Annotated in this window: 48 protein-coding genes, 2 tRNA genes, 1 pseudogene and 1 riboswitch (1 of these 52 running past the window's edge); of the genes and pseudogenes, 27 read left to right on the top strand and 24 right to left on the bottom strand. The window is 41.7% G+C overall.

Features of this window, described 5'->3' with window-relative positions:
• Positions 1–241, top strand: the end of a protein-coding gene (locus V7L07_RS22780; protein WP_335061138.1) for a S8 family serine peptidase. It extends 1,748 nt beyond the left edge of the window; 241 of the gene's 1,989 nt are visible here — the last part of the coding sequence; its start codon lies off the left edge, out of view; the stop codon is at positions 239–241.
• Between the two features lie 94 nt (positions 242–335).
• Here the strand turns inward: V7L07_RS22780 and thiC are convergent, their stop codons facing one another.
• The 6 genes from thiC to V7L07_RS22755 all read right to left on the bottom strand — a co-directional run bounded on the left by thiC (position 336) and on the right by V7L07_RS22755 (position 5,425).
• Entirely contained in the window at positions 336–1,709 is a 1,374-nt protein-coding gene (thiC, locus tag V7L07_RS22775) for a phosphomethylpyrimidine synthase (protein ID WP_179064660.1), read from the bottom strand.
• Positions 1,710–1,716: 7 nt separating this feature from the next.
• A riboswitch (TPP riboswitch) is annotated at positions 1,717–1,813 on the bottom strand.
• Positions 1,814–1,888: 75 nt separating this feature from the next.
• Entirely contained in the window at positions 1,889–2,104 is a 216-nt protein-coding gene (locus tag V7L07_RS22770; protein ID WP_335061137.1) for a DUF6887 family protein, read from the bottom strand.
• An 8-nt stretch (positions 2,105–2,112) separates the two neighbouring features.
• On the bottom strand, positions 2,113–2,277 hold the full coding sequence (locus V7L07_RS33545) for a DUF6888 family protein (protein WP_442936077.1): 165 nt from the start codon (positions 2,275–2,277) through the stop codon (positions 2,113–2,115).
• Between the two features lie 152 nt (positions 2,278–2,429).
• Positions 2,430–2,906: a DUF2726 domain-containing protein gene (locus V7L07_RS22765; protein ID WP_335061136.1), complete on the bottom strand. Its 477-nt coding sequence runs from the start codon at positions 2,904–2,906 to the stop codon at positions 2,430–2,432.
• Entirely contained in the window at positions 2,906–3,610 is a 705-nt protein-coding gene (locus V7L07_RS22760; protein ID WP_335061135.1) for a hypothetical protein, read from the bottom strand. The genes V7L07_RS22765 and V7L07_RS22760 overlap by 1 nt, the downstream gene beginning before the upstream one ends.
• Positions 3,611–3,841: 231 nt before the next feature.
• On the bottom strand, positions 3,842–5,425 hold the full coding sequence (locus tag V7L07_RS22755; protein ID WP_335061134.1) for a beta strand repeat-containing protein: 1,584 nt from the start codon (positions 5,423–5,425) through the stop codon (positions 3,842–3,844).
• A gap of 580 nt (positions 5,426–6,005) precedes the next feature.
• Between V7L07_RS22755 and bioU the strand changes: the two genes are divergently transcribed.
• Positions 6,006–7,028: a (S)-8-amino-7-oxononanoate synthase BioU gene (gene bioU / locus V7L07_RS22750; protein WP_335061133.1), complete on the top strand. Its 1,023-nt coding sequence runs from the start codon at positions 6,006–6,008 to the stop codon at positions 7,026–7,028.
• A 120-nt stretch (positions 7,029–7,148) separates the two neighbouring features.
• Positions 7,149–8,102, top strand: coding sequence for an alpha/beta fold hydrolase (locus V7L07_RS22745; RefSeq protein ID WP_335061132.1), 954 nt, complete (start codon positions 7,149–7,151; stop codon positions 8,100–8,102).
• 41 nt (positions 8,103–8,143) lie between these two features.
• Here V7L07_RS22745 and V7L07_RS22740 read toward each other — a convergent pair whose 3' ends face one another.
• The gene (locus V7L07_RS22740; protein ID WP_335061131.1) at positions 8,144–8,509 is read right to left on the bottom strand and encodes a BON domain-containing protein; all 366 of its coding nucleotides are present in this window, start codon (positions 8,507–8,509) and stop codon (positions 8,144–8,146) included.
• Positions 8,510–8,780: 271 nt separating this feature from the next.
• On the opposite strand from V7L07_RS22740, the gene ilvN reads away from it, so the two are divergent.
• The 3 genes from ilvN to V7L07_RS22725 all read left to right on the top strand — a co-directional run bounded on the left by ilvN (position 8,781) and on the right by V7L07_RS22725 (position 12,113).
• Complete coding sequence (ilvN, locus tag V7L07_RS22735) at positions 8,781–9,299, top strand: acetolactate synthase small subunit (protein WP_179064652.1); 519 nt, start codon at positions 8,781–8,783, stop codon at positions 9,297–9,299.
• A gap of 517 nt (positions 9,300–9,816) precedes the next feature.
• On the top strand, positions 9,817–11,469 hold the full coding sequence (locus tag V7L07_RS22730) for a metallophosphoesterase family protein (protein ID WP_335061130.1): 1,653 nt from the start codon (positions 9,817–9,819) through the stop codon (positions 11,467–11,469).
• Positions 11,470–11,495: 26 nt separating this feature from the next.
• On the top strand, positions 11,496–12,113 hold the full coding sequence (locus V7L07_RS22725) for a Uma2 family endonuclease (protein WP_335061129.1): 618 nt from the start codon (positions 11,496–11,498) through the stop codon (positions 12,111–12,113).
• A gap of 103 nt (positions 12,114–12,216) precedes the next feature.
• Here the strand turns inward: V7L07_RS22725 and V7L07_RS22720 are convergent, their stop codons facing one another.
• From V7L07_RS22720 to V7L07_RS22710, 3 genes are all read right to left on the bottom strand, one after another.
• A complete protein-coding gene (locus V7L07_RS22720; protein WP_335061128.1) occupies positions 12,217–13,320 on the bottom strand; it encodes an LLM class flavin-dependent oxidoreductase in 1,104 nt (367 codons plus the stop codon).
• Between the two features lie 67 nt (positions 13,321–13,387).
• A complete protein-coding gene (locus V7L07_RS22715) occupies positions 13,388–14,167 on the bottom strand; it encodes a class II aldolase/adducin family protein (protein ID WP_335061127.1) in 780 nt (259 codons plus the stop codon).
• 728 nt (positions 14,168–14,895) lie between these two features.
• Positions 14,896–14,967: transfer RNA gene (locus tag V7L07_RS22710), tRNA-Val, on the bottom strand.
• A 380-nt stretch (positions 14,968–15,347) separates the two neighbouring features.
• Here V7L07_RS22710 and fbp point away from each other — a divergent pair.
• The 4 genes from fbp to opcA all read left to right on the top strand — a co-directional run bounded on the left by fbp (position 15,348) and on the right by opcA (position 21,235).
• Positions 15,348–16,397, top strand: a complete 1,050-nt coding sequence (fbp, locus tag V7L07_RS22705; RefSeq protein ID WP_334698297.1) for a class 1 fructose-bisphosphatase — start codon at positions 15,348–15,350, stop codon at positions 16,395–16,397.
• A 482-nt stretch (positions 16,398–16,879) separates the two neighbouring features.
• Positions 16,880–18,025 carry a transaldolase gene (tal, locus tag V7L07_RS22700; protein WP_335061126.1) on the top strand — a complete coding sequence of 382 codons (1,146 nt, stop codon included), beginning with the start codon at positions 16,880–16,882 and terminating at the stop codon, positions 18,023–18,025.
• A gap of 133 nt (positions 18,026–18,158) precedes the next feature.
• Complete coding sequence (zwf, locus tag V7L07_RS22695) at positions 18,159–19,688, top strand: glucose-6-phosphate dehydrogenase (RefSeq protein ID WP_335061125.1); 1,530 nt, start codon at positions 18,159–18,161, stop codon at positions 19,686–19,688.
• A 170-nt stretch (positions 19,689–19,858) separates the two neighbouring features.
• Complete coding sequence (gene opcA, locus V7L07_RS22690; protein WP_335061124.1) at positions 19,859–21,235, top strand: glucose-6-phosphate dehydrogenase assembly protein OpcA; 1,377 nt, start codon at positions 19,859–19,861, stop codon at positions 21,233–21,235.
• A 259-nt stretch (positions 21,236–21,494) separates the two neighbouring features.
• Here opcA and V7L07_RS22685 read toward each other — a convergent pair whose 3' ends face one another.
• Positions 21,495–22,430, bottom strand: coding sequence for an NAD(P)H-dependent glycerol-3-phosphate dehydrogenase (locus V7L07_RS22685; protein ID WP_335061191.1), 936 nt, complete (start codon positions 22,428–22,430; stop codon positions 21,495–21,497).
• A gap of 24 nt (positions 22,431–22,454) precedes the next feature.
• Positions 22,455–23,339 carry a lipoyl synthase gene (lipA, locus tag V7L07_RS22680; RefSeq protein ID WP_334777573.1) on the bottom strand — a complete coding sequence of 295 codons (885 nt, stop codon included), beginning with the start codon at positions 23,337–23,339 and terminating at the stop codon, positions 22,455–22,457.
• A gap of 137 nt (positions 23,340–23,476) precedes the next feature.
• Here lipA and V7L07_RS22675 point away from each other — a divergent pair.
• A tRNA-Pro gene (locus V7L07_RS22675) sits at positions 23,477–23,550 on the top strand.
• A 334-nt stretch (positions 23,551–23,884) separates the two neighbouring features.
• Entirely contained in the window at positions 23,885–24,199 is a 315-nt protein-coding gene (locus V7L07_RS22670) for a YkvA family protein (protein ID WP_335061123.1), read from the top strand.
• 48 nt (positions 24,200–24,247) lie between these two features.
• Here the strand turns inward: V7L07_RS22670 and V7L07_RS22665 are convergent, their stop codons facing one another.
• Positions 24,248–27,454, bottom strand: coding sequence for a glycoside hydrolase family 15 protein (locus V7L07_RS22665; protein WP_335061122.1), 3,207 nt, complete (start codon positions 27,452–27,454; stop codon positions 24,248–24,250).
• 303 nt (positions 27,455–27,757) lie between these two features.
• Between V7L07_RS22665 and V7L07_RS22660 the strand changes: the two genes are divergently transcribed.
• From V7L07_RS22660 to mgtE, 4 genes and pseudogenes are all read left to right on the top strand, one after another.
• Positions 27,758–27,943, top strand: a complete 186-nt coding sequence (locus tag V7L07_RS22660; protein ID WP_094328789.1) for a ribbon-helix-helix protein, CopG family — start codon at positions 27,758–27,760, stop codon at positions 27,941–27,943.
• A gap of 40 nt (positions 27,944–27,983) precedes the next feature.
• Positions 27,984–28,322: pseudogene (locus V7L07_RS22655) on the top strand (IS66 family transposase); the annotation flags it as partial.
• A complete protein-coding gene (locus tag V7L07_RS22650) occupies positions 28,306–29,073 on the top strand; it encodes a WD40 repeat domain-containing protein (RefSeq protein WP_335061121.1) in 768 nt (255 codons plus the stop codon). The pseudogene V7L07_RS22655 and the gene V7L07_RS22650, both read left to right, overlap by 17 nt.
• A gap of 539 nt (positions 29,074–29,612) precedes the next feature.
• Positions 29,613–30,965, top strand: a complete 1,353-nt coding sequence (gene mgtE / locus V7L07_RS22645) for a magnesium transporter (RefSeq protein ID WP_335061120.1) — start codon at positions 29,613–29,615, stop codon at positions 30,963–30,965.
• Positions 30,966–31,040: 75 nt separating this feature from the next.
• Here the strand turns inward: mgtE and V7L07_RS22640 are convergent, their stop codons facing one another.
• On the bottom strand, positions 31,041–32,630 hold the full coding sequence (locus V7L07_RS22640; RefSeq protein WP_335061119.1) for an SDR family NAD(P)-dependent oxidoreductase: 1,590 nt from the start codon (positions 32,628–32,630) through the stop codon (positions 31,041–31,043).
• Positions 32,631–33,309: 679 nt separating this feature from the next.
• Here V7L07_RS22640 and V7L07_RS22635 point away from each other — a divergent pair.
• The 3 genes from V7L07_RS22635 (at position 33,310) to V7L07_RS22625 (ending at position 37,016) form a co-directional block, all read left to right on the top strand.
• Positions 33,310–34,398, top strand: a complete 1,089-nt coding sequence (locus tag V7L07_RS22635) for an aspartate carbamoyltransferase catalytic subunit (RefSeq protein ID WP_335061118.1) — start codon at positions 33,310–33,312, stop codon at positions 34,396–34,398.
• 704 nt (positions 34,399–35,102) lie between these two features.
• A complete protein-coding gene (locus tag V7L07_RS22630) occupies positions 35,103–35,954 on the top strand; it encodes a hypothetical protein (RefSeq protein WP_335061117.1) in 852 nt (283 codons plus the stop codon).
• Positions 35,955–36,023: 69 nt separating this feature from the next.
• Positions 36,024–37,016, top strand: coding sequence for a pentapeptide repeat-containing protein (locus V7L07_RS22625; protein ID WP_335061116.1), 993 nt, complete (start codon positions 36,024–36,026; stop codon positions 37,014–37,016).
• Positions 37,017–37,076: 60 nt separating this feature from the next.
• Here V7L07_RS22625 and V7L07_RS22620 read toward each other — a convergent pair whose 3' ends face one another.
• From V7L07_RS22620 to V7L07_RS22585, 8 genes are all read right to left on the bottom strand, one after another.
• Positions 37,077–38,417: a TldD/PmbA family protein gene (locus V7L07_RS22620; RefSeq protein ID WP_335061115.1), complete on the bottom strand. Its 1,341-nt coding sequence runs from the start codon at positions 38,415–38,417 to the stop codon at positions 37,077–37,079.
• A 216-nt stretch (positions 38,418–38,633) separates the two neighbouring features.
• Complete coding sequence (locus V7L07_RS22615) at positions 38,634–40,106, bottom strand: TldD/PmbA family protein (RefSeq protein WP_335061114.1); 1,473 nt, start codon at positions 40,104–40,106, stop codon at positions 38,634–38,636.
• Positions 40,107–40,658: 552 nt separating this feature from the next.
• A complete protein-coding gene (locus V7L07_RS22610) occupies positions 40,659–41,483 on the bottom strand; it encodes a glycosyltransferase family 2 protein (protein WP_335061113.1) in 825 nt (274 codons plus the stop codon).
• 45 nt (positions 41,484–41,528) lie between these two features.
• Positions 41,529–42,833 carry an NAD(P)/FAD-dependent oxidoreductase gene (locus tag V7L07_RS22605; protein ID WP_335061112.1) on the bottom strand — a complete coding sequence of 435 codons (1,305 nt, stop codon included), beginning with the start codon at positions 42,831–42,833 and terminating at the stop codon, positions 41,529–41,531.
• Positions 42,834–42,924: 91 nt separating this feature from the next.
• Positions 42,925–43,281 carry an EamA family transporter gene (locus tag V7L07_RS22600; RefSeq protein ID WP_335061111.1) on the bottom strand — a complete coding sequence of 119 codons (357 nt, stop codon included), beginning with the start codon at positions 43,279–43,281 and terminating at the stop codon, positions 42,925–42,927.
• A gap of 34 nt (positions 43,282–43,315) precedes the next feature.
• On the bottom strand, positions 43,316–43,690 hold the full coding sequence (locus V7L07_RS22595; RefSeq protein WP_335061110.1) for an EamA family transporter: 375 nt from the start codon (positions 43,688–43,690) through the stop codon (positions 43,316–43,318).
• 293 nt (positions 43,691–43,983) lie between these two features.
• On the bottom strand, positions 43,984–44,298 hold the full coding sequence (locus tag V7L07_RS22590) for a hypothetical protein (protein WP_335061109.1): 315 nt from the start codon (positions 44,296–44,298) through the stop codon (positions 43,984–43,986).
• A 1,245-nt stretch (positions 44,299–45,543) separates the two neighbouring features.
• Positions 45,544–45,762 carry a hypothetical protein gene (locus tag V7L07_RS22585; protein ID WP_179067865.1) on the bottom strand — a complete coding sequence of 73 codons (219 nt, stop codon included), beginning with the start codon at positions 45,760–45,762 and terminating at the stop codon, positions 45,544–45,546.
• 534 nt (positions 45,763–46,296) lie between these two features.
• Here V7L07_RS22585 and V7L07_RS22580 point away from each other — a divergent pair.
• Together V7L07_RS22580 and V7L07_RS22575 are read left to right on the top strand one after the other, a co-directional pair.
• Positions 46,297–48,456: a Tex family protein gene (locus tag V7L07_RS22580; RefSeq protein WP_335061108.1), complete on the top strand. Its 2,160-nt coding sequence runs from the start codon at positions 46,297–46,299 to the stop codon at positions 48,454–48,456.
• Positions 48,457–48,469: 13 nt separating this feature from the next.
• Positions 48,470–48,811, top strand: a complete 342-nt coding sequence (locus V7L07_RS22575; protein ID WP_335061107.1) for a 2Fe-2S iron-sulfur cluster-binding protein — start codon at positions 48,470–48,472, stop codon at positions 48,809–48,811.
• A 48-nt stretch (positions 48,812–48,859) separates the two neighbouring features.
• Here V7L07_RS22575 and V7L07_RS22570 read toward each other — a convergent pair whose 3' ends face one another.
• Positions 48,860–49,849 (bottom strand): hypothetical protein, encoded by a 990-nt coding sequence (locus V7L07_RS22570; protein ID WP_335061106.1) that lies wholly within the window; start codon positions 49,847–49,849, stop codon positions 48,860–48,862.
• A gap of 238 nt (positions 49,850–50,087) precedes the next feature.
• On the opposite strand from V7L07_RS22570, the gene V7L07_RS22565 reads away from it, so the two are divergent.
• The gene (locus V7L07_RS22565; protein ID WP_334779604.1) at positions 50,088–50,486 is read left to right on the top strand and encodes a phage holin family protein; all 399 of its coding nucleotides are present in this window, start codon (positions 50,088–50,090) and stop codon (positions 50,484–50,486) included.
• 126 nt (positions 50,487–50,612) lie between these two features.
• Positions 50,613–50,804, top strand: coding sequence for a YqaE/Pmp3 family membrane protein (locus tag V7L07_RS22560; RefSeq protein WP_334779603.1), 192 nt, complete (start codon positions 50,613–50,615; stop codon positions 50,802–50,804).
• A gap of 165 nt (positions 50,805–50,969) precedes the next feature.
• Here the strand turns inward: V7L07_RS22560 and V7L07_RS22555 are convergent, their stop codons facing one another.
• Entirely contained in the window at positions 50,970–51,770 is an 801-nt protein-coding gene (locus V7L07_RS22555; protein ID WP_335061105.1) for a histidine kinase, read from the bottom strand.
• 191 nt (positions 51,771–51,961) lie between these two features.
• On the opposite strand from V7L07_RS22555, the gene V7L07_RS22550 reads away from it, so the two are divergent.
• The 4 genes from V7L07_RS22550 to V7L07_RS22535 form a co-directional block, all read left to right on the top strand.
• A complete protein-coding gene (locus V7L07_RS22550; RefSeq protein ID WP_334730892.1) occupies positions 51,962–52,186 on the top strand; it encodes a hypothetical protein in 225 nt (74 codons plus the stop codon).
• Between the two features lie 55 nt (positions 52,187–52,241).
• Positions 52,242–52,577, top strand: a complete 336-nt coding sequence (petJ, locus tag V7L07_RS22545) for a cytochrome c6 PetJ (protein WP_335061104.1) — start codon at positions 52,242–52,244, stop codon at positions 52,575–52,577.
• A gap of 207 nt (positions 52,578–52,784) precedes the next feature.
• Complete coding sequence (locus V7L07_RS22540; RefSeq protein ID WP_335061103.1) at positions 52,785–53,804, top strand: aldo/keto reductase; 1,020 nt, start codon at positions 52,785–52,787, stop codon at positions 53,802–53,804.
• Between the two features lie 58 nt (positions 53,805–53,862).
• Positions 53,863–57,671 (top strand): tetratricopeptide repeat protein (locus V7L07_RS22535; RefSeq protein ID WP_335061102.1); only part of this gene is annotated, 3,809 nt, incomplete at its 3' end.

The raw sequence follows: 57,671 nt of genomic DNA, 5'->3' as shown, positions 1-57,671 counted from the left end.
TGGGGATCTTATAGTTACTCTCCTTCCCCCAGTGCAAATCGGCATACTGCCAATAGTTCTGCACGATCGCCAGGGTGGAGCTACAGATAATATCAAAACGACTTACGATGAGGTAAACACCCCTAAACTTGCTGCCTTCAAAGGTAAAAATCCTCAAGGAACCTGGACTCTAGAAGTTGCAGATAAAGCTAACGCAGATATCGGAAAGATTCGGAGTTTGACCATTGAAATTGGATTTTGAGTTAAGGATAATTGTTGGTTGGATAGAGCGATCGCTCTATCCAGCCTTGGATTTTTAGATAAACCCAATCCAAAATCTAAAATCCAAAATGGTATCAGCTTTGAGTCACAGCCTCTTTCGCCAAGAACTTCTCTAATTCTGTCAGCGCATCAGCATCAACCTTAGTTTGCATTGGGCAGAACTTAGGCCCACACATCGAACAAAACTCAGCAGTTTTATAGATATCTGCTGGTAGAGTTTCATCGTGATATTCTTTAGCTCTTTCTGGATCGAGTGATAATTCAAACTGACGGTTCCAATCAAAGTTGTAACGCGCCTTAGAAAGTTCATCATCTCTATCTCTTGCACCAGGGCGATGTCTAGCAATATCAGCCGCATGAGCCGCTATTTTATAGGCAATCAAACCATTTCTGACATCTTCGGCATTTGGTAGACCCAAATGTTCTTTAGGTGTTACATAGCACAACATTGCAGTCCCGTACCATCCAGCCATTGCTGCCCCAATCGCTGAAGTGATATGGTCATAACCAGGAGCAATATCTGTCACCAATGGCCCCAAAACATAGAAAGGTGCTTCCGAACACTCTTCCATCTGCTTACGGACGTTGAACTCAATTTGATCCATCGGTACATGTCCAGGCCCTTCCACCATCACCTGTACATCATCTTCCCAGGCTTTGCGAGTTAGCTGTCCCAGGGTTTTCAATTCCGCTAATTGTGCTTCATCTGAGGCATCATGGGTGCAACCAGGACGCAGGGAATCTCCTAAACTGAAGGAGACATCGTATTTTTTGAAAATCTCAATAATATCTTGGAAGTGGGTATAAAGCGGGTTTTGTTTGTGGTGATGTAGCATCCACCGCGCCAAAATGCCGCCACCGCGAGAGACAATCCCAGTGATGCGGTTTCTCACCAAAGGCAAATGCTCAATTAAAATCCCTGCATGGATAGTTTGATAGTCTACTCCTTGCTGGGCGTGCTTTTCGATGATATGGAGAAAGTCATCAGCAGTTAGGTTTTCAATTGTGCCGTGGACGCTTTCTAAAGCTTGGTATACTGGCACTGTACCAATGGGAACAGGTGAAGCTTTAATAATCGCGGTGCGAATTTCATCCAAGTTACCGCCACCAGTGGATAAATCCATCACGGTATCAGCACCATACTTCACCGCCAGGTTTAGCTTATCAACTTCTTCCTGAAGATTAGAAGAATTGGGAGAAGCACCGATATTAGCATTTACTTTACATTTAGAGGCGATGCCAATAGCCATCGGCTCTAAATTCGTGTGATTAATATTAGCTGGGATAATCATTCTTCCCCGCGCCACTTCCTCACGAATGAGATCGGCAGGGAGATTTTCCCGTTGGGCGACGTAGTGCATTTCTTCAGTGATAACACCTTGGCGGGCGTAGTGCATTTGAGATACATTAGCCTGCCCACGCCGTTTAGCAACCCATTCTGTCCGCATATTGTCATTCCTCAATAAACAGCTTCCCTCCGCTGGTATTACCCAGACTCAGGTGTTAAGGGTGTGATCTCAGCCTGGTTATGTAGGCACCCCTAGCATTGATGTAGTGTACCACTTCGGTCATATCTAGGGGCAAGGGTGTGAAAAATTTATGCTGTTTTTTCCGAGTCTGGCGATGTCTACGACGGGCTACGCCTACGCTGTTTTTGTTGAATAATGTCTAATACAGCCTTGTGGATTTCCTCTGGAGTCATTGAAGCGGGATAAGTTGCAGAGGGAGGTTTTGCCGTCAAACGATCTGCAAGTGCGTAAAAAGCCTCTTGATCGTCTCGATGTTCCAAGACATAGGTGCGTAATTCTGTTTCACTCATGGCATCAAAGTTTGGTTTTGTCATAGGTATCGTCAATTTCCATCACGACTAATTAAAATTTCTATTTCATTGCCAGCTAAGATGAATATATTTCCTGTCCGCTCATCTAGACGAACTATGTTGATGGGCAAGTAAGCTGTGGTCAATGATTGACACAGATATATACATTTTAGCCCTTGTGCTGCTGTTGGAAGGATAGCCGCTCCTTTGATATAATAAAAGCTTATCTATATTTTATAGTAATTTAATGGAGCCAAAGCGATACTATAGTCTGTTATTTTTGTGTAGTCTATAGATAGAGATATCGCTGAGATTTATCGCTATTGACGTACAAACATCTTGTAGTTTATCAAGCTGTAACTTGAAGATCAGAAGATAAAGATTGTTGGCAATACTTTCTAATTAGGGCTTGAGCATTTTCTCGTCGGTTTCCTGTAAATAAATTACATACTACTTCTTCAGATTGAGAGTAAAGATGTAATAATCCAAAGTCTTTAATCCGTGAATAAAGTAAGGGAACATTTGCCAAAGCGAGTAAAGTTGCTTTTTTGCGATCACGCTCTCTTGCTTCAGGATAATCATGATATGAAGATTGAAAATCCACTACTAAACAAGGTTTATAGTCATTATTCGTGATTAAAGCATCTACACTGCTAGAGCTAAATAAAAACTTTTTTAGATCCCAATCAAGGTTACTATCTAATTCGCAGAATGAGCATAAGCTTACCTGCGGATGAATTTTATAATTTTCATCTACACAGGTGTGTAAAAATTCTAGCATCCTTTCTTCGTATGGATTAATAAGTCTTTTTAGTTTGACAGACATTAATGATTCTCCATTAATCTTTTTGCAAAGTAACCAAAAAATTCTTCTAGAACTTCTCTTGAACCAATACACAATTGCCATGTGTAAGGAAAAAGTTTATCTTCATCAATAACTAAATAACTATTTCTGCCTCCCAAATCTTCAAGTTTAAATTCTTCAGGTGACATTGATATAATATCACTACACTCTCTACCCTCTTTCTCGACGTACCAATAATAAGAATTCAATGAAAAACTCCCTCTAGTTTCACCATTTAAAGTTTTTGGATAGTGAGATTGCATTGCTTCTAAAAATACGTCTTCTTTGCTAGGCAAAACCCAAAATGTGCCTAAAATATTCGTCTTGTGAGATTCAAAATGATCTCCACGGTCTATTAAATAACCTTCTGTCTCACAAGTAAGTTCCAAAACATCTTGCTGTAATACATTTTTAGGAATAGAAATACATAACCCTTCCTTTCGCTGTGCTAAAACAAGTTGATAACGTTTACCTCGTTTTCCAGGATTCTTAAGTCGATATCCTATGTATTGAGATGTACGGTTCTCCTCAAACTTGTCATAAAAACCAAGTTTATCCAGCAGACTGGTAGCCAAAGACATTAAATCTTCCCCGCCTTCAATCACCTGGATATTTGTTGAAACCAAACGGGGAACACCGTTTTCTACCTCAAAACGCTGGATGACATCGTATATAATTTTTGACATGAATTAATTCCCAAAAACCTTGGCTAAGGTTCATGGGAATAGTGTAACTCTTATTCTTCAATAATCCAATAGTCTTAGATAAGATTTTTAGATTTTCTGGGAAGTGCTTAATTCTTGCCATAGTTTGATGGCTATACAAAAGGCGATCGCACTTCCTCACACCCTTCAAGTAAAAGCTTTTCTACCAGGTATTATGCGATCGCCTTAATTTTGTACAATTGCCTCATCCAATTAGACTACAACGATATTGGTTGCGCTTAGTGACAGTCCAATACTGATTTGCGCGAATTGCACCTGAGAAAAGGCACTACCACTGCCATCTCGATCAAAGAACAGTGCGCCTGTATTATTGTCGTAAATAAATCGTTGAGCGATCGCAGTCGCAGTTGAACCGATGGTAAGCTTACTAGCGGAGAGTGTACCTACTGCTAAAGAGCCGCCAAAACCAGCAGCCGATACCTGAATAACTTCATCAGTCGGGTTAAAATCAGCAAGGGTATCAATGCCTTCATTGTAATTATTGAACGCAAAAGTATCAGTGCCATCTCCCCCGTACAGAGCATCATTGCCTTTTCCTCCACTCAGGAGATCGTTGCCATTATACCCATAGAGGACATCGCCACTATTACCCCCTACAATCTTGTCAGCGTAGGCTGTACCACTGATATTTAATTGTTGAATATTCTTGTAGCTAACTTGATTTGTGCCAGATGTAATCAAGCCCTGGTTAGTGGTTGCATTGAAAGTTGAGGTGATTCCTTGGGTAGTATAGTTACTGTAATTGACTTCCAAAAGATCGGAACCTGCACCCCCATTTACTGTTTGAGTCACCAAAACAGGAGAGGCGGTAGATGGGGCACTTAAATAGAAAGAATCATCACCATTTCCACCATTCAGGGTGTTAGCACCTTTGATTGAATAGGCGTAAAAGGTATCGTTACCATCGCCTCCATTCACAAGGTTATTGCCAGACGAGTAAGAAACATCGAGATAATCGTTACCTCCACCGCCACTAATCGTATCATTGCCAGAAGTACCCCCATTGAGTACATCTTCGCTATTGCCTCCCACAATATTGTCAGCGTAGGCTGTACCGGTGATATTGAATCGTTCAATATTGTTGTAGTTAACTCGACTCATACCAGCTGTAATCGAGCCTTGGTTAGTGGTTGCATTGAAAGTCGAGGTGATTCCTTTGGTAGTGTAGTTACTGTAATTGACTTCCAAAAAATCAGAACCAGAACCCCCATTTATCGTTTGAGTCACTAAAACAGAAGGTGGGGTAGATGGGGCACTCAAATAGAAAGAGTCATCGCCATCTCCTCCATTCAGGGTGTTAGCACCATTGACTCTATAGGCGTAAAATTTATCAGAACCAGTTCCGCCAAAAACAGTATTTTTGCCAAAACTATCTTGAATCGAAAATTCGTCATTTCCGGTATCCCCATAGAGGGTGTTATTTCCTGAAGAATTAGAAACATCTAAATAATCATTCTCACTTCCGCCCTTGAGAATATTATTGCCAGTGGTAGCTGTAGCATAAATTTGGTCGCTTTCAGAACCACCGTCTAAAAGGTTATTTCCTGAAGAATTAGAAACATCTAAATAATCATCCCCACTTCCGCCCTTGAGGATATTATTGCCAGTGGTAGCTGTAGCATAAAGTCTATCGCTCTCAGAGTCGCCGTCTAAGAGGTTGTTGCCAGAAGAATTGCGAATATTGAGGATATCATCGCCCCCGAAGCCATAAAGGCTGTCACCACCGCCAAAGCCATAGAGGCTGTCATTAGCGTTAGTACCGTTGATAATTGTCATAACTTCTATCTACCTAAATCAATTTTTCAGAAACTTGAGATATTAACCATGCGGTTATTGCTGTTTTAAGGCAGAACAAATTAGCCGAAATTTATGCGCTTTCGGTATAGTTTATGCCGACCTAAAAACACTAATTTTTTAGTGTTATTCAGCTTTTTACTGGCTGACAAGCATTATTCAGCTAACCTGCTACATACGAGCATTGGTTAATTTCATTACTATAGTGTCTGTTTATTTAAGTGTCACTACTTGGAATAGCATTTTCCATACTTCACCTTAATTGTCGATGTTTGTACTTTTTTGAATAAATTTTTACGTATTATTACTAATATCAAGACTAATTGTAAAAGTAAGATGTACTCTTGCCACACTGGTTAAATAAGCCTTAAGGTGATGTCTGGGTTGGGCTAAAAGCGATCGCTAACAGATAAATATCTGCAATATCAGGTCAAAGAACCTAAGATAATGAATCATAATTAATTTCTATAGCTTTGATTTATCAGCCATCAGCCACCAGTTACAAGCCGGAAGTTGAGATGCTGAATACTCAAGGCTTTTGATTCAACTTAACGAATTGACTATGAATTCTGAAAAAATCAAAAATTCTCTAAATATTTCGCCAGCGATACGTGTGGGAGTACTGGGTTTCGGCGGACTCGGACAAGCGGCCGCCAAGGTACTTGCTGGCAAACGAGAAATGATTTTAGTCGCAGCAGCAGATCAAAAAGGTTACGCTTATGCTGCTGAAGGTTTAAATACTGAAAAATCAGTTGCAACCTATCAAGCCCAAGGTTCGGTGGGTTATTTAGAGCCAATTGGTACATTAACAAATCAAAGTATTCAGGATTTAATCGAAATAGCTCAACCTGTAGATGGGTATTTTTTGGCTTTACCTAACCTACCTAATGACTTTATTCCCACTGTCGCCAAGGAATTTATCAAATCTGGTTGGCGTGGGGTATTAGTAGATGCGATTAAACGCACCACTGCTGTAGAACAACTCCTCGCCATGAAAGAGGAACTACAAGCCGCCGGGATTACCTACATGACAGGATGTGGTGCTACACCTGGACTGTTAACAGCAGCAGCAGCTTTAGCCGCTCAAAGCTATGCCGAAATTCATCAAGTTGAAATTACCTTTGGGGTGGGAATTGCGAACTGGGAAGCTTACCGCGCCACCGTTCGGGAAGATATCGGCCATATACCTGGTTACACAGTGGAAACTGCGAGGGCGATGACTGACGCCGAAGTAGAAGCACTATTAGATAAAACTAACGGCGTGCTTACCTTGACAAATATGGAACACGCTGATGATGTGATGTTAGAAGTAGCGGGGATAGTGGGACGCGATCGCGTTACAGTTGGTGGTGTCGTCGATACCCGCAATCCCAAAAAGCCCCTCAGCACCAATGTGAAGGTAACAGGACGTACCTTTGAAGGCAAGATTTCCACCCATACCTTTACTCTGGGAGATGAAACCAGCATGGCAGCAAATGTCTGCGGCCCTGCCTTCGGCTATCTCAAAGCTGGTAGACAATTGCACCAACGCGGCATCTATGGAATATTCACCGCCGCCGAAATTATGCCGCAATTTGTTAGGTAAGTAGGGGACTGGGGACTGGGTATTGGGGACTGGGTATTGGGGACTGGGGACTAGGAATACCCAATACCCAATCCCCAATTCTTATAATAGAATTTCAGTGCTGATAAATCGGAGGTAAGTGTGACCACTACGGTACACTGGCAGGAAAGAGTTGGTAATCAAAGGGATTGGATTTGGCGGGGCTGGCAAACTCGCTACACTTACATTCGTCCTAGCCAAAATCACCACAATACAACACCCCTAATTCTGTTACATGGCTTTGGCGCTTCCATTGGTCATTGGCGACATAATTTAGAGGTTTTGGGTGAACATCACACAGTTTACGCCATCGATATGTTGGGTTTTGGCGCTTCTGAAAAAGCCGCAGCTAATTACAGCATTGAATTCTGGGTTGAGCAAGTTTACGATTTCTGGAAAACATTTATCCGTCAACCAGCAATATTAATAGGCAATTCCAACGGTTCACTGATTTCGATGGCCGCGGCCGCCACTCACCCCGATATGGTGCTGGGTATGGTAATGATGAGTTTACCCGACCCTTCATTAGAACAAGAAGCAATTCCCCCTGTGTTGCGCCCACTTGTCACAGCAATTAAAAATGTTGTTGCTTCACCGTTGATACTTAAACCTGTATTTAACTTCGTGCGCCGTCCTGGGGTGCTGCGTCGCTGGGCTAGTATCGCCTACGCTAACCCAGAGGCGATTACTGATGAACTCATTGAAATTTTAGCAGGGCCTCCCCAAGATCGAGGTTCTACGAGGGCGTTTAGTGCTTTGTTTAAAGCTGCGATCGGAATTAATTTTAGTCCTAGTGTCAAGGTAGTATTACCAACCTTAACAATTCCCATGCTTTTAATTTGGGGACAAAAAGACCGATTTGTTCCACCAGCCCTAGCTAGGCAATTTGCCCAGTATAACGAGAAATTGGAAGTGCTGAATCTGGAAGATGTCGGGCATTGTCCCCATGATGAATGTCCAGAAGTAGTTAACCAAGCGATTTTAGACTGGATTGAGAGATGGATTGACGTAGGCGAAGCCCACCGCAGGGATCGCCAATCGTTAGTTATTCCCTAAATGTTATGGTTATGCAATGGGTGCGATCGCATCAGCAATACCTACTCAATCGTCGTTTGACTAGAGTCAACATCTGTAGTGCCATTCACTGAACGTGCCACGGAAATTACCTTATTGAGAATTTCCTGACTGGGAACTTTACCTTTCAACACCACAGTACTACCCGTTTGAGCCACCCAAAGGGTATTAACATCGTCGATTTGGGGGTCTTCATCAAATGCCAACGCTACCCGTTTTGCTAAACCACTTTGGTCATATTCTCCGCTTAATCCTAGACGTTCTGGGGGTATCGATTGCGTAGCAGTAGCAACATCACTACTAGGAGCTTGCACTACAGTCTGTGGAGCCGGATTTACTTCTGCATTTTCAGGTTTTTCCAATCCAAACAATCTTTGTAACCAACCCATAAAAACTTTTCTCCTTAGTTAGAGGCTTATCAAGCTTGAGTATAAAAGCTTTACAAGAATGCCACATCTGCCAATGAAAAGATATACATTGAATGAAATTTTGGCTTGCAGTATGATTTCTAAAGAATTTCTCGATTCAGAATGCAATGAGTGCATCTCTTAAGTTTACAATAGGAGGTCGCACTGAATTTTTAGTGCGGTTGTAGGTCTAGCGTTGCCTTTTGCTAGTGTCTGCGTTACTCAATTCCTGCTCTAGCCTCTGTTGGCGAAGATGAAACATACCCTTTCAGTTCTCGTAGAAGATGAGGCGGGTGTTCTTTCCCGCATTTCTGGTTTATTTGCACGTCGCGGCTTTAATATTGAAAGCCTTGCTGTTGGCCCTGCTGAACAAGGAGGAGTCTCTCGAATTACAATGGTTGTCCCTGGTGACGATCGCATTATCGAGCAACTCACCAAGCAACTGTACAAATTAGTCAATGTCTTGAAAGTCCAGGATATTACCGAAATTCCTTGTGTCGAGCGGGAATTGATGCTTTTGAAGGTGAATGCTAGTACCAGCAATCGCTCAGAAGTAATTGAACTGTCTCAAATTTTCCGGGCGCGAGTCGTGGATGTGGCAGAAGATTCTCTCACCTTAGAAGTTGTGGGAGATCCAGGTAAAATGGTAGCGATCGTGCAAGTGTTACAAAAATTTGGTTTGAAAGAAATCGCCCGCACCGGCAAAATTGCCCTAACTCGTGAGTCGGGGGTCAATACCGAGTTACTCAAATCTTTGGAAGCAAAGGTTTAGTTGGGAATTTAAATCAAGGCTCAGAAATACTCAACAGCAAGCGCATAAATTAAACACAGCAGAAGTCATAGTAGCAGTTGTTACTATGACTTTCTGTTTAGATAAGACCAAAACCTGATGTAGAGACGCGATTTATCGCGTCTTCAAAAACTAATAAGCCTTAACCCAAGAAGCGTATTGCCTTAAAGACCAATACGCTTGGGTTAAGCATTTTTTTCTTCTCTCTGTTTCCTCTGCGCCTCTGCGGTTCGTTAAAAAAATTGAGTTTGACAAAGAGTTTTAACCTTAACTGAACTGTATTAGCTTAAAGACGACCAAAAAATTGAAGGAGGCAGGAAGTTTTACAATTCGTTTAAAGGCTAATAATAAAAATGTGTTCAGTAAGTTAATACCCGAAAAATTTGGTATGTTACTCATGCTCAGACGTAAAAGCAGCCGTAAAATATCCTCAGTGGTTATGCTTGTGCTTGTTATATGCTTTACTCTGATAAGTGTGCGTTCATTTGGGCAAACAATTATGACATCAGCACCCCAACTGCTCACCGATCCATTTTTGCAACTGCCAACTGAAAACTCAGTGCGAGTAGTCTGGTTTACTGAGTTTGCTGGTGTTAATCACACAGTCTTCTATGGAGAAAATTTCAAACAAACTGCTAAGGCAAATATTACCAAACTCAGTCGCACGCGCGAAGACCAAAAGTCAAGAGTTGCTAACCAAACCAAAGACAGCCAAATCAATCAAAAACCCATCCAGCGTGACATTTGGCGACATGAAGCTGAGGTAACTGGGTTAACTCCTGGTTTACGGGTAAATTATCGCGTTACAAGTGTGCGGGAAGATGGCGAGAGTGTTAACAGTGATGTTTTTACCCTTACAGCTACTCCCAAACCCGATACGCCACTTAAAATTTTACTCACTTCAGATCATCAATTAAAGCCCATGACCTCTGCAAATCTGCAAAAGGTGGTAGAAACAGTTGGCAGAGTTGATGGAGTGTGGTTTGCTGGTGATTTGGTTAATGTCAGCGATCGCGCCTCAGAATGGTTTGATGATAGTAGTGGTGGTGCATTGTTTCCCGGTTTACAAGGTCGTGCTACTTATGACATAACTCACAATGGTGTTAAGACAACCTACATCGGTGGACAAATAATTCAACACGCACCCATGTTTACTTGCATTGGCAATCATGAGGTAATGGGGCGCTTTGCCAGAACAGAAAGTTTAGATGGTGAATTTGATGACACAATTCCTCGTGTCGTTGCTCAAAAAATCTACCAGGATAATTCTTTAATAGATAATTCTTTTAATACTAATACCTACGAAGAGATTTTCTCTTTACCAAAAAGTAAAGAGGGTGGAAAAAAATATTATGCAGTCAGCTTTGGTGATGTGCGTTTGGTGGTACTTTACATTACGAATATGTGGCGGACTCCTAGCTTAGATGTAAAGCGTAGGGGTAGATATCAAGAAGCCGAAAAGGACTTAAATAATCCTGAGAAGTGGGGCTATGGACAACTGATTTATGAACCAATTGCTAAAGGCAGCAAACAGTACAATTGGCTGGAGGCAGAACTCAACAGCGCGGAGTTTAAACAAGCAAAATACAAAGTTGTGATGTTCCATCATCCACCCCACACATTAGGCGATAATATAGTTCCTGCTTATACAGAACCAGTACAAATAATTGAACGGGATGGGAATAATATCAAAGCAGTCCGTTACGAATATCCCAAAAACGCAGATTATATTATTCGTGATGTTGTCCCAATACTTGAAGCAGCTAATGTGCAATTAGTATTTTATGGGCATTCCCATTTATGGAATCGTTTTGTTAGTCCAAGTGGAATGCACTTTCTAGAAACATCTAATGTGGGTAATACTTACGGTGCTGCCTGGGGTGACAGAAAACGAGAAGTACCAATTGGATATCAAGAGGATTATGTCAAGGTTGGCGATCCCAATGGATTAGAACCGATAGTGCCAACAATTGCCCCCTTGCTAGGCGAAGATGGAAAGCCGATGCCTTATATTGCAAGTAATGATATTACGGTTTTCAGTATCTTTGATACGGGGACAGGTACGATAAGTAGTTATCGTTTTGATACTCGCAAACCTGATTCAGAAGTATTGAAGTTTGATGAATTTAAATTGAACGCACTTCTAGAGTAAAAGCAAACCCACAGTCATCAATTATTATGACCCAAGCTTTACCAAAAATAGTTACCTTTAACGACTTTATCGCATGGTATCCCGAAAATTCTGGGGTACGCTACGAACTGCACAATGGGGAAATTGTCGAAATGGCACAGCCTACAGGGAAGCATGAAAGAATAAAAGGATTTTCGGCTGCTGAATTAACTTTAGAGTTTAGACGATTAAATCTCCCCTACTTTATTCCCAATCAAGCAATAGTAAGACCACCCCAAAGAGAATCAGGTTATTTCCCAGATGTATTAATCCTCAATGACACTGCTTTAGTTGATGAACCGCTTTGGGAAAAATCTTCTACTGTGACTAAGGGTACATCAATTCCTTTAGTTATTGAGGTGGTCAGTACAAATTGGCGCGATGATTACTATCTCAAACTTGCCGATTATGAGGAGATAGGCATTCCCGAATATTGGATTGTTGACTATGCAGCATTAGGAGCTAGAAAATTTATCGGTAATCCTAAACAACCCACTTTTTCAGTCTATCAGCTAATTGATGGGGAATACCAAGTCACTCAGTTTCGGGGTAGTGATAAAATTATATCTCCTACTTTCCCTGAGTTAATTTTGACGGCAGAACAAGTTTTTCATGCTGGTCAATAATAAGTAAGTAAAATTGTCTGTCCCTCTCCGATTCAGAAAGGGACAGAATTTAACTTTAGTTCAAAGCTGAGAAAAGTTCGTTATAAATCACATTAATTGAACCTTATCTACTCCCGACTCCAACTGTTTGCCGTTCTCGCCGTGCGACTTCTGCATGTACTAAAGGAATGACATCACGCCCATAAGCGATCGCATCCTCAAGGGGATCAAAGCCGCGAATCAACAAGGTAGTCACACCTGCATCGTAATAATCAACCAAAGCCTCTGCTACTTGTTCTGGTGTACCTACTAAGGCTGTAGTGTTACCTGCCGCACCAGTAGCCGCGGCGATCGGTGTCCAAAGACGCTTATCGTAAACCTCATTTTTGGCTGCAAAATCCAGTAGGCGTTGTGACCCTACCGCCTGGGGTCTAGCTGGGGCAGCTACTTTCGCCCCTCCGCGCAACTCTTGAATTCGCGCTAAAATTTTATGTGCCTTCTCCCAAGCCTCTTGTTCTGTAGCACCAAGAATCGGTCGCAGGGAGACGCTAAAGCGAATCGAACGACCAGGTGGTAAGGCAGCACGAACCTCTGCGATTCGTTCTTTTACTGCGGCAATTGGCTCACCCCACAAGGCGTAGACATTACTGTGTTTGGCTCCTACCTGCACGGCTGGCCCAGATGCACCACCAAAGTAAAGAGGGATGTGGGGCTGTTGCAGTGGCTTGATTGCCGAAAAAGCATCTTTGATGCGATAAAATTCACCTTCATAATCAAAGGGAGTGTCGCTCGTCCAGACGCGGCGAACAATTTCTAAATATTCATCGGTGCGGCGGTAGCGGCTATCATGATCTAGCCAGTCACCATCTTTTTGCTGGTCAGCATCACTGCCACCAGTAATAATATGTATTGCGATTCGACCGTTGGTAAAATGGTCAAGGGTAGCTGCCTTACGAGCTGCCAAAGTTGGTGCTACAAAACCCGGACGATGAGCAATCAAAAAGCCCAATCGCTCGGTTGCCGAAGCTGCAAAACTAGCAACAGTTAAACCATCAGGGCTGCTAGAACTATAGCCAATTAATACTTTATCAAAGCCTCCTTCTTCATGGGCTTTGGCAAATTCACGAACATAAGCCGGATCAATGATGTCATCGCCCAAACTACCTGGTGTACTATTTAATTCCGAAGCTGGCTTTGTCCGAATCAATCCAATAAATTCAACTGGCATAATTAATTCTCCTAAAAATGTTATTGGGGATTGGTTATTCCTAGTCCCAGTCCCCAGTCTCCAATACCTAATCAAACAAGTTTGGCTGCTCGTGGGTAATTTCATCCCACAAATACTGGAATCCACCCCAGCCTGCTTGGTGAGTACCGCCGCGTTGTTGGATATTTAAGGCGATGTCATGGTCAATCAGGACAGGTTTTCCTACGGCTTCTGCTAGCAACTGTGCCTTAGCAGTATCCTCTAACCTGATGTACCACCAAGCGGCTTCATCTACACTGTGTCCCACAGTTAATATGCCGTGGTTGCGTAGAATCGCAGCTTTATTCTTGCCAAGTGCTTGAGCAATGCGTTTTCCTTCACTTGTCTCCAAGACAATGCCTGTAAAATCATCAAATAGAGCATGATCTTGATAAAAAGCGCAGGAATCTTGGGTAATCGGGTCGAGCAACCGACCCAAAGATGACCAAGTTTTGCCATAGAAGGAATGGGCATGAGCCGCAGCTATAACGTCGGGGCGGGCTTCGTGGATTTGAGAGTGAATGGCAAATGCTGCTTGACTAACTTTGCCTTCACCTTGGACTACTTGACCATCACTATTTACTAGTATTAAGTCTGATACGCGAATGCGACTAAAATGTATCCCAAAGGGATTTACCCAAAAGTGATCGGTAAGTTCAGGATCGCGGGCAGTGATATGTCCTGCCAATCCTTGAGCAAAACCCAAACGCGCAAATACCCGAAAAGCTGCTGCCAAACGTTCTTGGCGATGACGACGCTCCGATTCAATGGAAACGAAGGTCGGTGGTTGGAAGGGATTACTAGGGCGGACAAGAGAAGTTTGCACCATAATTTTCAACTCCTACGTATGGATTGGCTAGATGCAGGTTGCTGTCTCATTGCTGGTGAAAGCGTCAAGGTTTGTCCGTAGACCTCGCTTCACCATAAAACTAGCGAGACAATAAAGGATTTATGGTTATTGCTCAGTGGCGATGTCTACGACGGGCTGCGCCTACGCAGTTTTTATCGCTGCAAACACGTATTGTTCAATCATGTCCAGTAGACAATGCTACAAATAACTTTTGACAATAACCGTAAATACGTTACTAATTAACGTGAGTTCGATAAACCTCTCCCTAGCCTTGAACTTTAATTCAAGTCTCTCTCTCTCCGAGTCGGAGAGGGACGGTTTTGCGTAGTAAAACCTTCTTAGAGGTCTTTTTTACGGCTAATTAATATGGACACTATATGATTCGTCGAACTCACGTTAATTACTTGATGTCAGCTTTTAAACTACCTAGCGACAACAAATTTCTTAACTAGAGTAGTTATACTATCAAACAAACTACTGCAACTCGACCGATTTACTGTAGTTTAAGTTTCAACGAATTTACCACAGTTCATTTAAATAGACAAGCTCAATTTTTAGCTACATCATCCTAATAGTACCGAAAAGCTCTCGTTTATACATTCAGCCAAGATAAAACTACTCTAAACTACACAAGTGCAAACAGAAAAAACGAGATTTTTCTAGTCACTTTGAAAGTTAATTAGCTAAAACTTTTGATATTACTTAAGTGGGCGATACTGGATTTGAACCAGTGACCCCATCCGTGTGAAGGATGTGCGCTACCCCTGTGCTAATCGCCCAAGATATGTAATTATATCATAAGCTATTCCACATTAGCACTCTCACTTTAAATGAGCAGGGACGAAAATCTCGTGCCTCCTGCATTCTTCACGTAAATCACCGAAACAGTGCTGTTAGCGATAGCGGGGCTTTAGCCAGTGCTGTACATGGATAGCAGGGCGTTTAGCCCGTAACGAGTGCTGAGTAAAAAGTTTATTTCTGCCGTGGTGTACTACGTATCTTTGCTCTGGGCGTGGGGTCACTGAAGATTCATTTCTTTAGTTTATCTAAAGTCGCATCTAAGTTAGCAAATTACCTTTCTAAGATAGAAGCAGCAACTATAAGTTGCCATACACGACTAACACCCAACTAACAGCTAGTGGCTACGGAGAACATAAAAATGGCTAAAACGCCAGAATCTTTAGACTTATCTACTTACGACTCTACAGACTTAGCTCTAGATCGTGATTGTACAACCTTATCTCGCCACGTTCTCCAGCAACTTCAGAGTTTTTCGCCAGATGCACAGGATTTAAGTGCGCTGATGAATCGCATTGCCCTGGCCGGCAAACTGGTTGCTCGTCGCATGAGTCGTGCCGGTTTAATGGAAGGCGTTCTCGGATTTACTGGGGAAGTTAATGTCCAAGGCGAATCCGTCAAAAAGATGGATGTCTATGCCAACGATGTATTTATCTCAGTGTTTAAGCAAAGCGGCTTAGTCTGTCGCCTAGCTTCTGAGGAAATGGAAAATCCCTATTACATCCCCGAAAACTGCCCAATTGGACGCTACACCCTGCTGTATGACCCAATTGATGGCTCATCCAATACTGATAATAATCTCAGTTTAGGTTCCATTTTTGCCATTCGCCAACAAGAAGGAACTGATAGCGATGGTAAGGCAACTGACCTCCTCACCAATGGACGTAAGCAGCTTGCTGCTGGATATATCCTGTATGGCCCTTGCACAATGCTGGTTTATACTATAGGTAAAGGCGTTCATTCCTTTGTCCTCGATCCCAGCTTAGGAGAGTTTATTCTCACAGAAGAAAATATCCGTATTCCTAAGCACGGTTCTGTTTACAGCGTGAACGAAGGTAATTTCTGGCAGTGGGAAGAATCGATTCGAGAATACATCCGCTACGTTCATCGTACAGAAGGCTACAGCGCTCGTTATAGCGGCGCAATGGTGAGCGACATCCATCGAATTTTGGTTCAAGGCGGCGTGTTTCTCTACCCCGGTACAATTCAAAATCCAGAAGGAAAGTTGCGCTTGCTTTATGAAACCGCTCCTCTGGCCTTTTTGATTGAGCAAGCAGGCGGTCGTGCTACCACCGGACTAATGGATATCTTGGATGTAGTGCCGAAAAAACTGCATCAGCGCACGCCTTTAATTATTGGTAGCAAAGAGGATGTAGCAAAGGTGGAGTCTTTTATTCAAAACGGACATTAGAGTGAGAAGGCAGTACCGATGAGAAAGGGACTGGGTACTGGGGACTAGGGACTAGGGACTAGGGACTAATATTTTTACTTAGTACTAACTACACGCCCCGCTATCCATGTACAGCACGGGCTAAACGCCCCGCCATCGCTAACAGCACTTTCAAGACAGAGACAGGAGAAAAAAAGCTTGTAAATTAATTAAATTTTTGAACTTTTTTCAACTGGATAGTTATTTTTGCCATGCTGGACTAGAAGATAGAGACAAAAGTATCAGGATGCGTCTAGCATCTGCCATTAATTAAACGTTAATCATGGTGATTTAGGATTGGGAATGCAAAATAGCGCTTTTTGAAGATCAATTCAGGATTATCTCAGCTGGCCGATGCGATAAGTAATTGGCAACGCCACAATTCAAAAGTAACCATCAATATTTGATGGGTTTTGCCAACTTTACTTAGAAGCATCACTACACAGGAGTGAAATAAACTAGCTATGGCTACCAATCATCTACTAGAAATTAAGCAATACGGTCAAAGTATCTGGCTGGATAATTTGACTCGTGACATTATTCAATCAGGCGAACTCAAAGAACTGGTTGAAAATCAAGGAGTTTCTGGGATTACTTCTAACCCGGCTATCTTTGAAAAAGCGATCGCTGGTAACGTTATTTATGATGCCGATATCGAAGCCGGAATTAGGTCTGGCTTACCGACATACAAAATTTACGAATCCCTAGTTTTTGCAGATATCCGTAATGCCTGTGATATTTTACGCCCTGTTTATGAAGCCTCGGATAGATTAGATGGTTATGTGAGTATTGAAGTACCACCAACCATAGCCCATGATACTGAAGCAACCATAGCCGAAGCCAGACGCTATTTTCAAGAAATTGGTCGGGAAAATTTGATGATTAAAATTCCCGGTACTGAACCTGGTTTGCCAGCGGTAGAACAGGTGATAGCAGATGGGATAAATGTCAATATTACGCTACTGTTTTCTGTAGAAAGCTATGTAAACACAGCTTGGGCATATATTCAGGGCTTAGAAAAACGGCTGGCTGAAGGTAAAGACATCAGTAGAATTGCTTCAGTTGCTAGTTTCTTCCTCAGCCGGATTGATAGCAACATTGACGCCAAAATTGATGCTAAGTTGAAAAAAGGCGTTGATGATATTACCGTGGAAGCAAAGCTAAGAGCTGTCAAAGGGAAAGTTGCGATCGCTAACGCTAAGATTGCGTACCAAGAATACAAGAAAATCATTAGAAGCGAGCGTTGGCAAGCTTTGGCAGCCAAAGGGGCTACAGAACAACGGCTACTTTGGGCTAGTACCAGCACCAAAGACCCCAACTACAGAGACGTGATGTATATCGAAGAGTTGATTGGTCGAGACACCGTTAACACCGTACCACCAGCGACCATTAAAGCTTGTGCCGATCATTGTAACGTAAGCGAGAGCCTAGAAACAGATGTAGACAAAGCTTACACACTGATCGAAAACCTCAAAGATCCCGATATCAACATTGATCTCGATACCGTAATGGATGAACTGTTAGTCGAAGGTATTGACAAGTTTATCCAGCCCTTCCAGTCCTTGATGAACTCTTTAGAAGAAAAGATCAAGGTATTGTCACCAGTGTAGGGGCTAGTGACTGGGGACTGGGGACTGGGGACTGGTAAACAATTTTCCTAATACTAAACCCCCAATACCCAATACCCAATACCCAGTCCCTAATCCCCAATCCAAAATCCAAAATCCAAAATCCAAAATTCCTATGGTTAGTCTGCTAGAAAATCCCTTGCGCGTTGGTCTGCAACAACAAGGGATGCCCGAACCCCAGATTATAGTTATCTTTGGCGCTTCTGGCGATCTCACCTGGCGCAAACTAGTGCCAGCACTTTACAAATTGCGGCGAGAACGGCGTATTCCCCCAGAAACCACCATTGTCGGTGTGGCACGTCGAGAATGGAGCCACGAGTACTTCCGCGAACAAATGCAAAAGGGCATGGAAGAAGCCCATCCTGATGTCGATTTAGGGGAACTCTGGCAAGATTTCTCTCAAGGTTTGTTCTACAGCCCTGGGGATATAGACAACCCTGAAGGCTACCAGAAACTAAAAAACTTATTGAGCGAATTAGACGAAAAACGGGGCACGCGAGGTAATCGCATGTTCTACCTCTCAGTTGCCCCCTCATTCTTTCCTGAAGCTATTAAGCAGCTAGGAACCGCCGGAATGCTAGAAGATCCCTACAAACATCGTCTAGTAGTTGAAAAACCCTTTGGTCGAGACTTAGCATCTGCCCAAAGTCTTAACCAAGTGGTACAGAAATATTGTAAAGAAAACCAAGTATACCGCATTGACCACTACTTGGGTAAAGAAACAGTCCAGAATTTGCTGGTGTTTCGCTTTGCCAATGCGATTTTTGAGCCGTTGTGGAATCGTCAATTTGTTGACCACGTACAAATTACCGTAGCAGAAACCGTGGGAGTGGAAGACCGGGCTGGTTACTATGAAAGCGCGGGCGCACTCCGGGATATGTTGCAAAATCACCTCATGCAACTTTACTGTCTAACGGCGATGGAAGCACCCAACGCAATGGATGCCGACAGCATCCGCACAGAAAAAGTGAAGGTACTCCAAGCTACTCGTTTAGCTGATGTTCACAATCTGTCGCGGTCAGCAGTACGTGGTCAGTACAGTGCTGGCTGGATGAAGGGTCAAGCAGCGCCAGGTTATCGGACAGAACCAGGTGTTGATCCTAACTCCACCACACCTACCTACGTTGCGATGAAGTTTTTGGTAGATAACTGGCGCTGGAAAGGTGTGCCTTTCTACTTGCGTACTGGCAAGCGGATGCCGAAAAAAGTCAGTGAGATTTCCATTCACTTCCGCGAAGTTCCGTCTCGGATGTTCCAATCTGCCGCCCAACAGACAAACGCCAACATTTTAACGATGCGGATTCAGCCAAATGAAGGTATTTCCCTGCGTTTTGATGTGAAAATGCCGGGGGCAGAATTCCGCACCCGTTCCGTAGACATGGACTTTAGTTATGGTTCCTTTGGCATCCAAGCAACATCTGATGCCTACGATCGCTTATTCCTTGATTGTATGATGGGCGATCAAACATTGTTCACCCGCGCGGATGAAGTAGAAGCAGCTTGGCAAGTAGTAACGCCAGCCCTTTCCGTTTGGGATGCACCTGCCGACGCAAATACTATTCCCCAGTATGAAGCCGGTACCTGGGAACCAGCAGAAGCAGAATTCTTAATTAACCAAGATGGCCGTCGCTGGCGCAGACTCTAACAATTTTAGATTTTAGATTTTAGATTTTAGATTGGGGACGGCGAAATCGGGAATAGATAATAGGGAATATGAAAAACTATTACTAATTACCAAATTACTAGTTCTTAATCCAAAATCTCAAATCTTAAATCCAAAATCCAAAATCCAAAATCCAAAATCCAAAACCTCCTATGGCTCCCCAAGCTTCTACAATTTATTCACTTCAGGCGCCAAAAGATATTTCGCTTAACGAAATAGATACGGAACTGAATCAAATTTGGCAAAGTTACGGCATCACTGGCGATGACGGTGGGCTTCCTGCTGCTACTCGGGCCACGACATTTACCTTAGTGGTTTACGAACCTGAAGAAACCCAGTATCTTTTGGCCACTTTGGGATTTTACAACGGCCCGCTTGACGGGATTTTAGGGCCTCAAATGGAAGCTGCTTTGCGGCAAGTGCAGAAAAAATATGCACTGCCAGATACAGGAACAGCAACACCTGAAACCTTGGCTATCTTGAGAGAAGAATTCATCAAACGTCAAGGAAACGGAGCTGCGGGGGATAATGGTTCTATTGAACTCCCTAGTTTCAATGCCCCAAGCCCCAGAATTGCCGATGAAATCGCCCTCCGCAACCCTTGTCGGATTATTGCGCTGTTTCCCATTGCTGGCGAAGATGAAGGGGTCAAGGCTCAAGTTTCTGCCTATTGTCCAATTCAAAAGCAATCGTCAAGTACACTAATCTGCTGCGAATACATAACTCTTAGTGGTACTGCTGCTGCCTTGGAACGTATAGGTGGCATGATTCCAGCATTGTTGATTGGCGGCTTACCAAAGTTTCTTTGGTGGAAAGCAACACCAGTCCCCAACAACGCTCTATTCAAGCGGTTGGCAGCAGTTTGTAATAATGTGATTGTGGATTCTTGCCGCTTTAACGAGCCAGAAAGTGATTTACTCCGCTTGCAAGAATTGGTAGATAGTGGAGTTCCTCTCGCTGACCTCAACTGGCGTCGCCTCTCAGCTTGGCAAGAATTGACAGCTGAAGCCTACGACTCACCTAACCGTCGGGCTGCCCTTCGGGAAGTTGACCGAGTAACTATTGATTATGAAAAAGGCAACCCCGCACAAGCATTGCTGTTTTTGGGTTGGTTGGCAAGTCGTCTAGCATGGCAGCCAGTTTCTTATCAAAAGGAAATCGGAGATTACGACATCACTCGCATTCACTTTATTGCCCAAGACCAACGGCAAGTGGAAGCAGAATTAGCGGGTGTTCCTCTGGCTGACGTGGGCGAAATTGCTGGCGACTTGATTGCTTTGCGCCTCAGTTCGACCAATCCGAAGGCAGACTGTGGTACAGTAATTTGCTCGGAAACTGGTGGCTGTATGCGGATGGAAACCCACGGCGGTGCCCAATCTGCCGGTTTGTTTCAACAGGTGACTTCACTTTCGGAACAAAAGGCGGAAGCATTGCTAAGTCAGCAGGTACAACGTTGGGGTCGCGAGTCACTTTTTGAAGAAAGTCTGGGAATTACAGCCAATATTTTCAAGTTGGCAACAAATAGCTAGTTTCGTCTGGAAACAATAAAAGTTACCCAAATTGCGGAAATCAAATACAACTCTAATACAGTTCAGATAGAGCAACAAAACACTTGTAGAGACGGCGATTTATCGCGTCTTCTCTATACCAGTTATCTACACCAATAACCCTTGACTGAACTGTATTGACACCAACCCTTCAGATTTTTGGATATTTCAATCATCTGGAGGGTTTTTCTATTTCACAGAACTGATAAAGTATATTGTTTTTGATGATTGAATCGGTATTCTAATAGTTGTACTCTGGTTTGATATCTCGCAACATCAGTTCATCAAGTGCTTGTTCAGGTGTGATTTCGCCTTGAAGTAATCGATAAACTTGCTCGGTAATTGGGACTGCGATGTTTTGTTGCTTGGCTCGTTGCATCAAAACTCGGCAAGTGTTTACTCCTTCAGCAGTTCCTTGTAAATTTGCGAGAATTTCTGTAAGTGACTTACCACCAGCTAGCTGATAGCCGACTTGGTAATTGCGACTTAAGGGACTATTGCACGTTGCTAACAAATCTCCTAGACCCGATAAACCATAAAATGTTTCTGTCTTTGCACCCCAGTTGTTGCCGATGCGAACCATTTCGGTAAGTCCACGGGTGACTAAAGCAGCTTTGGCATTGGTTCCCAGTTGTAAACCATCGCACACACCAGCTGCGATCGCAATCACATTTTTCAGTGTTCCCCCCAGTTCCACTCCCAAGGGGTCGGGATTGGTATATACCCGAAAACGATGAGAAGAAAATACTAACTGCACTACTTCCGCCGCCGTGGGAATATTACTGGCTACCACCGTGGCTGCTGGTAATTCCATTTGAATTTCTTTTGATAAATTAGGCCCAGACAAAACAACCACTGCATGGTTAGGGAATATTTGTTGCCAAATTTGTGACGGTGTACAGGTGGTTTGGGGATCTAAGCCTTTTGTCGCCGTCACAAAAATTGTCTCTGGAGAAAGGGGGAAAGATTGAACTTGGGAAGCAACATCTCTCACGCCAATCATTGAGATAGCGGATAGGATTATTTGGGCATTTGTTAAAACTGCTTCCAAAGTTTGGGAACCTTGACGCGACCACACGCGCACCTGATGACCATTTGCAGCCGCGAGATTTGCGAGAGATGCACCCCAAGCACCTGCACCCAGAATTGCAACGGAAAGTTTTGTGTTGGAGTACATCTGCTCACTCATAATTCCTAACTCCTAACTCCTAACTTTTGAGCGTGGGTAACGTTGCATCAATTCCCTGACTTGTTCTGCATGATAGGAGCTTCTTGTCAATGGTGAAGAAACAACTTGTAAAAATCCGATTTCTTCGCCGAATGCCTTCCAAGCAGCAAATTGTTCGGGATTGACAAATTCGTTTACTTGCAAGTGTTTTTGACTGGGTTGGAGATATTGCCCAATGGTTAAAATATCGCAATCCACAGATCGTAAGTCTTGCATGACTTGGCGAATTTCGGCATCAGTTTCACCGAGTCCAACCATGATGCCGGATTTAGTGTAGGCACTAGGAGAAAGTTGGCGAGTGCGCTGCAATAATTCTAATGTGCGATCATAGTTTCCTTGGGGACGCACCCGACGATACAGGCGTGGAACAGTTTCGGTATTGTGGTTTAATACCTCTGGCGCAGCCTGTAGAATTATCTCCAGAGCATTCCAATTACCGCATAAGTCAGGAATTAGCACCTCAATTGTGGTGTTGGGTGAAACAGAGTTAACTGCATCAATACATGCCACAAACTGAGATGCACCACCATCAAGCAAATCATCTCGGTTTACAGAAGTGATGACTACATGATTAAGGTTCAGGCGGCGAACAGCTTGGGCTAGTCGTGTAGGTTCCGTGGGATCTAGTGGTTTAGGTTTTTTCTCAAAATCAATATCGCAGTAGGGACAAGCGCGTGTACAAGCCGGGCCCATAATTAAAAACGTGGCAGTCCCAGCGTTGAAGCATTCACCAATATTCGGACAGGACGCTTCCTCGCAAACTGTATTGAGGGCTAAATCCCGCAAAATTTCCTTAACGTTACCGATGCGCTCACGCCCAGGTGCTTTCACCCGCAACCAGTCTGGTTTTACAGTCACAATCCGCTTTTACCACTAGAGTTATACAAATTTAATCCTAGCAAGCAAAGTCTTTGATGAAGCGATCGCATATAGATGTAATTCTGATATTTGGCACTAGTTGTGATATTCTTATATTTACAATGCCATTTTTTTGGCGGGATGTGGCGCAGCTTGGTAGCGCACTTCGTTCGGGACGAAGGGGCCGCTGGTTCGAATCCAGTCATCCCGATTGGTAGATGTCGAATAACTAATTATTTGTGAAACTAGGTAAAGAGGCAAAGGATTTGTCCTCTAGGCAAAGGATTTGTCCTCTAGATGAACATAGTTATAAATATTCCCGGTTGCCTACTTGTTTGTATTTGTTGAGAGATTACTAGTGGTCTGTCAAGAACTAATTGACGGATAAGTTCTCTGTAGAGACGGCGATTTATCGCGTCTCTCTAACCGCCAAAATGAATTTGACAGACCACTAGTAGCGTCTTCCAGACTAACTAGGGCGGTTATTCACACCGGAAGTTTTTGGGATAGTTTGTCAAAATTAAAGATAACTGGAGGTTCAAAATATGAAATTTTCAATCCAATCACTTTACACTTGGTACCGCGATGTGCTTCGTAACCCCAAGTACCGTTGGTGGGTAATTTTAGGAACATTAGTCTATTTAGTTAGCCCATTTGATGTTCTCCCAGATTTTATACCGGTTGTGGGGCAAATTGATGATGTTTTCCTTTTGACTTTGCTAGTTTCTGAGGTGTCTGGGCTAGTAATTGAGGGCTGGAAAACTCGTAAGGGTGAGGTGGGGACTGAAGTACCTAATAGTACTGAGGGTTCTACCTCTAGTGGAAGCACTATTGATGTTGATGCTGTTTCGGTTAAGTAGTTTTAATAAAACCCCTGCTTTTGGAATCTGAGGTGGGGGATATTTTTTTTAAAAATCTTTCACAAATTCCGTCAAGAACCTAAATGCCTTCAAAATATAACTAGCGCAATCTCTAGGAGAAGTATTGTAAAACGATCGCCACGCACTCCCCTTATCTTCATCATAGCGATCGCTGCGTTGACTATGATTTTCTAACCATGCCAATCGCACTGCATGGCCAATTAACACATCCAACACAATATATCCTTCGATTTGCAGGTTGGGATTATTGGCTGCGATCGCAGCTAATTCTACTAATGCTTCAATATTAACTTGGCGATATTCTGGAGCTTCGATTTTATTCAGCAAATGCTCAACCAATAGAGCAAAATTTCTTTCACCTGCTGTCATTTCCGACAACATTATCTCACTATCTAAGCGATTGCGGCGCTCTAGTTTATCGCCAATTACTAAACCTTTGCAATGCTGCATTAATAGCCAAACTTCTTTAAAAAATTCTTTTGGTACGCGCCCCGTCGCACCCTCGGCTTGGCGAAACCGCCGCCAACCGCCAGGCGGGACTTCTGTTCCTTCTGCTATTGCTGGTAAGACTACCCAAGCAATATCACTTTCTTTTTGTTTGACATGCAGTGATTCTTGCTGGCGTAACAGGTTACTCATGCCAGTATATCCAGTTAATACCTGACGCAAGCGCATTTTCACATCAAAGGGTGAAAGTTGCATTAAATAGTCATAAGCTTCATCTTGAGTGACGTATAATTCTCGTGCTAGTTCGCTGGTGATCAATAAGATAAGATAGCCGACTCTCAGGGTTAGTAGTCCCTGAAATAGTTCGGATTCTGAGCGAATTAAGATGCCAAGATAGATTAAAATCTCTTGGGTGAGGACGCGATCGCGGATATCGTCACGACAGAAATGATTAATTTTATCGGCAATTTCATTGTGGGACATGGGTACGGTAATTAAAGACGCTTCACTGTAAGCTTTACCCACAGCAATTTGCTTACCTCGCACCAAAATACTTGTTACTGCATCTGATAGGCTGATATCAACCATTTGGCGCAACCCCGCAGCCCGTCGCACTACTGCCCAAATGCCTAAATCTCCGGCTTTGGTATAAACTTCATCGAGTAAATCGCCTACGGTGACAGGATATGCTGGGCCACCATACCCCGTATCAAATTCCGTTCCCTGTAAGCGAGTTAAAGTTTGCAATAACTCAATTTGTTCGTAGATATTCTCTGATGAACGCAAACGAGAAAGTAATAACCCAAAGTTGGTTTCATACTCCATTTGAAATTCTTGGGTATGTCCTAAGCGCCAGTTTTTCTCAGGATGATAAGCTAGATAATAGCAACGTGGGCTAGCATTTTTTACTGGCGATCGCAAAAATTCTGCATTGGGGAGAAAGTCAATTCTTTGGATTCCAGCTGTTAGCATTAGCTGATTTAGTCGCCCTAATTTCACTCGCACGCCGTTACAAACACCATCTTTCAGTTCTTGCATGAGTTCTAGTAATGCTTCCGAACCGACTTCTAACATGGTATGTGTCAACATTAAAGTCAAGGTAGGACGCCCTAAATCGCCCCAATATTTTTGAATATAAGCTAGTTCGCTTCTAATTTGGTCTAGCAGAAAATGGTAATCAAGGGTTAAATAAAACTGTTGAGAATCTGAAAATGAAGGTAAAAAGACAATTGTTTCGCCACTAATCCGAAAAATTCTAGATGTTGTTAAACTCCGCAGCCGCCGCACTGGCCGCCCAGTCAAACCAAGTTTGTCGTTACGTCCAATTTGGGTATAAATAGCTGAAAACTCTCCAGCCTTTCTCACTTGAATCGGTTCTACTTGGGTAGGCGTTTGTGCTTCAATTCCGTGAACTTCTAATTTATTTTGTAAATCTTCATCTTCTGCTAATAAAGCAATTTGTACTAATGACTCGCGCTGTTTACCAACACACAAATGTCTTCCCAAAGGGTCGATATCACCAACCGCTAGTAACCCTTCACTCAACATTTCACTGAGAAAATATAAACTCTGTGCCCACACCAAGGGAATATTTTCATTAGGTAAGCGTGGTTGCGTTTGGGGTGCTAACTTTTCTGCCTCGATATTTTCGGCGGGAACATAATAAAGTTCTGGCAATAAACGCAAACCATCTTGTTCTATAAATAATGATTCTAAAAGATTTTGGTATTTTTTAACTTGTTCTTGTTCGCCGCGAAATAATCCATCTAGAACTAAATAAGTGAAAAATAACGGCCATTCGCATTCGATATGCTCAAATTGCTTAAGTTCTAACGGTTCGTAGTGCAAGCGCTGATGATCTTCTAAAACGGTTTGGTGTCCATCACGCAGAAAGCGTTTGCAGCCGTATTTACCTGCTAGTTTATTGATAATATCGTTTAAAGTGCGATCGCGTAACTCTAAATCTTCCACTGCAAAGGCAGGATAACTAATAATACTTAACAGCGCTGCATCAATTTCTTTGGAACCAGATTCTCTCGGTAATAAGGATTCTAAAGTAATCCGGGCGCGGGCAATTTCATCTGGTAGCACATGAATAACTGATGCTTGACTACCACGCACACCAAACAAATCCAATCCGTTGATAGCTTCTAAAGCGGCTTTTGCCATGCCTACGGAACTGGCATTTAACTCAGCACTACCACGATTAATTTTATTACCACGTTCCCAAATGCCGTAATCTGGTGTACGGTAAGCTCGTCCAATGTAGTAAACCAAATTTTGGACGAAATTCACTTCATCAATGGTATAAATTATTTGTAATCCCGCAGCCGTCATTTGCCCCAACATCAGCAAAAATATAGATGTGGCATCAAGTTGCAAATGTCCCCATTCGTCATCACCAACAACAATGTCACCAGTGGCGGTATTATATTTGGCGTGCAGTCCATCGAGTAGCGACTGAGTATGTTTAAATGTCTCTACTTTATGAGCCTGTCGCATCATCGCAAATAGCAACCCGCGCATCAATTTAATGACACTGTGTTCTAGTTCATAGGTGCGTCCCTTATCGTCGTCAATCTTGCGGTATGCAAGTCCTAAACCCCAAACTGCCAAAATGCTGTAAACGTTGTCTCGCACCCAAGCATCAGTATAATCACCGTGGGCTGTAATCGCTGTACTCGCAGGTAATAAACCAGTAATCGGATTTTGCCGAGTCAGGATGATCGTTTTGATTTGCTGGTAGTAATAGTCTAGGCGAGTTAGCAATTTGGTAGATGTTTTCATGGTTTGGTTCAGAACAACTTGCAAAATTCGACCCTGTGACTGTGAACTGAATTACCTAAACCAAGTCAGAACAAGCTCTGTAATGGTTGATGGAAGAACAGCGGAGGGTAGTAAGTTTATTATTATCTCCTGTTAATAGGTTTCTGGGTACTTAATTTTAGTGATTTTATTTCGGCGTGGCACTGGCGAAATAGTGAAAAATTGGGGAGACTTTTGGGTGTGGTCAGAATTACGTGCTATTGAGTGCAATCTGGAAGATATGAGCTAGTATGCTAGCATAACAGCAGATTAACTTTTTTTATCATGGAAACTCGAATTAACAAACGCACCCACAGCGATTACACCCAAAGTGCTGCCTATCTGCCCAAGGATTTAGTTAAAATTTTCAAACAGCTAGCTCTTGAGTTAGAAATAGGGCACAGTGAGGCAATGGAAGAAGCTGTCAGAATGTGGTGTGATGCGGCAATCAAAAAAGTAAGTCAACCTTAATGAGGTATCCTACACCCAAACAAAATCTGATTTGTTTTATACTCCACTGGCTAAAACTGTCCGTACCTGTCGTCAACTTTTAAAAGTTGAACCTGCTTTGTAGTTGTTTGTGACAGTCGAAGGTGTCGAACCCACCAATAATGCTGCTGAGAGAGCTATACGACCTGCTGTCATCTGGCGACGTACCAGTTTTGGTTCTCAAAGCCAAGGGGGCAGTAATTTTGTCGCCCGAATGTTAACCGTTGTGACAACACTGAAGTCTCAACGTCGAAATGTCTTGGAATTTATGACTCAAGCCGTTAGTGCCAAACGCCAGAGTCAACCAACTCCTTCTTTACTTCTTTATTTTTTGTGTTCTCCCTGTGATCTATTACCATGAGCGTGATGCTAGTTCAGTTGTAATTGGAGAGAAGGGTGATGTAATCAGTGGAGGTTCAGACAACAGAATAAAAATCTGGAATTATTTTTCTAATCAGCTTTCACGAACTTTAGAGACACCAAGTGCTGTAGGATGCCTTGCAATCAATCTTAGAGCTAATTACTTGGCTGCGGCGATAAATTACTTAGATCCAGTCAAAGTGATTGTATGGAACTTAAAGTCATTTGAGCAGATTGCTGAAATTAGTGACGAAAGATTTTGGGATTTTGACCTATTAGCATTTAATGATACTGGAGAACGGTTGTATGCACGAGGCGGACTTGGAGAAAATCGAGTCTGGGAAATGCCTTCAACAAAGCTTATTAGAGCTTTCCCTGATAGTCATTATGGAGAAGTGAGTTACTGCTCAATTGACGATAGAGGAAGGGTTATAGCTACTGCATCAGATCGAGATAGCAAAGTGTACCTATGGGATACTGTGAGTGGCAAAAGAATACAAGTAATTGAAGCAGCACCAATATCGGATGGTGGCCCATTTGTCCCCAACGTTCTCCTAAATGATAACGGTAGTATTCTCATCACTGCTACACTAAATGGAAATATCAGGATATCGTGTACTGAAAGCAAAGAACTTTTGCAAGAATTTCCAGGTAAACACAAACCAGAGATCAGTTCATTAGCTATCAGTAATAAGTTTTTGGTATCTGGAGATCATGATGGAAATCTTAAACTTTGGCAATTTACTGCCTAAGAAACCATTTATAAAATTTTTGTTTGTATATCTAAGTATAGAGAAAACTAGACACACCCAAGAGCGATCGCCAAAGCTAAAACACATTACTACGAATACGAAGTGAAATCTGTTAACCCATTTTTGATTCTTCGTCATCCAGGTGACTACGTATGAAGTTGCTTGATCCAAAATAATACTGAGATATTGGCAATATTTTAACTCTGTAAAGTTTCGGATTAAATTCGTTGATTGGCTTGACAGAGCTTATTGTTGTAGTAGTAAAATCTACCTTAAGTTACATGAAAATTACTTAAAAATCTGTTTATCAAGTCATTCAAGAGTGATAAATATCACAAATATTAAATACTGATGCCTCAGTATGTACCTGAGAGTGCTATTCCGGGTTAGGATGATGAACAGCGATGCCTTGATTTAGATATCGATATTGAATTGTTGAAATTTTATGGGCAATAGTCCACCAGATGGCAGTATCAACCTCCTCTGAACTGGCGAGGAAGTCTCCCAGCGCGGGGGAGACTTAGGAGATATATATTATCATGCTCACACAAGATATTCGTGATTTGCTGACTGATACTACCGATTTGAACCAGTTGAAATGGGATTTAAATCGCTTGCAACCTGTGGATGTGGGAGACTACATTACACAATTGCCTGAAAAACAACGGGCGATCGCATTCCGTTTACTCAACAAAGCTCAAGCAATTGATGTATTTGAATATCTGCCAACAGAAGTGCAGGAAGAACTACTTAATTCTCTGCATGATGTCCAAGTAGTGCAACTTGTAGAAGCCATGAGTCCCGACGAACGGGCAGAATTGTTTGATGAACTACCAGCTGGGGTAATCAAACGGCTATTACAAGAACTGAGTCCAGAAGAAAGGCAAGCAACAGCAACGATTCTCGGCTATCCAGAAGGCACTGCTGGGCGGGTGATGACAACCGAATATGTCCGGTTGCGTCAAGGATTGACTGTCGGTGAAGCCTTGAGCAAGATCCGCCGTCAGGATGAAGACAAGGAGACGATTTACTACGCCTACGTCACAGACGACAACCGGACGCTGGTGAGAGTAGTTTCACTGCGCCAATTGCTGTTTACCTTTCCCGAAGTTTTCATCAAAGATATTGCTAGCGATCGCGTCATTAAGGTAACAACTGAAACCCCTCAAGAAGAAGTGGCGCGAATCATGCAGCGCTACGACTTAATCGCTATCCCCGTAGTTGATCGGGAAGACCGATTGGTTGGCATTGTCACCATTGATGATGTCATGGATATTTTGGAAGAAGAAGCCACAGAAGATATCCAAAAACTGGGGGGTGTGAGTGGTGATGAAGCAGCTTTATCCTCTCCCCTGTTAACTATCCGTAACCGCTTGCCTTGGCTGTTGGGCATTATGGCACTATATATTGGTGCAGCTAGTGCGATCGCGCCTTTTCAATCTGTAATTGCCGCAGTGCCGGTTTTAGCAGTAATTATGCCGATTTTTTCTAACACAGGTGGTACTGTCGGCATTCAATCATTAACAGTAACAATCCGCGGCTTGGGAGTGGGAGAAGTAACACCCAAAGATACCTTAAAAATTCTCCGCAAGGAACTTCTAGCTGGTTTAGGTACAGCTCTAGCTTTAGCCACAACGATGATCTTGCTTTCCTTAATTTGGGCGCGACCCGAAGAGCGATGGGTGGCTTTAATTGCTGGAATGGTAATGGCAACTAATACAGTTGTGGCTGTTACACTCGGCACTTTACTACCAATGGGTTTGAAGCGCTTGAAACTTGACCCTGCTTTGGTTAGTGGCCCATTAGTGACTACAATGCTAGATACAATTGGATTTTTAACGTTTCTCAGCCTAATTTCTTTAGCTTTAAACGTTTTCCATTTACCAACTTAATCGTAAGTTTTCAGATTCCCCCGCTAAAAATAAATTAAGAAGCTAGAGGAATGGGTGAATATTTGATACCATCAGCTATTTTTGTGATTGTAAAATTACAGGTTCCTGACAATTAGAACTATAACCCGGTAAAACTTTTACCTCTGGCTGAGTCAACCGTAGCGTTAAAGAAAGTCGGACTTTACCGCTATTATTACGTACTGAACGATGTAATAGTCTATCACTAAATAGTACAAATTCACCAGGACGTAACACCACAGGAATAGCTTTTTGGGCAACTTCATCACTGATTTCAAAAAAGTGATTACCACTAAAAGGATCGGTTCCTTTTATCTGGCAATCTTTTAAGTAAATATTAGGTATATACTCAAATCCATTATCTTCATTAACTTCTGTCAAAGCTATATAAGCATGGATAGTTTTACCATCTCCTTTCAGCAGTTTAGGATAAGCGTCTTGATGCCAAAAAGGAATTAATTGCTGTGCGGGATAGTTTACCCACAATTCTGATCGCCATAATACTAAATTTTCCCCTAAATAAGCACTAAGTCTTTCTAATAAATTTTTATCTTGACATAATTGCAAAATCACAGGTGAATCTAAATGTCTTTCCATGTAAAAAGATTTAGTAAACACTTGAATCAATATAATGAACAATGACCCAATATCAAATCTAATAAATGATTTAACTACCTGTTTTAATAATATCTTTATTGGTAATTTCCTTAAAACTTCATCAAAAATATATTGGGTAATATCAGCTATTTCATTACTGGTTAAAAGGAGAGAGTTTGGTCCCCAAATTTCATCAGTACCACCATAATTAATTTTCTTTGTATTCTGCTGTTGGTTGCAACCAGCCCATAATAAACTACGTTCCCATAATTGCTCTGATAATTCTTGATTTTGTGCTATTTTCGGTAATAGAATTTCTTGAGTATGACTATCTAAAAATTTTCCACTAATATTTTGATAATCTGGGGAAGTAGCGCAAATAAGGGTGCTGTATGCTCCAGCTTCCGATGAAATACCTAAACCTAAATATTTACTGAGACGATGCCATATAGTAATATTTGATTGCACAAAGCCTGGATGTATTGCGTTAACAGTGACTTGAGAATTATTTAATCGTTGAGAAAGTTCTCTTGTTAAAAGCAATAAAGAGAGTTTAGAAACGGCATATAGGTTTATAAAATTTAATGGTGTTCTTTTAACTAATAAATTCCAGTCAATACCACTTGGAGATAATGCTAAATCTGACGCTAACATAATAATGCGACTAGGGGCAGATTCTTGCAATTTTTCTAGTAATAAATAAGTGAGCAAAAAATGACCTAAATAGTTAGTCCCCCAAATCAGTTCAAAACCTTCTTTTGTTGTGCCTCTACGGTTGAATATACCCGCATTGTTGACTAATATATGTAATGGTAAATTTTTGTCATTAAATAGTTTCACACAGTTGCGAACTGAATCTAAAGAAGCTAGATCAAGAGGTAAAAATGTGACATTTTGATTTCCGGTAGTTTGGCGGATATAGTCTATAGCTTTTGCAGCTTTATTTGCCGAACGACAAGCAATAAATACATGATTGCCTAATTTGGCTAAACCTACAGCTGTCATTAAACCTACACCAGAGTTACCACCTGTAACCAGACACACTTGCATAATTTACGATCTCTCAGTATTTATTGGTAAAAATGGGAGCATCCCAATTTGAAGGTCTAAAAACAGATAAAGATGCACCAGTACGGGCATTAGTATCAGCTTTACCCAAGTGTCGGCATTTACTTAATTTTTCAGATGTCGTGCATTGAAAGTATAACTGGGTTCCTTGTAATTTTTGCGATTTGTAACCTGAAAAGACGCGCCAAGGGCAAGGGTAGCCAGTAGAGCATCAGTTTGCCTATCTTTAACCCAAACAGGACTTATTACGCACAGGTAACGGAAAATCGAACCACAGAGGAGGCAGAGTACACGGAGGAATAGGAGTTTAAGAAGTTTCTTGCGTAGTCCTACCAAAGCAACTAGTTTGAGATATTAGCTGGATTTACGCCGTGCTGTACTAGTCCTTTGTGAATACAAAGGACTAATGAGAAAATAATAGATATCTAATTTGATAGAAGACAGGTGATATCATTTCCTCTGCATCTGTCATCTGTAAATTAAAAAGCTGTAGAGACGCGATGTCTGACGACAAGCCTCCGGGTTCGGGAGTTCGCAAGACGCTCGTTCGCGTAGCGTGTCGCAGACAAGACTCGCTAACGACGGGAACCGCCAAGACTGCGACACCCTCACCGTTTTGCGTCTACGCTTGTATCTCTATGCAGGAAACTGATTGCTATTTATGCCTACTAACACTTGGAATCGTCATCACATTCTTTCCCTGGCTGACTTTACTACCACTGAATACGATACTGTTTTGCAAACTGCGGCCAGTTTTCAAGAGGTGCTATCACGGCGGACGAAGAAAGTACCAACCTTACAAGGACAGGTGGTGGCGAATTTATTTTTTGAATCGTCTACCCGTACTCGCAGCAGTTTTGAACTCGCAGCCAAACGCTTAAGTGCAGATACACTGAACTTCGCCGCCGCCACTTCTTCTATGACTAAGGGAGAAACAATTCTCGACACGGCGAAAACTTATTTAGCGATGGGAACTGATATTATGGTAGTCCGCCATCGAGAGGCAGGAGTACCAAATGCGATCGCGGCTGAAATGGATCGTCTAGGTGTAAAAGTTAGTGTCCTCAACGCTGGTGATGGTCAACATGAGCATCCTTCCCAAGCACTGCTAGATTTATTTACCATAACTACTCTCATTGACCCAGATCATCCCCGACTGGAACTTTTAAAGGGGAAAAAGATTGCCATTATTGGAGATATTCTCCATTCTCGTGTGGCGCGATCGAATATCTGGAGTTTAATTGCCAGTGGTGCCGAAGTGCATCTCGCAGCACCACCTACCTTCTTACCCAAGTTATTTGCCGATTATATTTTAGAAGAAGCAGAAGAAGACAAATCAATTCTCCTCTCTGCCTCATCCCACTCCCCACTCCCCATTACCCCTTATCCCCAGAGGGGGCCCCACCTTCTCCACTCCCAAAATCAACAACTTTTTATTCACTGGCAGCTAGAACCAGCTTTACAGAATGCCGATTTTGTGATGACTTTGCGCTTGCAAAAAGAACGTATGACGGCTCATTTGCTACCAAGTTTGCGAGAATATCATCAGCTATTTGGTATTACACGTGCAAAGCTGCAACTCTGTAAACCTAACGTCAAAGTTTTGCATCCAGGCCCAGTTAACCGAGGTGTCGAAATTAGTTCTGATTTAATGGATGACCCAGAATTTAGCCTCATTCAATCGCAAGTTACCAGCGGTGTCGCCGTTCGGATGGCGCTGTTGTATTTGATAGGAAGCGGTAAGGTTTAATAACATAATTTCCTTGTAGGTATAGCTGTCTCAATCACTTTCAGTAAATCACTACTTTATATCGTTGGCGACAACAGTGAAAAAGCCTTGAGATGTAAGAGGATGTTTGAAAAGTTTTGGATGAATATAGTTCGCTATTACACTGGCATTGTCCGCCTCCGAGGACTAACACAAAATCAAGTTTTTCAACCCACGGAGGTGGGTTTTGTCTCGTGTAGCCGCGATTTCTAATCGCCAGGGCTGGTATTAAATTAGACTTTTATGTATTGTAAGAATTTTATGATCCAATTTATTGTCTCGTTCCCAGTCAGAGACTAGAAGCTAGATTTAAAAAGGGTTTTGGCTTAATTTGACACCAATCAGCAAGGCTAATCGTGAGCAGAGTTGCTTGACATGACTACACAAGCTAGATAAAAAAGGTATAACATAAGACCAGCCCTTTCAAAGCGAGTATAAATTCTCGAAAATGAATTCCTCTCTAAACCTCTATTCTCTGTCTTGAAAAGCCTGATGTCTGGAGCGGATTGCGCCAATGGAGGTTTCCTGCACTCAGGCTTTATGCTGTGTATGCTTAGTTAAATAATTAACCTCTAAATCAACTGCGACACAGAGAATACTCCGAGAAAAAGAGATTTTACAAGTCATGTTGAAAGAGCTATTTCTATCATTTATTACTGCCTGACACTTGTGCCGGAGATTTGCCGATGAAAACTATATCTAGCCTTGATTCAGTAACTAAACATTTAGAGCAGCATGAGAACTCAAAACGAATTAAAAAATTAATATACTCGGCTTGTAAAAATGTTTGGGAGAATAATGAAGAAACGCTAGATAAGTTTAAATTGCAAGAATTAATTCAAGAATTATTCAGACTATATCCAACTATAAATAACTTAAATTATAGTTTATCTAAAGTTGTAAAAACCCTTAACAAACAATCCGAATACGCCCTACTCGCCAGCATTATTTCTCATGAAATGCAGAAGTTATATATAATACCTGATGAAGCAACAGGAATATTATTAAATCAACCTCATCAAGAAGAACAGATATTTTATAATTCTGGACAAATATCATCAAATTCTATAGATAAATCTCCAAACAATCAAACCAAACATCAATACAATCAGTTTGATTTACGGCAAAATATTATGAAGTATACTAACCCACTTAGGGCTAAAATAGTTCTATTTTCTGCACTTTACAAAAAGTTTACTTTCAGTGAAGAAGACTGGTTGAAACTGAAGGCTGAACAACTTGATGATTTATTGTTGAGATTATTTGATACTTGTCCAACTATCAGAGAGCTTGAATCTAAACTAAATAGTGCTGTTATATCTCTAGGTAAGCCGGATGAGAATATCCAAGCAGCTAGTGCAATCATTCAATCTATGCGAAGTTTATATGGCAATATATCACCCAGCGCTAACGGATATGAACCGTTTAACAGCAGTTTATCTCCAGAAACGAGAACATTAGTTAATCCTCATCAAAAAATTGCACTCACAGATGATAATAATACCTGTCAATTTCTAGTACCTCCTACCAAAGAATAATCGTAACTTTTGAATATTCTTAAGCCTGGAAAAATTTGCAAATATTATGGTAATTGAGATAGGAAAAATATGGATGCCAATGAACTTCTTCAGCGATATGAAAATGGAGAAACAAAATTTATTGAAGCAAACTTAAATGGGGTAAATTTGTTTGGTGCAGACTTGATTGGTATAGCTTTGAATAAAGCAGATTTGGGTAATGCTATTCTAATTTTTAGCTATCTAAATCGAGGAATATTGAATAAGGCAAATCTAGTTTGTACAAAGCTAAGTGGCGCAAACCTAAATCAGGCAAGTTTAATCAATGCCAACCTGCATGATGCTAATTTACATGGTGCAACTTTGCAGGGCGCTGATTTGCGTAATGCCAATTTAACTTTGGCGTATATGTTAGATACTAACTTGATGGATGCCGATTTGCGTGGTGCAGATTTGAGTGGTGCAAATCTAACTGGTGCGTGCTTACGTGGTGCTAACCTGCGAGAAGAAAAGAGAATGTATTCTGCTAGTTTACGGGGTGCTAACCTGCATAAAGCTGACCTGCGAGGCGCTGATTTAACTGGTGTAGATTTATCTAAAGTTGATTTGAGCGGTGCTAACTTGAGTGAGGCAACGCTACGTTATGCCGATTTGAGTGACGCTAACCTGAGTGAAGCGATTTTGTATAATGCCTCTCTGGCAGATACTAACATCGGGGGTGCTAATTTAAAAGGTGCTAACCTGATGAACGCTAGGCTGGAACGGTCAAATCTTATTGATGCCGAACTTACAGGTGTTAACTTGTATGGTGCAATTATGCCAGATGCTAAACTGACTAGATGCCAGATGAGTGGAGTCAACCTGAGTTTTGCAAGGTTAAATAGAGTTGATTTAAGTCGGGCTAACCTGCGTGGAGCTAACCTCACGGAAGCAGATTTAGTTGATGCCTATCTTGCGAGGACAGACTTGACTGGCGCTAATTTAAGTAAGGCAAATCTAATCAGAGCAGAAATGAGTAGTACAAATTTGACGGGTGCAGATTTGCGTGGTGCGGTCATGCCTGATGGAACAATTAACGATTAAAAGTATACATAGGCAATACCCACTATTTGATGATGATAGGTATTGCCCAAATACTAAATTTTACTCACCAGTAATCGACAGTTCATTAACCCAGATTTTCGGGCAAACTCCACCTGGCGTTAACTCTGGCTCTTTTTCTACATAAATAATTGACTTCAAGAGTTCCAAGAAATCGCCAGCAATAGTTGCTGACTCAATACTCGTCTTAACACCCTTGTTAACTAGCCAACCATCAAACGGCAAAGAAAAGGAACCCTGCAAGGCTTTAACTCCGGCATGGAGAGCTTGTAAATCATCTATAAGAATCACATTTTCAGCCGTTTCTAAGCTCAACTCTTGCTCAGGAGTTGCTGTTGAAAAAACGTGATAAAAGTTGGGACTGACGCTGACTTTTGCGCCAATACTGGCATTACCCGTTGGCTGGGCATTTAACCTTTTAGCAGTGCCGGCACTATGGAGAAATCCTGTTAAAACACCATTTTCAATCAGCGAAATTTGACGAGTAGGAGTTCCTTCACCATCAAAACTTTCTGCACCTACGTTAGCTGGGTGAAGGGCATCATCATAAACAGAAAGTAGAGGAGAAGCAATTTGCTTACCTAAATCATCAGGAGTTGATAGGCTTTGATTGTCTAGAATACTTTGAGCATTGAATAAGTTAGAAAAACCACCCAGCAGACTTAAGAAAGCTTCTGCTGAGAAAACAACTCGATATTTGCCAGTTTTGATTTTTTCATAATTCAAGTGGCTGATAGTTTTATCGGCGGTTTCTTTGATGCAACCATTAATATCTAGATTATCTAATTTTTGGTTGATTCTAAAAGCACCTGCACTACGCGGTTTTTTTCCTTCTTCCTCAGTTTTACTGTAAAGATAAACTGATGCCAAAGAGTGAGATTCAGTTCTCACTGCACCATCGCTATTGAGATAGAATCTGTCAACATCTCTTTGTGATAAACCGTTATAAGGTACACCTTTAATTGCTGGATGAGCGGCCAGTAATTCTTTTTCAGCTACCAACAATTTTTCTATGAGTTCAGCAACAGGTGCTTGGGGTGCTTTATCCTGAGGTTTATTTGGGATAGGGACAGTAGCCTCTGGACTAAAATCAGGAACATTCTCTTTAACACCAAAGAAACTAGCTTCGTAGGCAGTTTTCAAGGCTAATTCTAGTCCCTTGGGGTCTACATCTGTGGTGCTGGTGACACCCATTGTATTATCTTCATTCCAGACACGAACAGTAACACCAGAACGATTTGACGCTTTAACTTGTTTTGGCTCACCTTGGTCTACTTGCACGCTAGTGTCATCTACTGTTGAGCCATAAATGTCAAATTTCTTAATGCCAAGCTTCTCAGCATTGTCCTTGGCAGAATTTGCAATCTCATTGATATTCGGCATAGTTTATTTTGGATTTTGGATTGGAAGCGATTCTATTTTGAATATTAGATTTTAGATGTTATTGCTTGTACTTCTCTCGTGAGTTCTGACTGAAGCAATACTCAAGCAATTTTGGATTTTAGATTTTAGATTGAGCCTACGGAACAATCAGGGAACTTGAGCATTCTGGATTTTGAATTACAATATTCAAAATCCAAAATCCAAAATCTAAAATTCTTATCTTCCACCGACGGTAATAGAATCAACCTTGATATGGGGTTGTCCAACTGTGGTGTAAATACTGCCACTAACAGAACCACAAAATCCTGGTGCAATTTCCAAATCTTGGGAACATAAGGAAATTTTATTCATAATTTCCTTAGCTTCACCAATAAGTATTGCTCCCTTTAGTGGTTTAGTGATTTTGCCATTTTCAATCAAATAAGCTTCATCAACACTGAAGTTAAATTGGCCTGTAGCACCAACGCTACCACCACCCATCTTTTTACAGTAAATGCCTTTATCAACAGAGGCAAATAATTCATCAATGGTGTATTCGCCAGAATCGATATAGGTATTACGCATCCGGCTAGCGGCGGCATAGGTATAATTTTGGCGGCGTCCACTTCCTGTTCTGGGGTGTCCGGTGCGTGTAGAACCTGTTCTATCTGCTAAGAAGTTTTTGAGAACGCCTTTTTCAATTAATAGGGTTCTTTGAGCAGGCATACCTTCATCATCCATGTCAATTGTCCCGAAGGCATTTTCAGAGCGCCCTTCATCCCAGGCTGTCAAACTTTCGTGGGCAATTTTTTCGCCTTTTTTGTCAGCAAAGGGAGAGGTATTGCGTTCTATTTGGGTAGTTTCTAGCAGGTGTCCACAAGCTTCGTGGAAGATTACACCGCCAAAGTGATTGGCCATAATGATGGGGTAAGTACCCGATTCCACGTAATCTGCGTAGAGCATTTTCCCAGCCGATTCAGCTATTTTTTCAGCAGCTTGTTGAGAATCCCAAGTTCTCAAGAAGTTGGCATCGCTAGTATTACCAGCGCGATCGCCAATTGAGGTACGATTAGCACCATCAGCACACAATAGGTTAAATCCGACTGACTGGGTGAGGCGGATGTCACGGGCAAAAGTACCGTCACTGGCGGCGATTAAAACTTCTTGCCAATCTCGGAAATAGGTAGCACGCCGCGATTGGACGTGACTAGCTTTTTGCTTCAGGTTGGCAGTACCCTCAAGGAGGATTTCTCCCATTTCTCGGATGGAACTACATACTGGTAGCCAGGCATCTTTACCTCTTTTGGTGGCGTAATCTCTCAATAATTCCAGGTTAATTTCTGGGATGAAAGCCTTCGCAGTGGGTAGTTGTAATCCCAAGATAGAAAGACCTTTTTCTAAGGCTGCTTTCAAACCGGAAAACGAAAGGTCATTGGTGCTAACGTAGCAGTCAGCTTTACCGCGAAATACTCTGACTCCCGCGCCTGTAGATAGACTGGGTGAAATACTGGTGATGGCGTCGTCTTCTGCAAGAGAACTAATATAGTTACGACGTTCTAAAAATAATTCGATGAAGTCAGCGCCGCCGGCGCGTCCTAATCCCAGGAGGGTAGCCAGGGGGGCTTCCCAGGTTTCATCGAAACGCTCTGGTGTGGAGGAATATTGGAGGGTGGGAAGTTGATTCGAGAGAAGTAGCGTACTTGTAAGCATGGGTAGCCTCGTCTGCTGGCGTAGTTCAGAGATTTGACTGAAAAATCCTGGTGTGTTCAGTCTAACAAATGAGTTAAAGTCACTGTTGGTAGAAAGGTGTGTGGATTTTACTCCTCTTCAGCAACGCCTTGGCAAATTAGCCCATAGAATGAAGAGTGCTGAGTTCCGTTAGCGGTAGCGGGGCGTTTAGCCCGTGCTGAGATGAAAGACCGCCCACAAGGGGCGGGGTATCAACCTACTCCGGATTGTTGATTCCGCTTGACTTCGGGCGGGGCTTTTACCATAGTGCAAAAGTACTGAGTATTCAATCTTCTTTACTCAGCACTCAGCACTCAGTACTCAGTACTCTTCATACCCTTGAGGGTGTCATCTATATATGATATGTATTTAAGTGGCACTCTTCTTAATGAAGAGAGTTATGAGTTAGGAGTGGAACGCGAGAAATTCCACCTATGGACAGCATACAGAAGCTTTTTGACGACTAACTCATCTTAAATATGTAATCTTGTTTACTGCAAACGCTTAATTTAATCTAGACTATCCTGCTCCAATTTATTTGCGATTTGCCATTTTCAGGGGAATTCTTGCTGTTTCTTGCTCATTGAAAGTCTGAGCTAAATTAGAATTTGGTGCTGTCGATACTAGATTCTTAAACAATAGCTTTAGGGTTCGAGTAATAGTTTTAAGAATTTTCATTTTGCTAGCACTAGGCTTTTGATCGTATCTCAAAACCATTGGAATTTCTACGATTTTTGGTTTGAGGACTTTGGCTTTCAGCAGTAAATCTATCATGCAGGCAAATCCACTTTCAGTGAATAGATTGTCTCCATAGTACATATCCAGTTTAGTGAGGAAAGTACGGTTATATAGTCTATAACCACAAGTGTAGTCTCTTACACCTCGTACACGGGCGGCAATTCTAAAAAGCCAGCTGGCTCCATAACTCATAAACTCTCTGAATTTTGATAAGCCTATGACTTTAGAACCTTTTCGATATCTGGATGCGATCGCAATATCATAACTCCCAGCTATCATAGTCTCATACATTTTTATTAACAGTTCTGGTGGCTGAGTGTTGTCGCAATCCATCGCCGCTAAAAAATCGCCTTCTTGAGATATTTCTAAGAAAGTCGTGAAACCTGTTTTAATTGCTTGACCTAAACCAGCATTTTTAGGATGTTGGACTAATTCCAGTAATATACCTAGTGATTGAGATTCTTCTAAAGCAGTTTGAGCAGTTGCATCACTACTACCATCATCAACCAGAATCAGTTTTATCTCCATTTTAGAGATTTGCTGCAATGTCTGAAACTTTTTGAACAAGGGGCGAATTGATTCTTGCTCGTTGTATGCGGGTAAAAGAACAAAAAGACTCATAAATAACTCCTGTGATTTTTAAAATAAAATACCAGTAATCAAATTTCAAGAATTCAGTAATGTTGATTTTTTGAGGAATTCATCAACCTGTCGCACAACTGCGTTATTGTTGACGCTATCATTGACCAACTGTGAGGTATTGACGACGAAAAAATCATCGTTTTTTGTACTCACTTTTGGAACAAGACTTGAATAATTTAAAACTTGTAGTGGCTGCACTTTAATAGCTCGGTTGATGTGTGCTGCTACAATGTCATCTTCTTTCAGTTCTGGGAACATCAAACGTATTCCCTGGAAAAATACTTGGCGTAATTCCTCATCTGGTTGTTTTAACAAGGCGTCAGTGGAAAGTATATATTTTGGTAGGAATGTCATGTGATATCCTGCTGTCTCTTGTAAAGAAACTAAGTTGCTCATACCGATGACTCCGGTAAAAGGTATGCTTCTATCGGCAATATTTACTACGTAATAAGGAATTAGAGCCTTGCGAGTAATAAGTACCATACAAATCACACCCAGGTATTCTACTGTTTCACTAGTGTCTGAAACTTTCACCAATTCATTAGCAGTAACCTGTTCCAAAATATTAACTGGGCCAGTAAAAATAACTTTATCAAAATGTTCTTTTTTCCCCTGATATTCTACCCACATTCCACCCCCTGGATGAGGTGAGATATATTCTACCGAAACACCTGTGTGGATATGACCTCCAGCCGCGTAAATTAATTTTTCTATATGATCAAAAACAGTTTTGTAACCGCCTGAGACATAACCAAGTTGTTCTTTATTTAATGAAGAATCACGGGCTGAAAATAGCCGTTTAATATAAGCCCAGATAAAAACTGCTGATATTCGCTTATAGTTCTCTCCTAATTTAGATAAAAGCAAGGGTTTCCAGAGCTTCTCGTATGTGCTTCTTCCACCGAGTTTTAATAACCAATCTTCAACTAAAATTTTCTCTAAGCGCCGCCAGTCATTAAGACGTGAACCATACAGAAGAGTAAAAGCTAACCTAATTTTACCAATAAGTCCAAAGAGAGGAAAGCGCAGGAATTCTATAGCATTACTAATAGAATAAAACTTTTTATTGTCATAGAATCCTGTTAAACTTCGATGCCAACGCAGTTTATCTCCAAGACCAATATCTCTAATAAAATTTATTAAGTGAGTATCAGAAGGGAGGATAACGTGATAAAAGCGATCCCAGGTAAACAACCCGTAATCATGATAAGTAGTAAGTCCACCAAGCTGATTGTTGTTATCAAAGACAGTGACTATATGTCCTTGATGTGAAAGACGTTGAGCTAATACCAACCCAGTTATACCCCCGCCAACAATGCCTATATTCATAAATTTAGATTTTTGTAGAGATGCTTTTGAGATTTCTCATTAGAGGATTTTATTTTAATATTAATAACCTGAGTTATTACCTATACAGCTATTAGTTTACAACAAGAACTACACCAGTGATGATAATGGAAATTCCTATCCACTGCTTCAATACAACCTGCTCTTTTAAAAGATAGTGAGAAGAAATTGGGATCAGTGCATACATTAATCCGAGAACTGGAAATGCTTGACTCAAAGGAATTGTCCGCAATACATAAAGCCACAAAAGAGTCATAAATGTATAGCAGATAAACCAAATCAAAAAATAACGAGAAAGTAACAAATTTAGGATAGATGGGCTTTCTCCATTAGTAGGGCTAGAAATGTAAAGTCCGTATTTTAGTGACAGGTTAGCTATAGTTCCAAATAAAACTACAACCATTAAAAGTAGCCAAGTAGTGATGTTCATTTGTCAATACTTTGTTGTGGAATTTACTATAAAGTTATATAGACTTTTTCGGTGGAATAGCCACTAAAAGCACACCCATAAAAATAGTTATGACTCCTGCTATTCGAGTCAATGTAATCACCTCATTAAAAAAGTAGTATGAGCCAAAAAGTATACCCACATAATTTAAACTAGTTAATGGATAAGCAATACTCAATTTGACAGAACGCAAAGCCAATATCCAATTTGCTATTCCCAAACAATAAACACTAACAGCTAGTGCTAATTTTTGAAGAAATTCCCATGTCAATACTCCCTCATTTGCATGACTCATGGTGTGTTTCATCAGCAATTGTCCAGAAATACTAAACAAAATACTGATAAACAGGATGATATAGGGAATTATTTTAAAGTTTGAAGTTTGGGACATAGATTTCATCGTACATTTGCCTCTATTCAGATATTAGGTATGAACCGGACAGTAAACAGCCCGTTGTTTTGAATGTTTCGGATCTCGGTTACACCTTCTCTGCAATTCGACCTCCACTTCAGTAAACAGACAATAAAGTTAGTAAGGTTGACTCATAATCAAAATAATTGTTGAAGCTCATTTTCTTAGAGTTAGTAACTAAATACTATGTAATGCAATTTCTCAGATGGTTAGTTTATAATTGCAGCGTTTGATATGATTCGGAGTAGAGCGCACTGAATTAGTTTACCGAGTTATACTCCCAGGCAAACTTTTTTTTGCTTGGCAATTGGCACAATCAATTTCGTTTTTGCCCAACTGTGAATTGCAGAAATTTTTAGTATCAGCCAGTTACCCTTCAACACTACTTTGAGCGCGATCGCAATATCTAGGCTATAAAGGATACAGATGTAATAAAGGTTGAAATCTTTGCCACAAATCATTTCTGGACAAAGTTTAGCAGTATGCTGAGGTGTAGCCTGGACTCTAACCACATCTGCAACAGATGCAGCTAAACGAATAAAAATGGATTGCCAGAATTTTTGATTAATCCATTCATTAACTTTCATCTGTTGAATCCTGTTGTAGAAATCTTGTTGAAGACACTACTGAATTTCTCAAGCTATCAACTTATACATCAAAACTTAGCTGGATTGATAAATGTTCTCTATTTGATCCCGGGAAGTTTACTAATTTACTGATATACCGCAGAAATGATCCAGGTTCGCAAACATATCTCTAAACCTTGGCTGGTAACTAAACAGAATAATAAAAATTTGTACTCGAACTCAGTGTGTGTACATATTTTATATTGGACACGGAAAAAAATTAGTAACAGAAGTCTATTTAGCTGCGTAAATCTTCGATACGTTAACTACCCTACATAAACGCGCTTTACAGATTCCTAGAAATTTTTACTGAATGTCCAAATATAGTTTTTAAGAACACTGAGAGCTAATGCGGCGGTCAACTGGGAGATGACATTGATTGCATTAGGTTTGAAATGTTTTTAGACTATTTAGTATTAGGTTTGCTTGATTGTTCTTCGTAATTCTAACTAGGGTTTTCTCTCCCAATTTATTGCTACATGTAATCACCTACTAGAATACCACGAGAAAAGCGTGTTGCAAATTTATCGCCATACTTCATCAAAAATTCATTAACCGAAAATATACTTAAACAAAAACTTCATAAAATCGCAACTTTCCTTTATGTGAATTTTTATTTTGAGGATTTGTACATTTATTAAGTACTTTCTGGGTAATAAATTTGCAGAAGTAAGGGCTTAGTACAGCTTTGCATAAGTTCGTAACTTTTTTAAACGCAGAGGAACACAGAGGTAAACGCATAGGTACGCAGAGTTTTGCCAAAGTTAATTCGCTATGAATTAATGAAATATCGTACTTAGTATCAAATTTGATAAAAAGCTGAATTGAAGTTTGAACAACAGTACAAGTATTGCTATTACTTAGTATAAAGTTATGTTAATACGCACTGAAAATTATAGATGGTAACTGGGAGTCTGAATCGGTTTCTATTTATCCATACAAATCTCCAAATTCAGATATCTCAGACAGAACTAGGCTGACAGTTAATTCAGATTCCAAGTCAGCCTAAAGCCCCATTGATCATTTGAACATCAAGGTTTATTTTATACTGCAATTTATTGTAAGTATATCTTTTAAAAGTTGGCGTGGTCTTATTGGTAAACAAGTCCAGAAATACCTAACCATCGCCTTTATAGGCTAAATGAGAAGATAAAAGTTAGTCATGGTTAGGATATTGAGATTATTCAGTTTTCCTAGGTTTTTTTTCTATTGTTTGGACTCATTTTTTTGCAAAAGCCTGTTGCTAATTATGAAGACAACGATCAACAATCCAAACTGAATCTGCCAAGGTGCTAATACCAAACTTAAAATCAAGCTAATAGCTGCAAATACACCTGCAAGATATGCAATTTCATCATTACTCTTTTTAAACAAGTAGCCAGTAGCTAAAGCCGTACACAGTGGTATCAAGAAAAACAAAGGCATTTTACTAACCTCTGGACTAAAAGTTGTTGTGCTTAGAAAACGAAATTGTTTTTGGAATTCTGGTTAATTCTACATCCAATCGGGTTTTAGCCACAACAATCGATCGAAATAAATATTATAGAAAATCAAGATTATGTAATGTTATGTATTACACCAATGGGAATAATTCTGGTGACAGATAAAGCATCAAAAAGCTGGCTTTTATGTGGTTGATGCTCTGCGCCAAGCTTGCTTTCAAAGTAGGTTACAAGATGCTATGTGTAGCTTTTTTTGGGTATAAAATCCGTTGTGGTGATACTGCTTCTACTGCTATTTAACTCAGTATATTTGCGCTATCCTATACAAACTCTCCTTCATCTACGCGGGTTGAAAGGGTTTAAAACTGCGTTGGTGGGTTTTTTCTATTTCGCCAATTACACTCTTGTGAGCAATCATAAGGTAAATGGGCTTAAAACTTTGGTCTTGCGCCAGAATTAAGAATCTAGCATATTACCTTTGTAAGTCACATTTTCATTTTTTCATTTTAGACACCTAATGCTGAATATTCCTCAACTACTGGCAACTGAAATAAACCTCAAATCCCATCAGGTGCAAAACGCGCTGGAACTTTTGGCGGAGGGTGCAACAATTCCCTTTATTGCACGTTACCGTAAAGAGCGCACTGATGAGATGAATGAAGTGCAACTACGTGAACTGTCCGATCGCTATACTTATTTAACAGAACTGGAAGAACGAAAATCGGTAATTTTAAGTGCGATCGCTCAACAAGGTAAACTTACGGATGAACTCAACGCCAAAATCTCATCTTGTTTACAAAAAACCGAACTTGAGGATTTATACTTACCCTATCGACCAAAGCGCCGCACCCGCGCCACTATCGCCAGAGAAAAAGGACTCGAACCACTGGCTGAGTTCATCAAATCTTTAAATATCAAAAATGCTGCAACAGCTTCCTTAGAAGAAGCAGCGGCTAAGTATATTTCGGAAACCAAGGGAGTCAAAACAGCAGAAGAAGCGCTCAAAGGTGCTGCTGACATTTTAGCGGAAGAAGTCGCCGAAAAAGCTGATTTACGCGCCTATATCCGCGATTATCTTTTAGAAGAAGGCGTATTTGTCTCCCGCATCAAAGATGATTATCCTGAAGGTACAACCAAATTTGAGATGTACCGTAACTATCAAATTAGGGTAAAAAATATTGCCCCCCACAATATGCTGGCATTGTGTCGGGGTGAAACTGAAAAAATATTAAGCTTTGAAATTGTTTTTGATGAAGATACGCTACTTTACTATCTTGAGTCGCAAGAAATTAAAACCAAAGTACGGACAATTCGGGATTTTTATCAGGCGATGCTGAAGGATGCATTCAACCGTTTGATGAAAATATCTCTTATGGGAGAGGTAATTTCTGAGAAGAAAGTTTACGCAGACATAGAATCAATCAAGACATTTGAAACTAATCTGCGAGAGTTGCTGCTGTCTGCACCGGCAGGGATGAAACCAACACTGGCGATAGACCCTGGATTTAGAACTGGATGCAAAGTTGCAGTCCTCGACCAAACGGGAAAATTTTTGGAATATCAAGCGGTATTTCCCCACCAAGCGGCTGAACAGCGACTTAAAGCTGCACAAACTGTCAAAAATCTCATTGAAAAGTACAAAATTGAGTTAATCGCCATTGGTAACGGTACAGCGTCGCGCGAGACAGAGGAATTTGTCACGCAAGTTTTAGAAACCATCGAACGCAAACCAGTTAAGGTAATGGTGAATGAGTCTGGCGCATCTATATATTCTGCAAGTACTGTAGCCTTAGAAGAGTTTCCCGATTTAGATATTACTGTGCGCGGTGCTATTAGTATCGGTCGCCGTTTACAAGACCCTTTGGCGGAACTGGTGAAAATTGATCCCAAATCTATTGGTGTGGGACAATATCAGCACGATGTCGATCAGAAGTTGTTGAAAAAGAAATTGGACGACACTGTAGAAAGTTGCGTCAACTACGTCGGCGTAGACTTAAACACCGCATCCAAAGAACTGCTAACTTCCGTCTCTGGGATTACGGCAACAGTTGCCAATAATATTGTTGCCTATCGCAATCAGCATGGAGCCTTTAAAAATCGCCGACAATTGTTGAAAGTTCCGAAGTTGGGGCCAAAAGCCTTTGAACAAGCAGCAGGTTTTCTGCGGATTCGCGGCGGTGACAACCCATTAGATAATACAGCAGTGCATCCAGAGAGTTATTCTGTAGTAGAAGCGATCGCATCCGATCTAAATGTGCCATTAAATCAGGTGACACAAATAGCCGAAAAACTCAAAAAGACCAACCTGAAGAAATACGTTACTGATACCGTTGGCGAACCCACACTGCGCGACATTCTCAGCGAACTAGAAAAACCAGGTAGAGATCCTCGTGCTGAGTTTAAGTATGCCACCTTCAGAGAAGGAATTAAGGAAATCAGGGATTTAAAGGTGGGCATGGAACTAGAGGGAATCGTGACGAACGTCGCCAACTTCGGTGCTTTCGTCGATATCGGCGTACATCAAGATGGTTTAGTGCATATATCCCAACTTGCTGATAGATTTGTAGACGATCCCAACAAAATTGTCAAAGTGGGACAAGTTGTTAAAGTGCAGGTGTTAGAAATCAACGAGAAACTCAAGCGGATTAGTTTATCGATGAAAGCAGTTAAACAATAATTAGAAATAGCAGATGGCAGTTTATCAAGTTCGATTCATCAATCCTACACTTGGATTAGATCGCACCATTCCAGTACCAGATGATCAGTATATTCTCGATATGGCGGAAGATGCTAGTATCCGCCTACCATCTGGGTGTAAACAAGGTGAATGCTCTGCGTGTATTGCTAAACTTATTAGTGGTGAAGTTAACCAAAGCGAGCAAAAATTTCTGCGTCCAAGTGAAATACAGGCTGGTTATGTTGTTACTTGTGTAACTTACCCTTTGTCTGATTGCACTTTAGAAACCCATCAAGAACAAGTCTTATATAAATCTGCCCTTTACTATAAGCCTGAGTCGGGAAAATCTGATTAATTTTTGTCTTGTCAATCCTTTGTCGTCAATAAATTCTACAACACTCCCCTATTGGCAGTTAACCCCCGTTAATTCCGGAAAAAACTCCTTTGCGGCACAAGACACTAACATCGGATCTTCAATCGGGGGATTCGTTTTTGCAACAATGTGAGCGGCGGTAACTTTTTTAAGAGTCCATTGAAAATCTTCTTTCTTCTTATTAGCAATACTTTTTACTTGAGTGTAGAAATATTCGCCACGAGCTAAACGATTAGAACCTTGTTGTGTATCGCACTTATAGGTATCATGGTCATCCGATAAAGGTTTGTTATCTTTAGTGCCTAAAATGATTGTCATTGGTGTACTGAAAGTCGTTTTCAAGTCCACAGATGGCAGTTGCTCTCCGGTTTCTTTATGGAAACCACAGGGATAATCCCTATGCTGATCAGGTATTATATACGAACCAGCCTCGGCAGCGATCGCCTTTTTAATATGTGCATGGGGCATAAAGATGACCATTCGATGTACGAACTGTGCGCCAGCAGAGTGACCATAGAGATAGTAATTGCTTGCGTTGACTTTGGTGCTTCTTTTCACGACGTCAAAAATATTTTCAATTTCAGTAAACGCCCATTGGTTTCGAGGATTTAGAATCTTCAAATCTTCTGTAAACATGTTGCCAAGATTATACCCTGTAGCTAATGGATAGCGCTTTTGCTTAAACTGGGGAGCAAGCAGGATAAAATTTGGATTGTTGCTGCCCTTGTGATTGTAGATATTTCTCCAGTCATTTCTATAATCTTCAGCATTCCGTTGTTCGCCATGCATGGCGAATACCACTTTCGTATTTGCCTGCAATTGATTAGGTAGGTAGTAGTAAACAGGGATAGAGAAATTGCCAGCTTCAACCTTGTAAAGGAAACAACCCTCTCCTTTTTTCAACATCCTGAAAGTACAACTATGATCTGAAAGTGTTGAGATTGACCCAGATGCCTTGACAAGATGAGCGAAATCAAAGCAGAGGAAAGCAGTTGTAATAAAAGCAAGCAACCGTTTCATGAACCAAAACCTCTGAGATGGTAAACACAAAACCTGGATGTGTGTACACCGTAGCCTTTCCTTGTAGGGCAGGGCTGTTCTTGTTAGGTCTGTATTAGACTAAACAGAGAAGGGCTTTATCAATGATAGACCTAATGGTAGAAGTAAATTCTATCTTGCAAGAGAGGTGAAAACCTAGCAGGTAGTTAAAGATGATATAAGAAGTTGCAAAAAAATCTCTAGTTATTAGGTAGAAACGATGTTGACTCCATTTTTAACCGCCCTAGCTACAGCCTTGAGCCTGTTGATTGTTGATTTAGTTGTTCCAGGCGTTGACATTGCTAATTTTCCCGCAGCATTGATTGCCGCTTTAGTAATTGGTCTAATTAACGGTTCAGTTAAACCAGTCCTATCTGCTCTTTCTCTACCACTTAATTTTCTATCATTTGGAGCATTTTCGCTCATCGTCAACGGTTTATGTTTCTGGTTAGCAGCAGTATTAGTTCCTGGGTTCGCCGTTCGCGGAATCATTGGTTTCCTTCTCGGACCAGTAATTTTAACCTTTGCTAACACCTTCATTAACAACTACTTTGTTGAAAGAAATCTTTTAACTAGCGGTGGTAGTGTAAAGAATCAAACTGAGTTACCTTCTAGATAAGTTAGAAGAGGTAGAAACGCTAGTTAGCTCACGTTTCTTTAACTACATAAAATCTCCGAATCTGGATTTCCCAATTCGGCATCCTCAAATGAATGTCACTAAACAAAATCACAAAGTTGTAAAATCATGAAATTAGTTCGTTTTCTTCTAGGTCTGTTAGTTCCTCCTTTAGGTGTTTTCTTGACAGTTGGAGTTGGGCCAACTTTGATTATTAACATTTTGCTCACAGTTCTAGGTTGGCTTCCTGGTAGTATTCATGCAATTTGGGTTATAGCCAAGCATGACGAACAAGTTAACCAAGAAGGACGTAGTTACTAATACGCGATCAGAATTTTCTTAATGGGTAATTGTTAAACCATAATTCCCCCTTTTCTACCCAGATTCCCGACTTCTTGAAGAAGTCGGGAATCTTTTTATTATTCAACAAAATAGAGTGAGAAATTTTCCACCCTATTTTTTAATTCAATTAAACATCAAAGCAGTCTATTTATGAATAGTCTCCCGTTCTTTATCAGCAGGTTCCTTATCTTTGAATAAGTCAGCTGCGGTTAAGAGTAACTCTCGCAACGTTTGTTTGATTTGGCGCTCTTTTCTGGCTAGAGATGTGCCAGCTTCACCCAGTTTATCTTCTAGCTGCGATCGCTTCTGTTCTACCTGTACGACTACAGACTCCGCTTGGGGACGAGCTTTATCATACCAGTGTTTAGCCTCGTCTAGATAATCTTGAACCTCCAGATTACGTCCGCCATAGCGTGCAGCTAAGTTGGCTCGGACAATGGCTAGCTGCGATTGCAGTTGCGCGTAACGTTTCTTTAACAATGCCACTTCTTCACTATCTTTTATGGCATTGACAGCAGAATCAATGGCAGTTTTGGTAGTAGCAGATTTTTCCTTACCCGTCTCTTCAATCTCTGCCAAAATTACATCAACTTCTTGCTGGAGTTGTTCTTCTTCACCATCTAGTTGAGCCTGTAGCCGCTTGATATCTGTTTGAGTTTTAGCAATAGCTTCGTGTCTTTGACTATTAATTCCTTCCAGCGCTCCTTCAATGGAAGCTGTCACTTCATCTTTGAGTTCGCTACCTTTTTCTTGGAAGTTTTCAATGACAGCAGAAACAGCGTCTCTGACAATGCTACGAACTTCACTAGAACCTTGTTTAAACTCAGAAGCTACTTGAGAAACTGCGGATTTGACAATCTCTCGAATCCGCTCAGTTCTTAATTGTCCAGTTTCTTTCGCTTGTTGCAAGTCGGCTTGAATTTGTTGTTTGATATTGTTAGGCATTTTCAACTCGGAGAATTTAACTAATTGGGATAAAAGTTTATAGACATGTTCCTACACCCACATTATGGCGTAGTCTGATAGAGTTAGGCACTTCCTTTAGATAGAAAATTCCAGTCTCCAAGAGGTGATGTGTAGCATGTCGCCTATTTGTGAGATGATGAATATTTAGTGGTAGTAATTAGAAGTGAAATATGTGGCGAGTAAATATTACTTGTTCGGGTGATGCCTGGAAACTCTATGGTGTTGATTTTAAAGCGATCGCAGAGAAATATCAAGGTGAATTGATTGGTTCCAAAAAAATGCCAGATGGGACGCGTATCATGTCTTATAAAATTGAGGATGTTAGTGATGCAGAGTCCTTTCAAGAAGATTGTGCAAATTTTGCTGGATTTACAACTGATTTTGAATCTCTCTAGTATTGCTTATGATATTTATACCTGCAATTAGTATGTCCAAATGTGGAGAAGTTAATTGAAAAAACTACTTAAATTAGTATTAGTAACCTTTTTGTTATTAATCAGTACTTTTACTTTCCCTGCTAATGCCGCAGACACAGTTAACGGTGAACAAATCTTTAGTGTTCATTGTGCTGGTTGTCATATCAATGGTAGCAACATAGTTAGGCGGGGTAAAAATCTCAAAAAGCAAGCCCTGAAAAAGTATGGTATGGATTCAATAGCGGCAGTTACATCTATAGTTACCAATGGTAAAAATAATATGTCAGCCTACAAAGAGCGTCTCAGTGAACAGCAAATTCAAGATGTTGCTGCTTACGTTCTCGAACAGGCTGAAAAAGGCTGGCGTTAGAAAGTTAGGAGAAAGTTAGGAGTTATGAGTTCAAAATTAGGAGTTAAGAGTTAAGATTTAAGAGTTATTGATTATCGTTGTTATAAATGGTTCTTAAGAAGGCATAAAAGCTAAGGATGTTGTAATAAGATGCTTACAAACTCACAAATTCTCCTAACTCCTAACTCCTAACTTCTCACTCCCAACTTCTCACTCCTAAACTTGAAAATGAATTTACCCGCAGCTAGCCGTCTCCAATTCACTCCCGATTTAAACATCTGCCGCATTTTAAATGGTATGTGGCAAGTATCTGGCGCACACGGAAAGATTAATCCCCAAGCTGCCATTAAGACTATGTTTCAATATTTAGATGCAGGCTTTACTACTTGGGATTTAGCAGATCATTATGGCCCCGCAGAAGATTTTATTGGTGAGTTTCGCTGTCAACTAATTGATACTCGTGGAAAAGATGCTTTATCTCAGGTACAAGCCTTTACAAAATGGGTACCTCGTCCAGGCAAAATGACGAAAAAACTCGTCGAGGACAATATTGATATTTCCCTGAGAAGAATGAATGTGCAATCGTTAGATTTGATGCAGTTTCATTGGTGGGAATATCAGGATAAAAATTATCTGGATGCCCTCAAATATATGGCAGAGCTTCAGACTGAGGGTAAAATTAAGCATCTAGGTTTAACTAATTTTGACACAGAAAACTTAAAGATTATTACCGAAGCAGGGATCAAAATCGTTTCTAACCAAGTGCAATTTTCCCTGATTGACCGCCGTCCTGAAGTTAATATGGTGGAGTTTTGTCAACAGCATGACATCAAGCTTTTTACTTACGGGACACTATGCGGCGGTTTGTTATCAGAAAACTATTTGGGGAAATCGGAACCGCGAGGATTTGATCTCTCTACTGCTAGTTTGAAAAAATATAAAAATATGATCGATGCTTGGGGTGGTTGGCGCTTATTTCAAGAGTTGCTAGCTATCTTAAAGGAAATTGCTAATAAGCATGGGGTAAGCATTTCTAACGTGGCAGCACGTTACATTTTAGATCAGCCAACTGTGGCAGGTGTGATAGTTGGTGCCCGACTTGGGGTATCTGAACATATAGAAGATAACGCCAAAGTATTTAGTTTTAGTTTAGATGCAGACGATCGCGATCGCATCAGTGCAGTATCTCGCCAATCACGCGATTTGTACCAGCTTATCGGCGATTGCGGCGACGAATATCGGCGATAATTTCAGGAATTGGGTGATAATACGGTGAAGGTTACTGTGCAAACTACTGCTGTCAGCCATGCCCCTAAACTTCACCTTCGCCCTCAGTCAACAGCAAACTTTTGAACTGCGCTGTGATTATGGCTCACGTCGCCTAGAAAAAACTGAGTTGGCAGCACTCATTGATTTGTGTGAGCAAAATTATTATGCTCAAGATGAAGATCGCCTACCCTATCTCACCCAGTTGGGACGGCAACTTTATCAATGGCTGGATGGTAAAGAAGGATGGTTGAGAAACGCGCTGGATGAGGCGGATGAGCAAACGATTCTTCTAGATTTGATTAAAATCAGCGAAGCGCAGGGGTTGAACCCAGAAACAGAAAAAGTAGCGCTGGGATTGGCACATTTACCCTGGGAATTGCTGCATGATGGTGCAGGATTCTTACTGCAACGTCAAAATATTTCCGTCTTACCAGTGCGTTCTGTGCAGCAGCGTCAAACCCCATTAATTGGCGTGCAAAATCGCCCCTTGCGGTTGCTGTTCATGGCGACTTCTCCTGAAGGGATAAAACCAATTCTGGATTTTGAGCGGGAAGAAGCGAACATTTTGCAAGCAACTGAAAATCAGCCCTTGGCGTTGATTGTTGAAGAAAGTGGCTCGGTTGCAGAGTTAAGCAATTTGGTGCAATCCTACCCAGAAGACTATTTTGATGTCTTTCACCTCACCGGACACGGGATAATTTACACCCACAAAGATTACGGCTATTTGCTGCCAAAAGGCACAGCATTACGAGACAATACACCTTGCTTCATCACTGAAGATGAAGTGGGGAATATCCAACTGACTACCGTCAAGAATTTAGCTGAAGCCTTTCGCGGCCGCTGGCCGCGTGTAACTTTTCTCTCTGGTTGTCATACGGGACAGGTTTCTAACAAGGGGACAGTACCCTCAATGGCGCAGGCATTGGTGAAAGCCGGGGCGGGTATAGTTTTAGGCTGGGCGCGTCCGGTGTATGACCGCACGAGTATTGTAGCAGCACAGGCACTTTATCTAGCTTTGGCGACGGGGGCAACTGTTGAACAGGCTGTCAAAGCGGCACAGCAGAAGATGATTGAGGAAATATGCACCGACTGGCATCTGTTACGGATGTATCGAGATACGCGCCCCATTAACCAACTGGTGACACCACTGAACACAAAAAATCGGGAAAAGCTGAAGTTCGCAGCGCCAGAGCAAGAATTTCTCGATGAGAATAATCAAATTAAAGTTGCCAGTCGGTTTGAGTTTGTCGGACGCAGACGACCTTTGCAACGGTGTCTCAAGGCTTTGCGGGAAACTAACAACCAAGTAGTCGGCGTGTTTATTGCGGGGATGGGCGGACTAGGCAAGAGTACCCTGGCGGCGCGGTTATGTACGCGGGTGCAGGCGCAGCGTCCTAATTTTGCGCGAGTCGTGTTGATTGGCCCTCTGGATGAGATAGGTTTGCTGAATAAGCTTTCTCATAAATATCAGCGATTTGCAGATGTGCCCGCACTTTTGAATGAACCAAAGGTGTCTCTAGAAGGGCGGTTGCAAAACTTTTTTGAAGCAATAGAAAAAATTGACCAACCCTTGCTGTTAGTACTGGATGATTTTGAGCAAAACATCCCCAAACCTAACATTAAAGATGGCTCATTGCGGATGACGGTGGAAGCCTACAAGATTTTAGGGGCGATTTGTGCAGCATTGGCAGAAACCGGGGTAGAAAGTCGGCTGATTGTCACCTGTCGCTATTTGAAAGCAGACACCTTACCAGAAAATCATCGCCTGCACTTGGAATCTTTGGCAGGGATGAGCAGCAGTGATATTGATAAAATCTGCTTTTCTTTAGATACAAAAGTTAAGCAGCAGCTAAGAACTCAGAGGATTATTCACATTGCCGATGGTAATCCCCGCTTGCTGAAGTGGTTGTTAGAGGTGATTCAGCAACCAGGAATAGCGGCGGATGAATTATTGAATCGGCTGGAGGCGACTGAGCAGAAATTCCGCGAAGATATCTTGGCACAAACTCTGCTGGCTGCTTTGGAACCGGAAGAACAAAAGTTTCTCGCACGGTTGAGTGTGTTTCACTTGCCGGTGACAGAGGAGATTGTCAGGGCAATTTCTCCCGCCGGGGACTCGAAGTCCCCGACTAATAGCGAAAGTCCTCTGAAGAGGACTGAGGATTTAGGGGAGGGAATTTCTAATCCGCTTGAGCGGACTTCGGCTATGAGCCAGGAAATTGATTTCCTGGCGGTTGTGGGCAAGCTTGTCAGCCTGAGTCTAGTTGAGTCTGCTACGACTCACGCCAACCAGTCAGCTAATTATCGGGTGACGACAATTTTAGAATCGTTGCTAGAAACAGTGTTGAGTGAGAAAGAATGGCAAGCAGCGCGACAGCAAGCGGTGAGGAAAATCTATCAAGCTTGGTGGGAGGAGAATGACAACCCCACGGAAGCAGAAGGACTGGAAATTGTACGGTTGGGATTACTGGGGAAAGAGCAGGAAATTGCTGTCAGCATTGGAGATAGGATTGCAAACAATTGGGTGAACAATTCCCGGTTTGTGGAAGCTTTTGATTTATGTGAGCAAATTCTGGCAGTTTTTCAAGACTACCGCATCTTGGGAACCATTGCCCGTGCCGAAAAGGTTTTGGGTTTTGTGCAAGAGGCTGTTACCCATTATCAGCAAGCTTTAGACCTTTGCCCTGAAGAGGAATTAACAAGAAAAGCCGCTACCCTGGGCAACATGGCACAGGTATTCGCCGACCAAGGGGACATACCGAGAGCGATCGCACTCTGGGAGCAATCTTTGGAAATAAAGGAGCAGATAGGCGATGTCCAAGGTAAAGCCATTACCCTCAGCAACATGGCAAACGTAATCGCCCAACAAGGGGACATAACAAGAGCGATCGCACTCTGGGAGCAAGATTTGGAAATATCTGAGCAGATAGGCGATGTCAAAGGGAAAGCCACTACCCTGGGCAACATGGCACAGGTATTCGCCCAACAAGGGGACATACCGAGAGCGATCGCACTCTGGGAGCAATCCTTGGAAATATTTGAGCAGATTGGCGATGTCAAAGGGAAAGCCGCTACCCTCAACAATATGGCAGGGGTAATCGCCCAACAAGGGGACATACCCAGAGCGATCGCACTCTGGGAGCAAGACTTGGAAATATTTGAGCAGATTGGCGATGTCAAAGGGAAAGCCGCTACCCTCAACAACATGGCACAGGTATTCGCCCAACAAGGGGACATACCGAGAGCGATCGCACTCTGGGAGCAATCCTTGGAAATAAAGGAGCAGATTGGCGATGTCAAAGGTAAAGCCGCTACCCTCAACAACATGGCACAGGTATTCGCCCAACAAGGGGACATACCGAGAGCGATCGCACTCTGGGAGCAAGACTTGGAAATATCTGAGCAGATTGGCGATGTCAAAGGGAAAGCCGCTACCCTCAACAATATGGCAGGGGTAATCGCCCAACAAGGGGACATAACAAGAGCGATCGCACTCTGGGAGCAAGATTTGGAAATATCTGAGCAGATTGGCGATGTCAAAGGGAAAGCCGCTACCCTCAACAATATGGCAGGGGTAATCGCCCAACAAGGGGACATACCGAGAGCGATCGCACTCTGGGAGCAAGACTTGGAAATATTTGAGCAGATTGGCGATGTCAAAGGTAAAGCCGCTACCCTCAACAACATGGCACAGGTAATCGCCGACCAAGGGGACATACCGAGAGCGATCGCACTCTGGGAGCAAAACTTAGAAATATTTGAGCAGATTGGCGATGTCAAAGGGAAAGCCGCTACCCTCAACAATATGGCAGGGGTAATCGCCCAACAAGGGGACATACCGAGAGC

Origin of the sequence: Nostoc sp., from assembly GCF_036916985.1 — a bacterium.
Classification (GTDB): Bacteria; Cyanobacteriota; Cyanobacteriia; order Cyanobacteriales; family Nostocaceae; genus Nostoc.
Note: the sequence above shows the minus strand (reverse complement) of the source record. Positions and strands in the feature narration are given on the sequence as shown.

Coding starts and splice junctions, on each gene's coding strand:
- V7L07_RS22560 (WP_334779603.1), top strand. CDS start 50,613: ATGAAATTAGTTCGTTTTCTTCTAGGTCTGTTAGTTCCTCCTTTAGGT.
- V7L07_RS22550 (WP_334730892.1), top strand. CDS start 51,962: ATGTGGCGAGTAAATATTACTTGTTCGGGTGATGCCTGGAAACTCTAT.
- V7L07_RS22555 (WP_335061105.1), bottom strand. CDS start 51,770: ATGCCTAACAATATCAAACAACAAATTCAAGCCGACTTGCAACAAGCG.
- V7L07_RS22630 (WP_335061117.1), top strand. CDS start 35,103: ATGAAAACTATATCTAGCCTTGATTCAGTAACTAAACATTTAGAGCAG.
- V7L07_RS22755 (WP_335061134.1), bottom strand. CDS start 5,425: ATGACAATTATCAACGGTACTAACGCTAATGACAGCCTCTATGGCTTT.
- V7L07_RS22585 (WP_179067865.1), bottom strand. CDS start 45,762: ATGCCTTTGTTTTTCTTGATACCACTGTGTACGGCTTTAGCTACTGGC.
- V7L07_RS22685 (WP_335061191.1), bottom strand. CDS start 22,430: ATGTACTCCAACACAAAACTTTCCGTTGCAATTCTGGGTGCAGGTGCT.
- V7L07_RS22600 (WP_335061111.1), bottom strand. CDS start 43,281: ATGAACATCACTACTTGGCTACTTTTAATGGTTGTAGTTTTATTTGGA.
- V7L07_RS22660 (WP_094328789.1), top strand. CDS start 27,758: ATGGAAACTCGAATTAACAAACGCACCCACAGCGATTACACCCAAAGT.
- V7L07_RS22725 (WP_335061129.1), top strand. CDS start 11,496: ATGACCCAAGCTTTACCAAAAATAGTTACCTTTAACGACTTTATCGCA.
- bioU (WP_335061133.1), top strand. CDS start 6,006: ATGAATTCTGAAAAAATCAAAAATTCTCTAAATATTTCGCCAGCGATA.
- V7L07_RS22595 (WP_335061110.1), bottom strand. CDS start 43,690: ATGTCCCAAACTTCAAACTTTAAAATAATTCCCTATATCATCCTGTTT.
- V7L07_RS22665 (WP_335061122.1), bottom strand. CDS start 27,454: ATGAAAACATCTACCAAATTGCTAACTCGCCTAGACTATTACTACCAG.
- V7L07_RS22730 (WP_335061130.1), top strand. CDS start 9,817: ATGACATCAGCACCCCAACTGCTCACCGATCCATTTTTGCAACTGCCA.
- tal (WP_335061126.1), top strand. CDS start 16,880: ATGGCTACCAATCATCTACTAGAAATTAAGCAATACGGTCAAAGTATC.
- V7L07_RS22740 (WP_335061131.1), bottom strand. CDS start 8,509: ATGGGTTGGTTACAAAGATTGTTTGGATTGGAAAAACCTGAAAATGCA.
- mgtE (WP_335061120.1), top strand. CDS start 29,613: ATGCTCACACAAGATATTCGTGATTTGCTGACTGATACTACCGATTTG.
- V7L07_RS22620 (WP_335061115.1), bottom strand. CDS start 38,417: ATGCCGAATATCAATGAGATTGCAAATTCTGCCAAGGACAATGCTGAG.
- V7L07_RS22580 (WP_335061108.1), top strand. CDS start 46,297: ATGCTGAATATTCCTCAACTACTGGCAACTGAAATAAACCTCAAATCC.
- thiC (WP_179064660.1), bottom strand. CDS start 1,709: ATGCGGACAGAATGGGTTGCTAAACGGCGTGGGCAGGCTAATGTATCT.
- V7L07_RS22635 (WP_335061118.1), top strand. CDS start 33,310: ATGCCTACTAACACTTGGAATCGTCATCACATTCTTTCCCTGGCTGAC.
- V7L07_RS22615 (WP_335061114.1), bottom strand. CDS start 40,106: ATGCTTACAAGTACGCTACTTCTCTCGAATCAACTTCCCACCCTCCAA.
- V7L07_RS22715 (WP_335061127.1), bottom strand. CDS start 14,167: ATGGTGCAAACTTCTCTTGTCCGCCCTAGTAATCCCTTCCAACCACCG.
- V7L07_RS22720 (WP_335061128.1), bottom strand. CDS start 13,320: ATGCCAGTTGAATTTATTGGATTGATTCGGACAAAGCCAGCTTCGGAA.
- fbp (WP_334698297.1), top strand. CDS start 15,348: ATGGCTAAAACGCCAGAATCTTTAGACTTATCTACTTACGACTCTACA.
- V7L07_RS22540 (WP_335061103.1), top strand. CDS start 52,785: ATGAATTTACCCGCAGCTAGCCGTCTCCAATTCACTCCCGATTTAAAC.
- V7L07_RS22610 (WP_335061113.1), bottom strand. CDS start 41,483: ATGAGTCTTTTTGTTCTTTTACCCGCATACAACGAGCAAGAATCAATT.
- V7L07_RS22625 (WP_335061116.1), top strand. CDS start 36,024: ATGGATGCCAATGAACTTCTTCAGCGATATGAAAATGGAGAAACAAAA.
- ilvN (WP_179064652.1), top strand. CDS start 8,781: ATGAAACATACCCTTTCAGTTCTCGTAGAAGATGAGGCGGGTGTTCTT.
- V7L07_RS22670 (WP_335061123.1), top strand. CDS start 23,885: ATGAAATTTTCAATCCAATCACTTTACACTTGGTACCGCGATGTGCTT.
- V7L07_RS22605 (WP_335061112.1), bottom strand. CDS start 42,833: ATGAATATAGGCATTGTTGGCGGGGGTATAACTGGGTTGGTATTAGCT.
- zwf (WP_335061125.1), top strand. CDS start 18,159: ATGGTTAGTCTGCTAGAAAATCCCTTGCGCGTTGGTCTGCAACAACAA.
- V7L07_RS22565 (WP_334779604.1), top strand. CDS start 50,088: ATGTTGACTCCATTTTTAACCGCCCTAGCTACAGCCTTGAGCCTGTTG.
- V7L07_RS22765 (WP_335061136.1), bottom strand. CDS start 2,906: ATGTCTGTCAAACTAAAAAGACTTATTAATCCATACGAAGAAAGGATG.
- V7L07_RS22575 (WP_335061107.1), top strand. CDS start 48,470: ATGGCAGTTTATCAAGTTCGATTCATCAATCCTACACTTGGATTAGAT.
- V7L07_RS22590 (WP_335061109.1), bottom strand. CDS start 44,298: ATGAAAGTTAATGAATGGATTAATCAAAAATTCTGGCAATCCATTTTT.
- opcA (WP_335061124.1), top strand. CDS start 19,859: ATGGCTCCCCAAGCTTCTACAATTTATTCACTTCAGGCGCCAAAAGAT.
- V7L07_RS22570 (WP_335061106.1), bottom strand. CDS start 49,849: ATGAAACGGTTGCTTGCTTTTATTACAACTGCTTTCCTCTGCTTTGAT.
- V7L07_RS22770 (WP_335061137.1), bottom strand. CDS start 2,104: ATGACAAAACCAAACTTTGATGCCATGAGTGAAACAGAATTACGCACC.
- V7L07_RS22760 (WP_335061135.1), bottom strand. CDS start 3,610: ATGTCAAAAATTATATACGATGTCATCCAGCGTTTTGAGGTAGAAAAC.
- V7L07_RS22640 (WP_335061119.1), bottom strand. CDS start 32,630: ATGCAAGTGTGTCTGGTTACAGGTGGTAACTCTGGTGTAGGTTTAATG.